This is a genomic window from Paraburkholderia silvatlantica (assembly GCF_003096715.1).
Taxonomy (GTDB): domain Bacteria; phylum Pseudomonadota; class Gammaproteobacteria; order Burkholderiales; family Burkholderiaceae; genus Paraburkholderia; species Paraburkholderia silvatlantica.
In genome coordinates this window covers 1-57,671 of sequence record NZ_QEOL01000012.1, presented here as the reverse complement: position 1 = coordinate 57,671, position 57,671 = coordinate 1, and the positions used below count along the sequence as shown (strand labels likewise).

General features: G+C 61.3%; 50 protein-coding genes and 3 pseudogenes (1 of these 53 running past the window's edge). 23 read left to right on the top strand and 30 right to left on the bottom strand.

The genetic code is table 11. The annotated features are described in order from the left end of the window. Together C7411_RS17285 and C7411_RS17280 are read left to right on the top strand one after the other, a co-directional pair. Positions 1-490, top strand: partial view of an NAD(P)/FAD-dependent oxidoreductase gene (locus C7411_RS17285; RefSeq protein WP_110385478.1) — the 3' end only. 821 nt of this gene lie to the left of the window's left edge; the window shows 490 of its 1,311 coding nt (coding positions 822-1,311); its start codon lies off the left edge, out of view; the stop codon is at positions 488-490. Beyond that, positions 435-980: a DUF1446 domain-containing protein gene (locus tag C7411_RS17280; protein WP_258365428.1), complete on the top strand. Its 546-nt coding sequence runs from the start codon at positions 435-437 to the stop codon at positions 978-980. Before C7411_RS17285 ends, C7411_RS17280 begins: the two co-directional genes overlap by 56 nt. Before the next feature lie 82 nt (positions 981-1,062). Here C7411_RS17280 and C7411_RS17275 read toward each other — a convergent pair whose 3' ends face one another. The 5 genes from C7411_RS17275 to C7411_RS17255 form a co-directional block, all read right to left on the bottom strand. Beyond that, positions 1,063-1,809, bottom strand: a complete 747-nt coding sequence (locus tag C7411_RS17275) for a COG4705 family protein (RefSeq protein WP_110385477.1) — start codon at positions 1,807-1,809, stop codon at positions 1,063-1,065. Between the two features lie 54 nt (positions 1,810-1,863). Next, the gene (locus C7411_RS17270) at positions 1,864-2,205 is read right to left on the bottom strand and encodes a hypothetical protein (protein ID WP_110385476.1); all 342 of its coding nucleotides are present in this window, start codon (positions 2,203-2,205) and stop codon (positions 1,864-1,866) included. 140 nt (positions 2,206-2,345) lie between these two features. Next, positions 2,346-3,701 (bottom strand): sensor histidine kinase, encoded by a 1,356-nt coding sequence (locus C7411_RS17265; protein WP_110385475.1) that lies wholly within the window; start codon positions 3,699-3,701, stop codon positions 2,346-2,348. Between the two features lie 152 nt (positions 3,702-3,853). Next, positions 3,854-4,555: a response regulator transcription factor gene (locus C7411_RS17260; RefSeq protein WP_110385474.1), complete on the bottom strand. Its 702-nt coding sequence runs from the start codon at positions 4,553-4,555 to the stop codon at positions 3,854-3,856. A gap of 7 nt (positions 4,556-4,562) precedes the next feature. Beyond that, a complete protein-coding gene (locus C7411_RS17255) occupies positions 4,563-5,378 on the bottom strand; it encodes a MipA/OmpV family protein (RefSeq protein WP_110385473.1) in 816 nt (271 codons plus the stop codon). Between the two features lie 689 nt (positions 5,379-6,067). On the opposite strand from C7411_RS17255, the gene C7411_RS17250 reads away from it, so the two are divergent. From C7411_RS17250 to C7411_RS17235, 4 genes are all read left to right on the top strand, one after another. Continuing rightward, positions 6,068-6,499, top strand: a complete 432-nt coding sequence (locus C7411_RS17250) for a MarR family winged helix-turn-helix transcriptional regulator (RefSeq protein ID WP_110385472.1) — start codon at positions 6,068-6,070, stop codon at positions 6,497-6,499. Positions 6,500-6,571: 72 nt separating this feature from the next. Next, the gene (locus C7411_RS17245) at positions 6,572-7,135 is read left to right on the top strand and encodes an isochorismatase family protein (protein ID WP_110385471.1); all 564 of its coding nucleotides are present in this window, start codon (positions 6,572-6,574) and stop codon (positions 7,133-7,135) included. Between the two features lies 1 nt (position 7,136). Further along, positions 7,137-7,466, top strand: coding sequence for a hypothetical protein (locus tag C7411_RS17240; RefSeq protein WP_110385470.1), 330 nt, complete (start codon positions 7,137-7,139; stop codon positions 7,464-7,466). Continuing rightward, positions 7,438-8,880 (top strand): DHA2 family efflux MFS transporter permease subunit, encoded by a 1,443-nt coding sequence (locus tag C7411_RS17235; protein ID WP_373682600.1) that lies wholly within the window; start codon positions 7,438-7,440, stop codon positions 8,878-8,880. The genes C7411_RS17240 and C7411_RS17235 overlap by 29 nt, the downstream gene beginning before the upstream one ends. Before the next feature lie 71 nt (positions 8,881-8,951). Here the strand turns inward: C7411_RS17235 and C7411_RS17230 are convergent, their stop codons facing one another. From C7411_RS17230 to C7411_RS17215, 4 genes are all read right to left on the bottom strand, one after another. Beyond that, positions 8,952-9,521, bottom strand: a complete 570-nt coding sequence (locus C7411_RS17230; RefSeq protein ID WP_110385469.1) for a methyltransferase — start codon at positions 9,519-9,521, stop codon at positions 8,952-8,954. A gap of 21 nt (positions 9,522-9,542) precedes the next feature. Next, positions 9,543-11,345: a CocE/NonD family hydrolase gene (locus C7411_RS17225; RefSeq protein WP_110385468.1), complete on the bottom strand. Its 1,803-nt coding sequence runs from the start codon at positions 11,343-11,345 to the stop codon at positions 9,543-9,545. A 121-nt stretch (positions 11,346-11,466) separates the two neighbouring features. After that, the gene (locus tag C7411_RS17220; protein WP_110385467.1) at positions 11,467-12,432 is read right to left on the bottom strand and encodes an SDR family oxidoreductase; all 966 of its coding nucleotides are present in this window, start codon (positions 12,430-12,432) and stop codon (positions 11,467-11,469) included. A gap of 20 nt (positions 12,433-12,452) precedes the next feature. Further along, entirely contained in the window at positions 12,453-12,929 is a 477-nt protein-coding gene (locus C7411_RS17215; protein ID WP_110385466.1) for an NAD(P)H-binding protein, read from the bottom strand. 101 nt (positions 12,930-13,030) lie between these two features. On the opposite strand from C7411_RS17215, the gene C7411_RS17210 reads away from it, so the two are divergent. Beyond that, positions 13,031-13,981 carry an AraC family transcriptional regulator gene (locus tag C7411_RS17210; protein ID WP_110385465.1) on the top strand — a complete coding sequence of 317 codons (951 nt, stop codon included), beginning with the start codon at positions 13,031-13,033 and terminating at the stop codon, positions 13,979-13,981. 231 nt (positions 13,982-14,212) lie between these two features. Here C7411_RS17210 and C7411_RS17205 read toward each other — a convergent pair whose 3' ends face one another. Beyond that, a complete protein-coding gene (locus tag C7411_RS17205; protein WP_110385464.1) occupies positions 14,213-15,367 on the bottom strand; it encodes a branched-chain amino acid ABC transporter substrate-binding protein in 1,155 nt (384 codons plus the stop codon). Between the two features lie 305 nt (positions 15,368-15,672). Here C7411_RS17205 and C7411_RS17200 point away from each other — a divergent pair, with 305 nt between their 5' ends. The 3 genes from C7411_RS17200 to C7411_RS17190 all read left to right on the top strand — a co-directional run bounded on the left by C7411_RS17200 (position 15,673) and on the right by C7411_RS17190 (position 19,381). Further along, on the top strand, positions 15,673-16,755 hold the full coding sequence (locus C7411_RS17200) for a GlxA family transcriptional regulator (RefSeq protein ID WP_243413194.1): 1,083 nt from the start codon (positions 15,673-15,675) through the stop codon (positions 16,753-16,755). Positions 16,756-17,065: 310 nt separating this feature from the next. Continuing rightward, positions 17,066-18,319: a D-amino acid dehydrogenase gene (locus C7411_RS17195; RefSeq protein ID WP_110385462.1), complete on the top strand. Its 1,254-nt coding sequence runs from the start codon at positions 17,066-17,068 to the stop codon at positions 18,317-18,319. A gap of 66 nt (positions 18,320-18,385) precedes the next feature. Further along, the gene (locus C7411_RS17190) at positions 18,386-19,381 is read left to right on the top strand and encodes an asparaginase (protein WP_110385461.1); all 996 of its coding nucleotides are present in this window, start codon (positions 18,386-18,388) and stop codon (positions 19,379-19,381) included. A 148-nt stretch (positions 19,382-19,529) separates the two neighbouring features. Here C7411_RS17190 and C7411_RS17185 read toward each other — a convergent pair whose 3' ends face one another. The 4 genes from C7411_RS17185 to C7411_RS17170 form a co-directional block, all read right to left on the bottom strand. Further along, entirely contained in the window at positions 19,530-22,643 is a 3,114-nt protein-coding gene (locus tag C7411_RS17185; protein WP_110385460.1) for an efflux RND transporter permease subunit, read from the bottom strand. After that, positions 22,640-23,854 carry an efflux RND transporter periplasmic adaptor subunit gene (locus C7411_RS17180; RefSeq protein ID WP_110385459.1) on the bottom strand — a complete coding sequence of 405 codons (1,215 nt, stop codon included), beginning with the start codon at positions 23,852-23,854 and terminating at the stop codon, positions 22,640-22,642. The genes C7411_RS17185 and C7411_RS17180 overlap by 4 nt, the downstream gene beginning before the upstream one ends. Continuing rightward, on the bottom strand, positions 23,851-25,266 hold the full coding sequence (locus C7411_RS17175) for an efflux transporter outer membrane subunit (RefSeq protein WP_165822826.1): 1,416 nt from the start codon (positions 25,264-25,266) through the stop codon (positions 23,851-23,853). Before C7411_RS17175 ends, C7411_RS17180 begins: the two co-directional genes overlap by 4 nt. A gap of 213 nt (positions 25,267-25,479) precedes the next feature. Then, positions 25,480-26,157 (bottom strand): response regulator transcription factor, encoded by a 678-nt coding sequence (locus C7411_RS17170; protein WP_110385457.1) that lies wholly within the window; start codon positions 26,155-26,157, stop codon positions 25,480-25,482. A 176-nt stretch (positions 26,158-26,333) separates the two neighbouring features. Here C7411_RS17170 and C7411_RS17165 point away from each other — a divergent pair, with 176 nt between their 5' ends. The 7 genes from C7411_RS17165 (at position 26,334) to C7411_RS17135 (ending at position 35,978) form a co-directional block, all read left to right on the top strand. Continuing rightward, entirely contained in the window at positions 26,334-27,017 is a 684-nt protein-coding gene (locus C7411_RS17165) for a response regulator transcription factor (RefSeq protein WP_110385456.1), read from the top strand. A gap of 55 nt (positions 27,018-27,072) precedes the next feature. Beyond that, positions 27,073-28,380, top strand: a complete 1,308-nt coding sequence (locus tag C7411_RS17160; protein ID WP_243413193.1) for a sensor histidine kinase — start codon at positions 27,073-27,075, stop codon at positions 28,378-28,380. Positions 28,381-28,759: 379 nt separating this feature from the next. After that, positions 28,760-28,957: a hypothetical protein gene (locus tag C7411_RS17155; RefSeq protein WP_110385454.1), complete on the top strand. Its 198-nt coding sequence runs from the start codon at positions 28,760-28,762 to the stop codon at positions 28,955-28,957. A 139-nt stretch (positions 28,958-29,096) separates the two neighbouring features. Further along, the gene (locus tag C7411_RS17150) at positions 29,097-29,798 is read left to right on the top strand and encodes a response regulator transcription factor (RefSeq protein ID WP_110385453.1); all 702 of its coding nucleotides are present in this window, start codon (positions 29,097-29,099) and stop codon (positions 29,796-29,798) included. A 220-nt stretch (positions 29,799-30,018) separates the two neighbouring features. Further along, positions 30,019-33,288, top strand: coding sequence for an efflux RND transporter permease subunit (locus C7411_RS17145; RefSeq protein ID WP_110385452.1), 3,270 nt, complete (start codon positions 30,019-30,021; stop codon positions 33,286-33,288). Then, the gene (locus tag C7411_RS17140) at positions 33,278-34,474 is read left to right on the top strand and encodes an efflux RND transporter periplasmic adaptor subunit (protein ID WP_110385451.1); all 1,197 of its coding nucleotides are present in this window, start codon (positions 33,278-33,280) and stop codon (positions 34,472-34,474) included. Before C7411_RS17145 ends, C7411_RS17140 begins: the two co-directional genes overlap by 11 nt. Then, positions 34,467-35,978, top strand: coding sequence for an efflux transporter outer membrane subunit (locus C7411_RS17135; protein WP_110385450.1), 1,512 nt, complete (start codon positions 34,467-34,469; stop codon positions 35,976-35,978). The genes C7411_RS17140 and C7411_RS17135 overlap by 8 nt, the downstream gene beginning before the upstream one ends. Before the next feature lie 136 nt (positions 35,979-36,114). Here the strand turns inward: C7411_RS17135 and C7411_RS17130 are convergent, their stop codons facing one another. The 4 genes from C7411_RS17130 to C7411_RS17115 all read right to left on the bottom strand — a co-directional run bounded on the left by C7411_RS17130 (position 36,115) and on the right by C7411_RS17115 (position 40,517). Continuing rightward, on the bottom strand, positions 36,115-37,053 hold the full coding sequence (locus C7411_RS17130) for a SphA family protein (RefSeq protein WP_110385449.1): 939 nt from the start codon (positions 37,051-37,053) through the stop codon (positions 36,115-36,117). A gap of 922 nt (positions 37,054-37,975) precedes the next feature. Further along, complete coding sequence (locus C7411_RS17125; RefSeq protein WP_133253663.1) at positions 37,976-38,707, bottom strand: DUF6544 family protein; 732 nt, start codon at positions 38,705-38,707, stop codon at positions 37,976-37,978. A gap of 43 nt (positions 38,708-38,750) precedes the next feature. Beyond that, positions 38,751-39,743, bottom strand: a complete 993-nt coding sequence (locus C7411_RS17120; RefSeq protein ID WP_243413192.1) for an Acg family FMN-binding oxidoreductase — start codon at positions 39,741-39,743, stop codon at positions 38,751-38,753. A 492-nt stretch (positions 39,744-40,235) separates the two neighbouring features. After that, positions 40,236-40,517, bottom strand: a complete 282-nt coding sequence (locus C7411_RS17115; RefSeq protein WP_110385446.1) for a DUF4148 domain-containing protein — start codon at positions 40,515-40,517, stop codon at positions 40,236-40,238. Between the two features lie 361 nt (positions 40,518-40,878). Here C7411_RS17115 and C7411_RS38185 point away from each other — a divergent pair. The 3 pseudogenes from C7411_RS38185 to C7411_RS39125 all read left to right on the top strand — a co-directional run. Continuing rightward, a pseudogene (locus C7411_RS38185) lies at positions 40,879-41,088 on the top strand (hypothetical protein); the annotation flags it as partial. 51 nt (positions 41,089-41,139) lie between these two features. Further along, a pseudogene (locus C7411_RS39130) lies at positions 41,140-41,232 on the top strand (hypothetical protein); the annotation flags it as partial. 65 nt (positions 41,233-41,297) lie between these two features. Continuing rightward, a pseudogene (locus C7411_RS39125) lies at positions 41,298-41,528 on the top strand (MBL fold metallo-hydrolase); the annotation flags it as partial. Between the two features lie 524 nt (positions 41,529-42,052). Here the strand turns inward: C7411_RS39125 and C7411_RS17100 are convergent. Then, positions 42,053-42,994 (bottom strand): helix-turn-helix domain-containing protein, encoded by a 942-nt coding sequence (locus C7411_RS17100; protein ID WP_110385445.1) that lies wholly within the window; start codon positions 42,992-42,994, stop codon positions 42,053-42,055. Between the two features lie 257 nt (positions 42,995-43,251). Between C7411_RS17100 and C7411_RS17095 the strand changes: the two genes are divergently transcribed. Together C7411_RS17095 and C7411_RS17090 are read left to right on the top strand one after the other, a co-directional pair. Next, a complete protein-coding gene (locus tag C7411_RS17095; protein WP_110385444.1) occupies positions 43,252-44,469 on the top strand; it encodes an alpha-hydroxy acid oxidase in 1,218 nt (405 codons plus the stop codon). A gap of 191 nt (positions 44,470-44,660) precedes the next feature. Then, the gene (locus tag C7411_RS17090) at positions 44,661-45,665 is read left to right on the top strand and encodes a GntR family transcriptional regulator (protein WP_110385443.1); all 1,005 of its coding nucleotides are present in this window, start codon (positions 44,661-44,663) and stop codon (positions 45,663-45,665) included. Here C7411_RS17090 and ribB read toward each other — a convergent pair. From ribB to C7411_RS17060, 6 genes are all read right to left on the bottom strand, one after another. Further along, positions 45,656-46,267, bottom strand: a complete 612-nt coding sequence (ribB, locus tag C7411_RS17085) for a 3,4-dihydroxy-2-butanone-4-phosphate synthase (protein ID WP_110385442.1) — start codon at positions 46,265-46,267, stop codon at positions 45,656-45,658. The two genes, C7411_RS17090 and ribB, sit on opposite strands and share 10 nt — an antisense overlap. A 104-nt stretch (positions 46,268-46,371) precedes the next feature. Then, on the bottom strand, positions 46,372-47,226 hold the full coding sequence (locus tag C7411_RS17080; RefSeq protein ID WP_110385441.1) for a fumarylacetoacetate hydrolase family protein: 855 nt from the start codon (positions 47,224-47,226) through the stop codon (positions 46,372-46,374). A 72-nt stretch (positions 47,227-47,298) separates the two neighbouring features. Next, positions 47,299-47,805 carry a flavin reductase family protein gene (locus C7411_RS17075; RefSeq protein ID WP_110385440.1) on the bottom strand — a complete coding sequence of 169 codons (507 nt, stop codon included), beginning with the start codon at positions 47,803-47,805 and terminating at the stop codon, positions 47,299-47,301. 63 nt (positions 47,806-47,868) lie between these two features. After that, positions 47,869-49,026, bottom strand: a complete 1,158-nt coding sequence (locus C7411_RS17070) for an LLM class flavin-dependent oxidoreductase (protein ID WP_110385439.1) — start codon at positions 49,024-49,026, stop codon at positions 47,869-47,871. Positions 49,027-49,062: 36 nt separating this feature from the next. Continuing rightward, positions 49,063-49,791: a DJ-1/PfpI family protein gene (locus C7411_RS17065; protein WP_165822825.1), complete on the bottom strand. Its 729-nt coding sequence runs from the start codon at positions 49,789-49,791 to the stop codon at positions 49,063-49,065. 149 nt (positions 49,792-49,940) lie between these two features. After that, on the bottom strand, positions 49,941-50,318 hold the full coding sequence (locus C7411_RS17060) for a winged helix-turn-helix transcriptional regulator (RefSeq protein WP_110385437.1): 378 nt from the start codon (positions 50,316-50,318) through the stop codon (positions 49,941-49,943). Positions 50,319-50,559: 241 nt separating this feature from the next. On the opposite strand from C7411_RS17060, the gene C7411_RS17055 reads away from it, so the two are divergent. After that, positions 50,560-51,567 carry a zinc-dependent alcohol dehydrogenase family protein gene (locus C7411_RS17055; protein WP_110385436.1) on the top strand — a complete coding sequence of 336 codons (1,008 nt, stop codon included), beginning with the start codon at positions 50,560-50,562 and terminating at the stop codon, positions 51,565-51,567. Between the two features lie 315 nt (positions 51,568-51,882). Here C7411_RS17055 and C7411_RS17050 read toward each other — a convergent pair whose 3' ends face one another. From C7411_RS17050 to C7411_RS17030, 5 genes are all read right to left on the bottom strand, one after another. Then, entirely contained in the window at positions 51,883-52,431 is a 549-nt protein-coding gene (locus C7411_RS17050; protein ID WP_165822824.1) for a helix-turn-helix domain-containing protein, read from the bottom strand. A 1,172-nt stretch (positions 52,432-53,603) separates the two neighbouring features. Then, complete coding sequence (locus tag C7411_RS17045) at positions 53,604-54,578, bottom strand: LysR family transcriptional regulator (protein WP_110385434.1); 975 nt, start codon at positions 54,576-54,578, stop codon at positions 53,604-53,606. A gap of 104 nt (positions 54,579-54,682) precedes the next feature. Then, positions 54,683-55,105, bottom strand: a complete 423-nt coding sequence (locus tag C7411_RS17040) for a hypothetical protein (RefSeq protein ID WP_110385433.1) — start codon at positions 55,103-55,105, stop codon at positions 54,683-54,685. A 2-nt stretch (positions 55,106-55,107) separates the two neighbouring features. Continuing rightward, the gene (locus tag C7411_RS17035; protein ID WP_207786537.1) at positions 55,108-56,655 is read right to left on the bottom strand and encodes an efflux transporter outer membrane subunit; all 1,548 of its coding nucleotides are present in this window, start codon (positions 56,653-56,655) and stop codon (positions 55,108-55,110) included. Further along, positions 56,652-57,671: HlyD family secretion protein (locus C7411_RS17030; RefSeq protein WP_207786536.1), on the bottom strand; the 1,020-nt coding region annotated here is incomplete at its 5' end. The genes C7411_RS17035 and C7411_RS17030, both read right to left, overlap by 4 nt.

The window sequence follows — 57,671 nt, the reverse complement described above, 5'->3', positions numbered from 1 at the left end:
GGCAGGCATTGAAGCCCCAGCCTTCCTGGGGACTCTCGGACTCTCCACGAATCACCTGAATCAGGTCGTGGTCGACGAATTCCTGTGTACCGACGACCCTAACATATTTGCGATTGGCGACTGCGCCCAGGCACCGTGGACAGCGCAATCGAAGTCGGTTCCGGCTCGGGCACAGGCAGCGCATCAACAAGCGGGCTATCTCTGCTCGGAACTGGTATCGCGAATTCAGGGACGCCTGAGTCGTCAACGACCGTTCGAGTATCGTGACCGCGGCTCACTTGTCTCCGTAGGTCGAGGGGATGGCGTGGGAAGCCTGATGGGCGTGCTAACAGGAAGAGGCCTGTACGTGCAAGGCCGGCTCGCGCGGACGATGTATATGAGCCTTCACCTAATGCATCACCAGGCCGTAATTGGTACGGTACCTACCGTGCTAGGTGCGTTCGGCCGGCTGCTGCTCAAGCGCACGGCGCCGAGCGTCAAACTCCATTAAAGACACTCGACCGGCATTCCAGGCGGCGCTCGCCGCTGGCGTCGAACCCGTTGTGGCTGGGCGATGCAGCGATCCGGCGCTCCATGCGGCTATGCCGATCCAGGTGGGCCTGCCGCATGGGCCCGCCTGGCACGCGGGCAAGGTTGTCGAATGCGGCCCCTCGGTTTGCGAAAGGCCCGCACATGGCATGATCGTCGGCTATGTGCGGCCCGACGAAGTGGTGATCCAGCCAATCGGCCCAGGTTTGCGTTGCACGACACAATCCGTCGCCGCGCATAGTCTCTACGAGCATGCCGATCCGTTTTGCTTCACTGAGGCCTCCGGCGTACTGGATATCAGCGAAACCGTTTACGAACAGATCGACGAGACAAGCGTGCGGATACGGGGAAGCAAGTTCAGACCAGCCGAGCGGACCACCATCAAGCTCGAAGGCGCCGAACTCGTGGGGTATCAAAGCATCATGGTGGGCGGCATCCGCGATCCCGGCTGAGCGGTCACATCAATCCGATGTATCGACGGGTTGAATGTTCGCAGCGCTCACGCGACGCACCACGGTGTCGCAGGGATCCCGGTCAGGCGCGAGGGAGGCTTGATGCAGAAGCGTTTCTTCGGGCTGGCCGTGTCCGCAACACGAGTAACAAGACGGTCAGACCCGCTGCGGTCGTCGCCGTACTGGCTGGCAGTGACAGAAAGTACGCACAGATGTCACCGACGTTGGTGCCCCACCAGCGGATCGCGACCACGGCGATCCAGTAGCTCGCGATACCGGCTGAGCCGAGACGCGACCTGGCAGCCATCACCGCGAGCACGCCCAGCGTAGCCATCGACGCGGAAATCGGCACGCCGGTCTGAACCGGCCCAAATGCGTGGCCGAGGCCGTCCGCGATCACCGTACCGAGCGATCCCGCCATGAGCATCGTGAACCAGTATAGGCCGTCTGCAGACGGTAAAAAACTGCCCGCCGTGCTCTTTTCCCGATCTCGATCCAGTGCCACCGCCGCGATCAGGATCAGCGTCAACACCACCGCGGTGCCGGTGTAGGTCAAACGGGCAACGTCGATCGCGTAGTCGGCAATGTTGGTTGCCGCCGCACGTACGATGAGGATCGCGATCCAGTAGAACAGTTCGAACCCGCCCGACACCGCGCGTTCCACGACGAGTAGCAGAGCGAACATCATCGCCAGCATCGACAGGCCCGCAGCCGCTTTCATATTCAGAACATCGGGGATGATGTCGCCGAGGTTTGCACCGCACATGCTTGCTGTTGCCATGGCAAGCCAGTATCGCAGACCGGGTTGGGGAATCACTTTCAGCTGCATCGGAGGTCTCCGGTTTCATAAGGGATAAAGAACAATTCGAGCCGAGAACGCGAGTTAATCCGCGCAATGCTGTCCCTGCAGTTCCAGATACAACTGCACCAGCCACGCGTGGCGGCAGTCGTCCGCGATATGGACAGCACGACTGGGCGCATTTCGCCGCTCAAGCTTGCCGGCACGAAACGCCCGCCGGAAAGCACGTTTCGCGACCATTCTCAACAGCATCATGACAACCAGAGCGACGCTCCACGTACAAGCCTGCCACGGCCACTGCGGCGCACCGTCGGGAAGCAGGCCAGACACTTTGGCGATCCCGAAGCAGGGGACCATCGCGATGCAGGTCGAGATCGAAAGAAGCACAACGTTCGCGCGGAAGGAAATCAAGGCACGGGAATTCATTTCTCCTCACTGCGAAAGAAGGCGGCACGTAACGGCAATGCCAACGCCTTGCCCCCGATAAGGGAAGCAGACGTCGAGGAGAAAGAATAATGAAACCGGGAGGCTTACCGGGCACTTACCACGCGCCGAAAAATTGCGGGTCAGAATTGCAGAACAAACGATGTGCCGGATGTCAGCGAACTGACTGTCAACTGCCACTCGTGTGCGATGGCGATTTCCTTGCAGATGGCGAGCCCGAGTCCCGCGCCGTCGTGCCTGGCATCAGGCGCCCGCCAGAAACGATCGAACAGAAACGGTATATATTCCCGCTTGACCCCGGGGCCTTCGTCACACACGTGAATGGACGCGCTGTCGAGCAGAACAGACACCGTGCTGTGCGCGGGCGTCACGTTGATCGCATTTTCCAGAATGTTCTTTAGAAGCACGAACAGTGCGCTGCGGTCCGCCCAGATGGGAGAGACTTCGCCAAATACGTCGAGGCGCAGTTTGACTTGCCGTGAATCCGCCTTGCGCGACAGATATTCGATCACGTCATGCGCGACATCGATTGTATTGACCTCGCCGAAGGTGAAGTTCTGTGATTCGCTAACTTCGGCCAGGTGAAGGAGTTGCCGAACCTGGCGGCCCATCAGGTCAATGTCTCGCAACAGCATTTCCTTTCCTTCGATGCCCGGTTGCAGTTCGATTTGCCCCCGGATGAGCGCCAAGGGCGTCTGCAACTCGTGCGCCGCCGAAGCAAGAAACTGCTGCTGTACGGCAAAGCCGTTTTCGAGCCGCTCCAATGCTGCGTTGAAAGCGCCGATCAGCGGCGCGATCTCGCTTGGGATGCCTTTGGCTGACAGCCGCGTTTTCAGGTTGCGCGGCGAAACCAGCGCGGCCGCGCGCGACGCCTCTCTCAACGGCTTCAACATCCGATACATGGTCACTGTTAGCGCCAGTGCAAAGGTGATCATCGCGACGAAGATGGTGACCTTGACAACCGCGGGAATCGGTTTGGTTTTCTGGTTGATCACGGCGTTGACGAATCTGGCGCTCGTTGCGGTCTGTACGAAGAACGTGTGCTGACCACGGGAAACCTGCAGCGTCATCACATCGAACGGTTGACCATCGAGATAGATTTGCTGAGCTTTCCCGATATTCTTCGACAGATCGATGTCGCCCCACGCCGCGTCTTGTTGGGCGTCCCGCGACTGGAGTAGCACCGCTCCCATGCGGTCCAGTACGCGATACCTCAGTTCGGTCGGCAACACCTGAAACAGCCACGCAGTCTGCCCGGTCAAGCGCACTGATTCAGGTCGACCGGCTGCATCGAATTCAAGAGCGTTCAAGACCTGCGTCGCGTTCTCGAGTTGTTCGTGGCGTCCCAGCATCGCTTCCGGATAGTCATTGAAGGCGTACGTGACGACCATTGCCACGACAATCAGCGTGACGGTCAGCGCCGTGACGCTGGTAACCCATAAACGCGCCGAGAGACTGCGAATGACTTGATTGAGCATGATTCAGTCCATCATTGGGAACGGCGGTCGGGTTCCTGCCATCAACCTCCCCGGCTCATAAAGGACTGCCACGTCATAGCCGTTCGGTTGCAGGCAGGTGCGCAACGCGTGCCGGCAATCGGCATCGCCATGGATAACAAGAATTCCCGGATTCATCGATCACTTTTGTCCAAAGTTACAGGACGGTCGTGCAACGTGAAGCCAATTCCGCGTACATTGATGATCCGGACAGCCGCACCAACAGCGGTGAGTTTCTTGCGCAGGCGGTGGACGGTGACCTCGAGCGCATTCGGTGTGACCGCTTCTGTCATGCCCCACGCCGCATGTTCCAGCTCTGCGTGGCGCACGGTGCCTGCGTTGGACTTCACCAGCATCAAGATGATCTGAAGTTCGGCGGGCGCCAACTGGGTCGAATGCTCGCCGCAATGAAGCGTACGGTGCTGTGGATCGATCCTGACGTCGCCGAACGATGCACTCAGGCTGGTGAGCGTGGGGGGGCGCCGCATCAGGGTTCGCACGCGTGCAACCAGCTCGCTCATTGCGAACGGCTTGGTTACGTAATCGTCGGCGCCGCTTTCCAGACCGTCCACCCGGTCGTGCAGTGCATCCCGGGCGGTCAACATCAGACAGGGTGTCATGAATCCGGCCGAGCGCAGATTGCGCAGCAATGTCAGTCCATCTCCATCAGGCAAGCCCCGATCCACAATCAGCACGCCATACTCGGCGCGACGTACGCCGTATTCGGCCTGGGATATGTTGCTGAACACATCGGTCTCGATTCCGGCAGCTGACAGCGCCTTTCGGACCATCTGCGCCAGCCGTGCGTGATCTTCTATAAGTGCGACTCGCGACATCGTGGACTTACCTGAATCGGTAAAGATAGGCGACTTTTACTTGCGGTACGTAGCGCTTGCCGACCAGCGGGCTGTCGGTCGTGCCTGCACCGAGATGCGACACGCCGACGTCAAGCAACAGGCCTTGATGCGCGGTCAACCTGTAGTCGATCCGCGCGCCGACCGATTCGTTCCAGGTGGACCTTCCCGTATATTCGGGGCGTCCGGCACGCGCCTCGGACGGTCGCACACCGTAATAATAATCGACGTACTTATTGCTGAGCCACTCGATGCCGGCATGAGGCGCGAGTGTGAACCTGCCGTATTCGAATTCCTTGAAGAAACCGATTTCCGCCTGCTGCCCTTTGTTGCCGCCTTCCAGAAAGCTGCCCGACAGGGTACCGTATGCCGTACTCCAGGATAGCACCGGACCGTACCAGAATGCACCGTTACGATCCTGCATCCCGTTCAGGATTGCAGCATCCGAACCCTTGTAGCCATCGCCGACGGCATAGCTCCCGCGCAGCGCGAGGTTGACGCCAGCCCATTTGCCAACCTTGACGTCCAGCTCGGTGCCGAATGCGTGGATCCATTTGTTGTCGAAGTAAAACAGCGGAATTGGAGTGAACTTCGTTCCATAGTTTTTGTAGGGGGCCGATTCAATTCCGGCGCCGGCGCCAAGCCCCCAGTGCGTGACGTTGGTCGCATTGTTTAGAATGGTCAGTCCCGAATCGTCCGCATCGGGCAATTCCGGACGATCGGGACCGGCGCATGCCGCACTTGAATATAGGGCGGTCAAGACGATCCAGAAAATCCGTTGCTTGAAGAAAATGGTTGTGTTCACTGTCGGTCCTGAGGTAGAGGTAGCACGCGGAGGTACTCTAGGGCCGACTGACTTACCGCTCACTTACCCAAAAAAGTTACATCAACCAGGGAGACTGGTTTCGTGAGATCCGCGATGACTCGCCGTTCTTTGGTGCAGATTCAAGCGATATGGCTGGATTGATTGAACAGTTGCCCCGCTTAGCCGAAGCCGGCGGCCTGCGACCGCCGAAGGGCGTAATACTTCGCCGCGGCGCCCTAAAGGGTTTAGGGGTGAGCCTTTCCTGGTGCGCTCGACATTTTTTGGATATCCGTTTTTCGCGGTTAATTTGGGCTAAATTAGCCCTTCTCCGATCAATCGCGCCCGTGTTGATATGTGCCCGCTGTAGCTTTCGGCTCATGTGCTGATGGCGTCCGTTCGCGCGGCGGCTTCTCTGGCGCTTCAAACCCAGGCAAGTCCGCCAACGCCATGGAATCCAGGTCTGAAATGCCTTTATCAACGGCTCGAAACGACCGTGCAAACCGTGCGGGATGGACTTATATCGTTCGCAGAATGGCTTCGTATGTCTCGTCGGGATGTCTCACAGCCGTAGATCCCATAGAAGATCCCATAGAAGGCTTCCTTGAGCCTGTAGGCCCCGTTTCCTGCAGAGATGCCCGTTAATGAAAGATAAACTTGCAAGTTTATCTTTCATATAATATAGTGCGGTGATGACAGTCGATTCCTCCCTGGACATTGTTGCGAAGGATCTCACGGCCGCGATCAGTCGATTGCTGCGGCGACTACGCACTGAAGCCAATCCGACCGAGTTGGCCCTTTCGCAGATGGGCGTCCTCGCTCGTCTGGAACAGGTCGGACCCATGACGACCGCGGATCTGGCGCGCGCCGAACTGATGAAGCCGCAGTCGATGGGCGTCATTCTGGCAAGTCTTGAGCAGGAAGGGCTGATCGAGCGTCAGCCCCACCCGACGAATCGTCGCCAGATCCTTTTTGTGTTGACCGAGACTGGCGTGGCGGTGAGAACAAGCCACCGCGCCATGAAGCGAAACTGGTTGGTCGGGGCCCTCGGCCAACTCGATCCCGCCGACCTGAAGGCACTTGTCGCTGCGATCGCGGTCATCCGGCAGGTCGGCGATTCCTGACCTTCGCTCGTACCACCGCCGTTGGCGGTGCAGTGCAGAGGTAGATCAACCTCAATTCCTTAGGATACCTGCATGAATGCAACTCGACTGGACCTCAAAACTGCGCTGATCGTCATTGACCTGCAGAAGATCGTTGCATCGATTCCCGCTGCCCATCCCTTCACGAACGTGCTGGAGAACGCCTGTCATCTGGCGGCAAATTTCCGCCAGCACGGTCTTCCCGTCGTGCTGGTGAACGTCGTCGGAACGGCGCCGGGCCGGACTGAGCAGCATCACGCAGGCGGCGCGCTCCCGCCGGACTGGTCCGAGCTGCTGCCGGAATTGAATCAGCAACCGCAGGATCATCTCGTATCCAAGAAAACCTGGGGGGCGTTCACCGGCACCGGTCTCGAGGCGCACCTCAAATCCGCCGGGGTCACCCAGGTGGTGATCTGCGGCGTTGCGACGAGCGTGGGTGTCGAATCAACCGCGCGGCAGGCCCATGAACTTGGTTTCAACGTCACCCTCGCAGTGGACGCCATGACGGATATCAGCGCGCAAGCGCACGCCAACAGCCTTGAGCGAATCTTTCCGAAACTCGGCGAGACGGGCACAACCAGGGAGATTGTCAATCTCCTTTCGAAAAGGAGCACCTGAAATGTCCTGGCTTTTCCTGCTTGCTTATTTCCTCGGCGGTTTCTTCCTGGCGAACGCTGTGCCGCATGTCGTGAGCGGCATGATGGGGCGGCGATTCCAGAGCCCGTTCGCCAAGCCGCCTGGAGAAGGCCTGTCTTCATCGAGCGTCAACGTGCTCTGGGGTTTCTTCAATATCGTTATCGGCTACCTGCTGGTCTGCCGCGTCGGCGATTTCCAGTTGAGGGATACGGCAGACATCCTCGCTTTGGGTGCCGGCGCATTCCTGATCTCACTGTTTTCGGCGCGGCATTTCGGCCGTTTCAATGGTGGCCATGTCACAAACCCCTCCTGAAAAAGCCGTTGATACCGCGGACGCGCCTGCGACGGACCGGCTTGATCCTTCGGTCTGGAAAATTGCCGGCGTCGCGCTTTTCGGGGCATTGCTCGCCCAGCTCGACGCGACGATCGTCAACGTCTCACTGTCGAACCTCGCGGTGAAACTCAACAGCAGCCTTTCGACGATCCAGTGGGTCACGAGCGGCTATCTGCTGGCACTCACTCTGGTTCTGCCGCTGAACGGATGGCTGGTCGACCGCATCGGCGCAAAGGCGCTCTACCTGTGGTGCTTCTCCGCGTTCACGCTGTGCTCGGCGCTGTGTGGCATTGCCTGGTCGGCGCCCTCGCTGATCGGGTTCCGTGTCCTGCAGGGCGTCAGCGGCGGGCTCCTCGCGCCTATGACGCAGATGATGATCGCTCGGGCTGCGGGCAGGCACATGGCCCGCGTAGCAGGCTATATGGCGCTTCCTGTGCTGCTGGCCCCGGTCCTGGGTCCCATCATCGCAGGCGCCATCCTGCAATATGCGTCCTGGCGCTGGCTGTTTCTGGTCAATCTGCCGATCGGAGGCATCGCACTTGTGCTGGTGATCCTGTTCCTCCCGAACGATCAGAATGAGACGACGCGGCGAACGTTGGACTGGTTCGGTCTCGCGTTGCTCTCGCCCGGGCTGGTGATGTTTCTGTATGGCTCCGGGCGCCTCGACCACATGGCGGGACGCGGTATTCTGGCAACCGGCGTCGCGATGATGGCGGCCTTCCTCTGGACGGTGCGGCGAAAGGGCGACGATGCGCTGATTGATCTGCGGCTGTTCAAGGGCAAGGTCTTCTCCACCGCAGCCATCACGCAATTTCTATCGAACGGCGGCATGTTCGCCGGCCAGATGCTCATCCCGGCCTTTCTCATCCAGGCGTGTGGCCAGGCGCCCGGCAAAATGGGCTGGATGCTCGCGCCGCTTGGCATCGGCATGATGCTCACCAATCCCTTCATGGGCGCGCTGACGGACAGATTCGGCATTCGGCGCGTGTCTGCGGCAGGTGCCCTCCTGACACTCGTCGCTACACTGCCCATGCTGTACCTCGCGGCCAACGGGCTGAATCTGCTGGTTCTCCTACCCGCTCTGTTTTTACGGGGACTGGGCATGAGCGGCGTGGGCCTGCCGTCACTGAGCGCCGCCTATGCTTCAGTGCGCCGGGAGCAATTGCCGATGGCGACAACCTCGCTCAACATCGTCCAGCGCCTCGGTGGACCGACGATGACGACGCTGTGCGCCACGTTCCTGGCGTGGAAGCTAAAATCCCCCGGCGTTAGCCATGCGGTTTCGAGCGCGTATGGGTGGGCGTTTCTGGTTCTCTGCGGTATTCACGCCCTTGCATTTATCTCGGCGGTTCAATTGCCGCGTCGCCTGGACGACGTGTCGATCCGCGACTGAAAAGTGGATGTCGCGCAGTGGGAGGAGAAGGTGACTGTGTTGTCGTCTCCCCTTGCCTCTTGACATGCATCTCAGACCCGGGCGATGTCGTCGCCGTCCTTGACCGCCCAATGACGACCGGGCCAGATGTAGAGGGCGACGCTCCCGCGTAATCCTCTCCGGCGCACGGCCGACGCCCGGCGCTCCCGGAACAGGAATGTGTTGGTCACGACGAAGGTTCCTGGCCTGGCAGCCTTGTCAAGGAAGTTGCCCAGCTTCGCCATAACGCCCGGCATCAGATAACAGACGATTGCATCGGCGTTGCCGGGATCGCCATGAAAGAAATTCCCCCAATTCAGCGACACGTTAGGCAGGTGGTGCGTTCTCAGGCGCGATACCAGATACGGAAATAACGATATCTCCACGCCCTGAACGGACGCCTCGGGGAATGCTCGAGCCAGCGCAATGACGAGCGCGCCCCATCCGCTTCCCAGATCGACGATCAACGCGTGCTTTGGCAGCTTCGCATGCTCGAGCAATGCGACAATGTCGTCCACTTCCGATCTTCCTGATGAAAGCGTCGGCACACCTGTCAACGCAGCGGAGATCAAGAGCGATGCGCCGACGAGCAGTGTCAGGAAAACGGCAAGATACGGAATCATTGAAGCCGCCACGATATTGACTCAGCTGCGAGGCGGGACGTGAGGCAACAACAAGTACGATGCATGCTGGCTACCCGTTACGACAGTGTCCGTTCCACCGTACAGGGCGGGATCGCGATTGGGATGAGCTGCGAAGAACAGCCCGGAATGGCTGTCGTCCGGAAGAGCGTAGTCTTTCGCATGCACAACGGGCGCGCCGGGTCCATAGCCGAAGTCCTTCCCCTGGATCGTCAGGGCCAGGCGGTACCCCCTGGGAATCAGGATGCTCGTGGGCTCCGTGAACTCCACGTCAACAGGATACAGTTGTCCAGGTGTCATGGGCTCGGCAGCAAGGTGCGGATGAAACGGCTGCCAGACCGTGGATTTCGCCGGGTCGACTGCACGGTGCGAACCCCGCAGATAGCCAAGATCGAGCGGTACGTTCGGATCGCTGTTTCCCATGAAAGTGACATCACGGCCTTCGGGATCGATGAGCCGGACTGCCGCAAAAATGTCCATATCTGCCGTCGAGGAACTGACCCACAGTCGCAAAGCGACTGGACCCGTGAACTCGGTTTCGTTCGTAAATGGCGCGGTCGTAAATGTCAGCCCTTCACCTGAACCCGGCCAGGATTTCGCAGCTGTCGGGGCGGCTTCGAGCGCCGGGTCCATCGATCCGCTCGCGGCGTCCAGGTAGTAGGGTTGCCAGTTCGTATCAGGCAATGGCCACGCCTTCTCGTCTCGCCAAGTCGTGCCGTCTGGGCGCCTGACCTGCACGGCGACACGCGGCTCCTGTTCCCAGCCGTTGTCGATGCCTTTCAGGAAATGATCGAAGAAGCGCTTTTGCAACGCCAGCGCCTCGTCCGAATAAAAGGGCGTCAAGTGGTCGCCGGTCTGGATGCGCAGCCACTTCTGCCTGCTGGCCGCCGCAAGATAGCCCTGCGTGCTCCAGTCGGTCCAGTTGGCGACGTCGAGCAACGGCACCGTGATCCGGCGCCCGTCCGGTGTGCGCCCGCGATACCAGGCGTCGTCGAACGGATGCCTGGCGAAGGCTCCGACGGGATCGATGCGGTTGTCATTCAGACGCGCCTGCGAAAGCGGTAAGCCGGTGTCCTTGCCGCCCCCGATGGAATCAATCAACGGCGTCCCGGCGTTGCCGTTCTGGTTAGGCACGACCTGATGTTCCCACCAGAACTGCCACGCCACGTTGAGGATGCCCCCGTAGTAAGCGATCTCGCGATATTGATCGAAGGCGCCTTCCCAGGGGAGGATCGCGGCGAGGCCTTCGGGCTTGAGAGCGGCGACCTGATACTGGTTGATTGCCTGGAACGATGTACCGAGCAGACCAACCTTGCCTGTGCTCCATGGCTGATGCGCAGCCCAGGTAATCAGCGTCGCGTAGTCTTGCGTTTCGCGCGGCGAAAAAGGATCGAGGACACCCGGTGATGCGCCAGCGCCACGCACGTCGGCGTGGATAACAACATAGCCGTTCGGAACCCAGCGTTCCGGATCGGGAGCCTCGAACCGGATATATCGGCAGGACGACATCTTGCACAGGTCGGGATACTTCGCGATGAGCTTGGCCCACGACGTCCTGTACGCAGGCGCATCGGCCATGCTGGTGTCTTTGCCATAAGGCCCCATCAGCATCAGCACCGGGTAACGGCCAGGCTTGTCCGGACGATAGATGTTGATGCTCAGTTTTGCGCCATCGTTCATGGCGACAGGCACATCATGATCGAATAGCATCCCCGGCACGCCACTGTCGACACGCACAGCCCGTGCCGGCTGCGCGAACGCGATAAAAAAGGCCGCGGCAAGCGGCGCAAGTCTGGTTAAACGCATCCGCACTACTCCTCGTTGTTGTGGAACCCGCTTCGCCGGGCCATTCAGGCGGGCGCTCGTTTCCGCGTACACGGCAATCACGCGTTGGTGACCCGGTGCCATGTCCGGAGCACGAGAGACGCTAACGACGTCCGTCACGCAAGGAAGCCACAAGGTCGGTCATCAGCTGCGGATGCCGCGGCTCCCAGCCCAGTCGTTCCCGCGTGGCCTGACTGGAAACCGGGTTATCGGCGCTGACAAAGGGCGCCAGCCAGCCAAAATGCCTCGCGGCGTTTTCAGCCGATAAAGGCATGACCCGGACGTCGAGATGGCGTCCAATCGCCTCCGCGATCTCACGAAACGGGATGCTTTCCTCGGCCACAGCGTGATAGCGGGCCCCCGCCTCGCCGGTTTCGAGCGCAAGCCGGAACAGCAGCGCTGCGTCGAGCCGGTGCACGGCAGCCCATCGGTTGTTCCCGTCACCCGGATAGGCGGAAATCCGCTTCTTCCGCGCGATCTCGATCAACCGCGTGACGAGCCCGAGCCTGGTTTCGTCATGCACCGACGGAGGCAACCGGACGACCGTGGCATGCACGCCGCTTGCGACGAGATCCAGTGCTGCCTTTTCAGATTGCGCCCTGAGCCCGCCCACCGCGCCGGGATCAGCGGCGTCAATTTCAAGCGCCGGACGCCCCTGGGCCATCGCCATCGTCGGAAACGCAATAACCAGCGAGCCTTTCCCTGCTTCGAGTGCGCCACCGAATGTCTCGATGGCGCGCCGCTCTGCTCCGACGGCCGCACTTGTGAACCGCTCGACAATATTCGTCGGGCGACCGCCGAAGAGGATTCGTACACGGGTACCTGGGCTGGCTTGCGAGAGCGCATGAAAGAAGGCGGTGTGAATGACGCCGTCCGCAGCTGCCGCAGCCCGCCGAAGGACATGGAGATCCTCGATCGACCCGCGGCAAGCCCGAGCCCCCAGGGCTTCAAGCGACGCAGCGGCATTCGCCGAGCGTACAAGGCCGGTAACCTCATGGCCGGCGTGGACGAGACTGCGAACGACAGCGGAGCCTATGAAGCCTGTGGCGCCCGTGATGAAAACCCGCATTCCGGGCTCCTTCGGTGTATTCAGTGGGAGGATGTGGCCGATCCGATGCTGAAATAACCGGATTGCGTAAGATCGGCGAGAAGGCCAGCGTGCTCAGGCGTCCAGCCCAACAGCGCCCGCGTGCGATCACTCGTAGCAGGCGCGTCAATTGCCGCGAATGGCGCAAACCATCCGAAATGCTCAGTGGCCTCGTCCGGTGAGAGTGAAACCAGCGGTAAGCCCAGGCTACGGCTGATGGCCCCAGCGATGTCCTTGAGCGCAACGCCCGTTTCGCCGATTGCATGAAAAGGGATCACCGCATCCGCTTCGGAAGCCCCCTCGCGCAAGCGCTCGACATCTTCGAGTGAGCCGACGAGCGATCGCGCACCGGCGGCGACAAGTTTCTCTACACCCTGTGCGGAGCGGACCAGACCGATGACCTGATGTCCCGCTTCAACCAGTTCCCGAACGACGGCTGAGCCAACCCAGCCAGTCGCCCCAGTGACAAATACGCGCATAACCCACCTCCTGATCATTTAAGCGACAGGTTAAGGATTTGGCGCTGGACGAACTATGGCGTAGAGTTCGTATTTAGTTTTAGATCGTTCGGAATTGATACGTGGATCCACTATCGGAAGTGTTGTCGTTACTGAAGCTGCGCAGCTATGTATCCGGCGGATTCGATGCGAACGGCGACTGGGCCGTGCAATTCGGCGCACACGACGGCATCAAGTTTCACGCGGTGCTCCGCGGCGAGTGCTGGGTTTGGGTCGAGGGGGTACCCGAGCCCGTGAAGGTCAGTGAAGGCGAATGCTTCCTGCTGGCGCGAGGAAAGCCTTTTCGTCTCGCCAGCGATCTGGCCGTCGAACCGGTCGACGTCCGTACGCTTTTGCCACAGGCCCAGGATGGGCGCATCGTGACGTACAACGGCGGGGGCAAGTTTCTGAGCATCGGCGGCTATTTCACGCTAGCCGATGGCCAGGCAGCCGATCTGCTGTTAAGCATGCTGCCGCCCCTTGTCCATGTCCGCGAGGAACCGAATCGGGCAACCCTGCGATGGTGCATCGAGCGCATGAGGCAGGAATTGAGCGATGTGCAGCCGGGCGATTTCATCGTCGCGCAGCAGTTGGCTACCCTGGTCCTTGTCGAGGCGCTACGACTTCATTTGTCGAACGAGCGCCGTGAGAGCGTCGGTTGGCTTTTCGCATTGTCCGACAAGCGTATGCGGGCTGCGATCGCTGCCATGCACGCCTCGCCGGGCCGCAGGTGGACCGTGCAGACCATGGCCGAGCAGGCGGCGATGTCGCGCACGACGTTCGCCCTCCGATTCAAGGAAACGGTTGGTCTCTCGCCCATGGAGTATTTGACGCGCTGGAGAATGATGCTGGCCGCAGACCGATTAATCCATTCCCGCGATTCGGTTTCGGAAGTCAGTCTCGCCCTTGGCTACGAGTCCGAGAAGTCCTTTAGCACAGCGTTCAAACGAATGATGAACTGTTCTCCACGCCAATACAGTCGACAGCGAAAAGCGGGAACGACCGATACTGATGGGGCGGCGCAACCTCAATGAGGTATTTGCGGCGGTGCGTCGTACACCCGTCAAACTGAACGGCCGCTATCTGGCACGCAAGCCCCGGCGCAGCGTCGGGGCGTCAAAAAACAGAGCGCCAGGATGCCGAGTGCCGCTGCTCGCGCCGCCGACGCGACGCACCGATGGCAGCGGGGACGGCCGTGAAAACGACTAACCGGACGTTTGCATCGACTGCAAGCATGCCGGTCAGGCTGTTGGGATTTAGGGCGTCTATTGCTTCACGACGTCAAGCAGCGTTTGCTTGCCGCCGACATACTTGTAGAGCGAGATCACGCCGTGCTTCAGGTCGCCCTTCGAGTCGAACTGTGTTTCGCCGAGCACGCCCTGATAGTCGGTGGCCGGCATCGCCGCGAGAATCTTGTCGGGAGCAGTCGAGCCCGCGCGCTTCATCGCTTCGACGATGACGTAGACCGCGTCATAAGCGAACGGCGAATTGAGCACAGGATTGCCGCCGAAGCGCGCTTTGTAATGTTCCGTGAAGACCTCGCCCTTTCCCTTCTTTTCAAGCGGCGCACCGGCGATCGAGCAGATCACGTCGTCGGCCGCATCGCCCGCGAGCTTCGAAAGGTCGTCCGCACAAAGGCCGTCACCGGCGAGAATCTTCTGCTGCATGCCGAGTTGCTTCGCCTGCTTCGCGAACGGGCCGCCCGTCGCGTCAAGGCCGCCGTACATGATCGCGTCTGGCTGCTCGCCCTTGATCCTGGTCAGGATCGCACGGAAGTCGGTCGCCTTGTCGTTGGTCGCGTCGTGTGAGAGCACCACGATGCCGTCGGCCTTCGCCTTCTTCTCGAACTCATTGGCAAGGCCTTGGCCGTACGCTGTCGCGTCGTCGACGATCGCCACCTTCCTGACCTTGAGCGTCCTGGTCGCATAATCGGCAAGCGACGGCCCTTGCTGCGCATCCGTTGCCACGACGCGGTACGCCGTCTTGAAGCCTTGCTGCGTATAGGCGGGATTGGTGGCCGACGGCGAGATCTGCACGATGCCGGCATCGCTGTAGATCTTCGAGGCGGGAAGCGTCGTCCCCGAGTTCATGTGGCCGACGATCGCGGCAACCTTGTCGTCGACGAGCTTTTGGGCAACCTGCGTCGCCTGCCGCGGATCGCCAGCGTCGTCCTCCGTTTCGAGTTCGAGCTTCACATTCTGGCCACCGATGACCAGACCCTTCTGATTGATCTCTTCGACCGCCAGGCGCGCGCCGTTCTCGGTGTCCTTGCCCAGGTACGACGCAGGGCCGGTTATGGGCGCGACCTCCCCGATCTTCACTACCTCATCGGCCTGTGCGGCACCGACCGCGACGCTGACCAGCATTCCCAGAATGCCGGCAGTCGCCACACCGCGACCCAACCTTACGCTCTTGCTCATTGCTCTACCTCATCAATAGTTATGTCTTGACCAGGAAGGCGGCCACTGCGGACGTTCGTTCAAACACGCGAAACCGCATCCGCCCTAAACAGCCCGTCTCACTCGCTACGATCCAGTGGGACCGTCCCCGACGCATCCATCTTCAACCACGCGGCGCCACTCATGTTTTGATGGCGGAGTCGAATTTATGCGTCCACAAAACGCCGGCATTGCACCGATCTGCCAGAAAACAGAATAAATGCGACAACCGGATGCCAGGCGGCGGCACCCTATAATGTGGGGGTTTCGAGTCGATGATCCCGCGCATGCGCCCAACAGACGACACCCCGGCCGTTACGACACCCGCTCACGAACTGGTCGGGCAACTGGACGAACTGTCGGGCACGCCCGAGTCGTCCAGCCGCCGCTCCGGCGCTGAGCTCAATGTCGGAATCCTGCTATGGCCGCGCTTTCCGCTGCTCTCGCTGGGAGGCCTATGTGACGCCCTTCGCCACGCGGCCGACCGCGGCGACCAGAGCCGCCAGCTGCGCTGCGTCTGGACGACGATTGGCACGCAAAACGGCACCGTCGAATCGAGCTGCGGCATTGCCGTGCCCGTGCAGGCGGTGTTTCCGAACGTCGAGCAATTCGACTACGTCGTCGTCATCGGCGGACTGCTGCCCAATCTCGACCAGGTCGACAAACGCTATTGGGATTATCTGCACGAGGCCGTGCGCGCCGACATTCCGCTCGTCGGCATCTGCACGGGGAGCTTCGTGCTCGCGCGCGCCGGCCTGATGCAAGACCGTGTTGCCTGCGTTCACAGCTTCCACTTCGAGGACTACCGCAACATGTTTCCGTCATTGCGCGCCGTCACTCACGCCGACTACCTCATCGACGGCGACCGCATCACCTGCGCCGGCGGCATTTCGGTGATCGAGCTCGCCACCCGGCTCATCGATCTCCATTGCGGACCAGATCGCGCGTCCAAGGTCATCCATCAGATGACCGTCAGCCGGCGCGGCGGATCGTCGTTCGTCGAACGCCGCCGGGCGCTCGGCTATCTGTCGGTCGAAGACGCGAGTGTGCGCCATGCCGTCCTGCTGATGGAAGAAAACCTCGAAGCGCCGCTCACGATCGCAGTCATCGCGCGAATGATCGGCACGAGCGTGCGCCAGCTGGAGCGAGCGTTCATGACCGAAATGAAGGCATCCCCGAACGAGTTCTATCGGCGCATGCGGTTGCGCTACGCGCGGTGGATGCTGCTCAATACCTCGCGCAAGGTCACCGACATCGCCTACGATTGCGGCTTCGCCGATTCCGCCCATTTCATCCGCGTCTTCCGTGAGGCCTACGGCATCACGCCGGGCAAGGTACGCAGCCCGCGTACCGGCCCCGTCGCGGACTGACGGAATCGGTCCCGCGAAAGCCGCGGTGCTTCCGTCCACTTCGCTCTCCCGCTTTCGTCGCGCTGGGCAAGCCCCTCTCCCGGGCCGCCTGCGTCGTCCGAACTCCCTCTGCCCACATCATCAGCGCATGTCGCTTTTGTTCTATTTTTCTTCCGATCGGTGCAATCTCGGCAGCCGTGCTTAACCGTACATTCGGTCACGGGGGATAAGGGCGCTACGACACGCTCATGCCGCAAGCAAGCCACGTGCATAACACAGCATCGATCGCGACATCGCCCCCCGATCGTTAAGAGACAACGGAACGAGCCACATGCAAATAACGGTATTGGGTGCAGGGGTCATCGGACTGACGAGTGCCTACTATTTGAGCCGCGCCGGGCATCGCGTCACCGTCATCGATCGCCATGCCGAGGTCGCGAGCGAAACGAGCTTCGGCAACGGCGGCCAGCTCTCGTACAGCTACGTCGCGCCTCTCGCTGGCCCCGGTGTGCTGTCGAAGCTGCCTGTCTGGCTGAGTCGACGTGATTCGCCCGTGCGTTTCAAGCCGTCCGCGAGCCCTGAGCAATGGCGCTGGTGCATCGAGTTCGCACTAGCCTGCACGAAGAATCGTAGCAATCTCACCACGCGCAGACTGCTTTCGCTGTCATTCCTCAGCCGCACGCTGATGCATGAGCTCGTGCGCGAAGAGTCGACGCTCGATTTCGACTTCTCGCACTCCGGCAAGCTCGTCTTGCACCGAGATGCGCACGCAATGCAAAGCGCCGTCGAGCTGCTCGAGTTTCAGCGCACGCTCGGCTGCGAGCAGCAGGCGCTCACGTCCGACGAGTGCGTTTCGCTCGAGCCGGCACTCGAGAGCGTCCGCGCCGAAATTGCGGGCGGCATTTATACGCCGAGCGAGGATACGGCCGACTGCCACCGCTTCTGCAAAGGTCTCGAGTCCTTGCTGCGCGCGCGCGGCATTCGCTTCGAGATGAATACGTCGATCGACGCGCTGCGCAGAACCACTCGCGGGCGTGTCGAAATCGTAAGCGGCGATATCGCGCTCGACGCCGATCAGATCGTCGTCGCCATGGGCACCGGCGCTCAACGGCTACTCAAGCCCCTGGGCCTTCGCCTCCCCATCTATCCGCTCAAGGGCTACAGCCTCACGTACCAGCTCGGTCCACGCGCGATCGCACCGAAGCTCAGCGTGACCGACTTCACTCGCAAGGTCGTCTACGCGCGCTTCGGCGACCGGCTGCGCGTGGCGGGGATGGCCGACCTCGACGGCTATTCGCTCGAGCCGGACCCGGCGCGCGTCGCCGCATTGCGAGCGGAGACGGCCTCGCTATTTCCGTTCGCCGCGACCGACGCGACCGCAGCGTCCGAGTGGACCGGGCTGCGCCCCGCCACGCCGCGCGGCGCGCCGATCATCGGACCCACGCCATACCGGAACTTATGGCTCAACGTCGGACATGGCGCGCTCGGATTCACGCTCGCGACCGGATCGGCGGCGCTGCTCGTGAGCTGGCTCAACGATGTGCCGGATCCCGCGCTAACCGAAAATTTCAGATTCAGCCTCTGAGCAGCGCGTTCGGCATGCGCATGGAGCGCCCTCCTCAACCTCAACAAAATCCATTTCGATACCGCAATGAGAAAGAAGGCCAATATCGTGGTAATCGGCACCGGCGGCACCATTGCGGGCCGGGGCGAGACCGCTTCCAACACCTCCGCCTACGCATGCTCGGTGTTGACGATCGACAGGATTCTGGCCGCAATTCCGGAGGTGTCGTCGCTTGCGAACCTGCGCGCCGAGCAATTGATGCAAACAGGCTCCGAGAACTTCAACAACGAGCATCTGCTGAAAATCGGCAAGCGCGTATCCGAGGTGCTCAAGGATAACGACGTCGACGGCGTGATCGTCACACACGGCACCGACACGATCGAGGAAACGGCCTACTTTCTGCATCTGACATTGAAGAGCGTGAAGCCCGTGGTCGTCGTCGGGTCGATGCGCCCGCCGTCGGCCATGAGCTCCGACGCGTCGTTGAATCTCTATGACGCGATCGCAGTGGCCATTGCCCCGGCTTCGCGCGGCAAAGGCACGCTGGTCGTCGCCAATAACGAAATCCATACCGCTCGCGACGTCATGAAGACCAACAGCTTCAAGCTCGAGGCTTTCCGCTCGCCGTACGGTGCGCTCGGGTACGTGGCGGAAGGAGAGCCGCGTTACTACAGGATGCCGTCGCGAGACCATACAGTGCTGACCGAATGGTCCATCGACAGAATCGAGATCCTGCCGAAAGTCGACATTGTCTATGCTTACGGCGCGCTCGGCGAAGAAGTAATCGGCACCGTGGCTTCCGAGGCGAACGGCCTCATCTATGCTGGAACCGGCAACGGCAATGTGGCGGAGCACATCGTCGGCCCGCTCGTCGCAGCGACGCGCCAGGGGCTGCATGTGGTACGTGCCTCCCGCACGGGCAATGGCGTGGTCATCCGCAATGGCACGCAGCCCGACGACGACTACGGCTGGATCGTTGTCGACGATCAGGCGCCGCAAAAAGCTCGCATCCTGCTGATGCTGGCGATGCTGAGCAACCCCGACAAACGATGCGCGCTGCAGGCTGCCTTTTATCGGTATTGAAGCGCGCCGGGGGCGCTGCAGCCACGCCCCCCCCCCCCGCCTGTGGCGTGCCCATTACCGCTTCCCAAGGCCGATCCGGCAGCACTTCGCATTGTCGAGACATCGGATGACCGGAAAAAGTCATCGTCTCGTGATCGAGGAGCGCCGCTCAACCTGTCGACTCACTCTCGAACATACTGTCTTTCTCGCGCTGTTTCCCCAGCCAGTGCGACAGACGATCGAACCACAGATGCACTACCGGCGTCGTGAAAAGCGTGAGCATCTGCGAAACGATCAAGCCGCCGACGATTGCAATGCCGAGCGGCACGCGCAATTCAGCGCCAGCGCCATGTCCTAGCGCGAGCGGCAGCGCGCCGAACAGCGCCGCAAGCGTAGTCATCATGATCGGCCGGAAGCGCAGCACGCATGCCTGCCGGATCGCTTCGCGCGGCGACAGGCCGTGTTCACGCTCAGCCACCAGAGCGAAGTCGATCATCATGATCGCGTTCTTCTTCACGATGCCAATTAACAGGATGATGCCGATCATCCCCATGATCGAGAGATCCTGGCCGCACAGCATCAGCGCGAGCAATGCACCCACGCCAGCCGAAGGTAGCGTCGAAATGATGGTGAGCGGATGAATCGCGCTCTCGTACAGGATGCCGAGTATCAGATAGACCACCACGAGCGCGGCAGCGATCAGATACGGTTCGCTCGCGAGCGACGCCTGGAATGCCTGCGCGGTACCCTGAAACGAACCCGTCAAACTATCGGGTTTGCCCGCCACGACCTCGGCCTCGTGAATCGCAGCCACCGCGCTACCGAGCGACTGCCCTGCCGCCAGATTGAACGAGATCGTCACGGCTGGGAACATGCCCTGGTGATTCACTGAAATCGGCGACACATTGTCTTCGAGCTTGGCCAGCGTGTTGAGCGGCACCAATTCGTTAGTCAATGGCGAGCGCACGTAGAGATGCGCGAGTGCATCAGTGGTCAACTGAAAACCCGGGCTGACCTCTTCGACGACGTGGTACTGGTTTAGCTGCGTGAACAGCGTTGCGATCTGCCGCTGGCCGAATGCGTCGTATAGTGTGTCGTCGATCGCTTGCGCCGTGATACCGAAGCGCGACGCCGTGCTGCGGTCGATCACGAGCGTCGCGCTCGTGGCGGCGGCTTGCTGGTCGGAAGTGACGTCGGCGAGTTCCGGCAACTTCGACAGCCGGTCGGTCAGCACGCCGGCCCAATGGTTCAGTTCGCTGATGTCCGGGTCTTGCAACGTGTACTGATACTGCGCGGCACTGATGCGGCCGCCCACCTGAATGTCCTGTCGCACCTGCATCGACACTGAAACGCCCATCACCTTCGCCAGCTTCGGCTTCAGGCGATTGAGCACCTGCGCGGCACCATCCTTGCGCTGATCGAATGGCTTCAGATTGATCATGACGCGCCCCTGGCTCACCGTCGGATTCGGGCCCATCCAGTAGTAGACGTTATCGACAGCCGGATCGGCCTCGATCAGGTTGCCCAGTTGCTGCAATTTGAGCGACATGGCGCGAGGCGAGATATCCGGTGCTGCCTGCGCAACCCCCATGATCAAACCAGAGTCTTCCTGAGGAAAGAAACCCTTCGGGATCACGACGAACAACGCGCCGGTCGCGACAATGGTGGCCACCGTCACACCCAGCATCAGCTTCTGATGATCCAGCACCCAATCAAGGCCGCGCTCGTAGCGCCGTTCCACCGCAGTAAAGCCCGCTTCGAGCCAAGCTTCGAGCTTGCGCATCCAGCCCGCGTCATCCGGTTCGGGTGCCCGGATCAGCCAGCCGCACAGCATCGGCGTCACTGTCAAGGATACCAGCGCCGACATCACGATTGCCGCGCTCACCGTAACCGCGAATTCACGAAACAGACGGCCGACAATGCCTCCCATCATCAGGATCGGAATGAACACGGCGATAAGCGAAATCGTCATCGAAATGATGGTGAAGCGAACTTCCATCGCGCCAAGCAGCGCGGCTTTCATTCTGGGCAGACCCTCCTCGATATGCCGCATCACGTTTTCGATCACGACGATCGCATCGTCCACGACGAAACCCACCGCAATCGTCAGGCCCATCAGCGACAGATTGTCGAGGCTATAACCAAGCAGATACATCACGCCGAATGTCGCCACCAATGAAAGTGGAATCGTCAGGCTCGGAATCACCGTCGCCCACAGATTGCGCAGGAACGAGAAGATGACCATGACCACCAGCGCAATCGTCAGCATCAGGGTGAACTGAACATCGTGCACCGACGCGTTGATGGTCTGCGTGCGATCGCCCACCACATGCAGATGCGCGGCCGCGGGCAGGATCGCTTCGAGCGCGGGTAGCTTCGCCGTGATGTTGGCGATCGTCTGCACGACGTTAAAGCCCGGCTGCTTGTGAATGTCGAGAATGATCGCACGTTCGTGCTGCAGCCATGCTGCCTGCTGGTTGTCCTCGGCGGCACTCAGGACGGTGCCGAGATCGGACAGTCGAATCGGCGCGCCGTTCTTGTATGCGACCACCAGATCGCGATACTGCGAGGCAGTCGTGATCTGGTCGGTCGCATTCAGGACGACCGAGCGATCCGGACCGTTCAGGCTGCCTTTCGGCGCATTCACCGTTTGCACGCCGACCATCGAGCGCACGTCCTCGAGCGTCAGGCCGCGTGCGGTGAGCTTGTCCGGATCGAGCTGGACGCGCACCGCTGGCCGCTGCTGGCCGTGGAAATCGACTAGACCGACCCCAGGCATCTGCGAGATCTGTTGCGCGAGATAGTCTTCCGCATAGCTGTCGAGTTGCGTGAGCGTCAGCGAAGGCGATGTCAGCGCCAATGACAACAACGTGAAGTCCGCTGGATTAACCTTCTGATAGGTCGGCGGGTTCGGTAGATTCTTCGGCAGATTGCCGCCGGCCGCGTTAATCGCGGTCTGCACATCCTGCGCCGCACCGTTGATGTCGCGCGACAGATCGAACTGCACGGCAATGCTGGTGTTGCCGAGCGAGCTGGACGACGTCATCTGTGTTACGCCGGCGATCAACGACAATTGCCGCTCAAGCGGCGTGGCCACCGAGGTCGCCATGGTCTCCGCGCTTGCGCCAGGCAACTTCGCGACGACCTGGATAGTCGGAAAGTCGACTTGCGGCAACGGCGCGACCGGCAGCAGAAAATACGCCACCGCGCCGACCAGCAACACCGCGATCGCCAGAAAGCCGGTTGCGATGCGCCGCTTGATAAACAATTCCATGAGGCTCATGACGGGTTGTCCTGGTTAGCCTCGCTGTCAGTTGAATTACTGTTGGCCGGTGCCTGCGCAGCCGTCGCCACCAAGGTCGCCGCCACATGCACGCCCGGGTTCAGTCGGCTTTGTCCGTCGAATACGACCAGATCTGTCGGCGCGACGCCACTGCGTATCTCCGTCATGCCGTCAACCGTGACACCGGTTTGCACTGGCCTCATCTGCGCCGCGCCGTGCGCGTTGATCACATACAGTTGCGTGCCGTTCTGCGTGTTCACGACCGCGCGGCTCGGCACGGCAAGACGCCGCATATCGGTACGCATCAGTACTCGTACATTCACCAGTTCGCCCGGCCAAAGCCTGCGATCCCTGTTGGTGAACGATGCCTTGAGTTTGATCTGGCCGGTCGTCGCATCGACCGTACTGTCGATAAACACGAGCGTGCCGTCTGCGAGCGCAGTATCGCCGGAGCGCGTGGTGACGCTCACCATCAGCGGCGCCTTCGCCTGATTGGCGAGCAAATCGGGCAGCACGTCCTGAGGCACGGAGAACAGCACGGTGATCGGCTCCATCTGCGTGACCGTGACAATGCCGGTCGTGTCAGCCGGATGCACGATCGCGCCAATGTCGGCTTCGCGTGCACCGACGCGACCGTTGAACGGCGCGCTCAGCGTCGTGAAGCTGAGTTGCAGGCGATCGTTCTGCACCAGCGCGGCATCCGCTGCAACTGTCGCGGCGAGTGCCTCGACTTGCGACTTTGCCGTATCGACCGCCTGGGTGGTCGCCGCGCCAACGCCCACCAGCTTTGAATAACGGGCGAAATCGAGCCGCGCGTTATCCAGTGACGCCTGGTCCTTGCGTTGCGCCGCTTCCGCCTGACGCAGTTGGGCGCTCAACGGCCCTTGATCGAGTTGCGCGAGCACCTGCCCGGCTTTCACGTCCTGCCCTTCCGTGAATGCAACGCGTTGAAGCTGGCCGTCGACGCGTACCTTGACGTCCACGGTATTGAGTGCCAGAACCGTGCCCACCGCCGCAATACGAATCGGAAAGTCGCGGCTCGCCGGATGACCGGCATTGACTGGCACGGCCGGCACCGGCTTGATGGACGGATGCCTCGGCCAGAACCACGCCACGAGAATCACCATGAGAACGGCAAATGATGCGGCCAGCGGCGCGCGGCTTTTACGCGCCCGCGGCGCCTCGTGGTTCGGAAGGTCTGCAGGTTTCATGAGCGGGAAGGCATAGAAGGGGGAGCCGGTCTGGTATCGCTATCGTCGGTGATGCCGAAGCCGCCACCGAACGCTCGAAACAGGCTGACCGACGCTTGCAGACGTGCAAGCCGCGCCTGCACCAGCGTGTCTTCAGACTGGTAAAGCGTGCGTTGAACGTCGAGTACCGTCAGAAAATCGACGGTGCCGAGCGCGTATTGGGCCTGGGCGAGCGTGGCGGCTTTGCGGGCGGCGTCGGCCGCGTCCTGATCGGCTGCTTCCGCGAGTTGCTGTTGCTGCGCCGCCGAGAGCGAATCCTCGACGTCCTGCAACGCGCTCACCACGGCCTGTCGGTAATCCGCCACGTCTTTCGTCTCGGCTGCCCGGCTTGCACGCAACTGGCCGCGCAGCGCCCCGCCGTCGAATATCGGTGCTGCCAGCGAAGCGGCGATGCTGGCGAACGGGCTGGACAGGAAATGCGACAGCGACTTGCTGCTCAGGCCGCCGTCGGCGGTCAATACGATGTTCGGTAGAAAAGCCGCGCGCGCTGCGCCGACGCTCTGATTCGCCGATTGCAGCTGCGCTTCCCTGGAGCGGATGTCGGGACGCGTTTCGAGCAGGCTCGCGGGCAGATTCGCTCTCGGCTGCGGAATGACGATGTCGGCGAACGGAACTTCCCGAACCGTGAACTGCTCGGGCGCTGTCCCGACGAGCACGGCAAGCGCGTGCATGCTGGTGTCGAGTTGCTGTTGCAGCGCTGGCACGGCGGCCTGGAATGTGGCGAGCGCATTGCGTTGTTGCTGCACCTGCAAGCCGGTAGCGACGCCCGCCACTTGTTGCGCGAGCAGCAATTGAAGAATTCGCGATGCGTCGTCGGAAATTGTGCGCGCGATCACGAGTCGGCGGCGCAGGCTCTGCACCTGAAAATACGTATCGGCAACCGATGCGCTCAGCGTCAAGGCAACCGTATCACGATCGAACTCAGACGCGCGCACAAGCAGCTCGGATGCGTTGGCGTTCGCGGCGTTGAAGCCCCAGAAGTCGACTTCGTAACTGGCCTCTGCGAAAAGGCTTTGGGTTTTCGTGGTCGAACCCCGCCCCTGGTGACTGCGATCGAAAGTGCCGCCAAGCGTCAGCAACGGATACTGCGGCGCGCCGGCTTTCTCCGCATTGCCGCGCGCCTGCTCGACAGTCGCAATGGCCGACGCCAGCGTGAAATTGTTGCGCAGGCTGCGCTCGACCAGCGCATCGAGCGCAGGGTCACGATACTCGCGCCACCATTCGCTCCTGACCGGCACCGTATCGGCCAGCGATGCCCGCGCTGCGCCGTCGAAAGTCTGTGGGAGCAGCGCAGTGGGCCGTTGATAAGCCGGCACGAGCGAACACCCGGCCAGTAACGCGACGGCCAGTGTGCACAGAGCAACACGCGCCACGGATGAATGCCGCATTCGACCCGCGACAGCACAAAAAAACGGCGCCGAACGGGGCAGCGCTGACATGGGAAAGCCTCTGGCAACAATGAATGTCGTCAGATTAGCCAACGGGTTCTGTCGGCGCTTTCGCCCAAATATTAAAAATATTTAATGCGCCTCGACACGAGGCAAGCATGATCCAATAGGGGACGGGGGAGCGACCTTGCGCACCGGTCAGGGCGCGGGATTGAGCACGTAGCCCGCACCCACCGCGGTGTGAATCAGCGCGACCGCAAAGTCGCGGTCGACCTTCATCCGCAGGCGATGCATGTGCATGTCGACAATATTGCCGCGCGGCTCGAAATCGTAATTCCACGCTGCTTCGAGCAGCATGCTGCGCGTCACGATCTGGCCCTCGCGACGCGCCAGACATTCGAGCAACAAGAATTCGCGATGCTGCAAGCGCAGATCGCGGCCGGCACGGCTCACCGTCCGCGCACGCGTATCGAGCACCAGATCCGCGCATTCGAGGCGATCGCTCATTCTGCTGCGATCTGCGCGCCGGGCCAGCGCTTCGATTCTCGCCAGCACTTCCACAAACGCGTAAGGCTTCACCACATAGTCGTCGCAACCCGCGCGAATCCCTTCCACACGTTCGTTCAGCCCGCCAACCGCCGACAGCATCAGCACCGGCGTCGTGTCGCCGCCGGCACGCAATTGCTGCACGAGTGCCATGCCATCGAGCGCCGGCAGGAGCCGGTCGGTCACAATCACGTCGTAAATGCCCTCGCGCGCATAGGCCAAGCCGGTCGCGCCATCGTCGACCGTATCGACAATGAGACCGCTCTCGCCAAGACCGCGCGCCAGGAACCGGCTGACCCGCGTATCGTCCTCGATCAGAAGGATTCGCATGCGTAATTCCGGACAAAGAGGGCTTACATTAAAATTTTTTCACACTTGTGCGAAACGCCTGTACAACGTCACGCGGCATACTTGCGGAAATCTCGCGTACGAGTGTAGTGTAAAACGGCCTGCCGGCGGCGGCGCCGTACGCGTTTATTGAGCTGGCTAACCAGGCTGGATGAGGCATGTCGAATGTATTGGTCGTCGAGGACGACGAGCAAACCCTGTCGGAAATCGTCGAGGCCCTTACCGATCATGGCTGCACGGTGCAAGTTGCAGGCACGGGTCGCGATGGCTTGATGCTCGCAGTCGCCACCACGTATGACGCGATCGTGCTCGATCGCATGTTGCCAGGCGGTCTCGAAGGGCTCGGAATGCTGACGGCATTGCGCAGCGCCGGGGTGCTCACGCCGGTACTGATTCTCAGCGCACTATCCGCGGTCGACGAACGCGTCCGCGGTTTGCGTGCCGGCGGCGACGATTACCTGACCAAGCCATTCGAATTCATCGAACTGACTGCTCGGCTCGATGCGCTGATGCGCCGACGCGAGGTCGCGCCAAAGGTGCAGGAGTACCACGTCGGGCCGCTGCGGCTCGACCCGCTCAAACGCGAAGTGACCTGTGGCGGCCGCCCGGTGCTCCTGCTGCCGCGCGAATATCGGTTACTCGAATATCTCATGCAGCACGAAGGCCAGGTAGTGAGCCGCACCATGCTATTCGAGGCAGTCTGGAATTACCAGCTAGACGAACGGACCAATGTGATCGACGTGCACATCAGCCGCCTGAGAAAAAAGCTTGACCCGGACGGGACGTCGCCGATGATCGATACCGTGCGCGGTTCGGGGTACATCCTGCATGCGCCTGACTGAACTGCACCACACCACTGGCTTTCGCCTCGCCACGCTGTTTCTGGCGTTGTTCGGTGTGATCGCGATTCTGCTCTTCGGCTACCTCTATCGCGAGATTACCGGCTTCGAACAGGAACGCATCGACGACTGGCTGATGCGGGAACACGCAGAACTGATACGCGAGGCCCCGGATGAACTGATCGCACGATTCCAGCATCAAGACCAGTTCGACCCGCGCCGACAGCGCCCGTTCGCGCTTTTCGACACTGGCGGGAAACACCTGGCCGGCGGATACCCCGGCGAGCAGCCAGCGATCCCCTATTTCGACGAGCCGTTTTCGATGCGCCTCGCGAATCTGCCGGGCCACCCGCCTGGACGATGCATCGCCGCGCGCCTGTCCGACGGCCGTATCGCCTTGCAATGCCAGAACACTCGAGAGCTCGACCACTTCGACGAAGAGCTGCTGCACGCGCTGCTTTCCACTGCCATGCTCACATTCGTGATCGGATTGATCGGCGCGAGCCTGATTGGCATCTCGGCGATGCGGCGGCTCGACGCGGTGACCGCATCCATCGAAGAAATCGTCGGTGGCAATCTCAGCCAGCGTTTGCCGGTGCACTCGAAACGGGACGACGTCGATCGACTGGTCAGCGTCGTGAATGGCATGCTCGACGAGATCGAGCGACTGATGCACGAGGTCAAGGGCGTGTGCGACGCAATTGCGCACGATCTGCGAACTCCGCTCACGCGGATGCTCGGCGCGCTGGAACGGGCACAGCGGCGCGCCAAAACCGAATCGGAGTATCGGTCTGCGATAGACGAAACCATCGTCGAGACTACCAGCGTCTTGCGCACCTTCAATGCGCTGCTGCGTATTTCAGAAATCGAAAGCGGCGTGCGGCGCAAAGGCTTTACGAATGTCGATCTGGCCGCTGTCGCCGACGACGTGTTCGAGTTCTACGAGCCGACCGGCGAGGACAAGCAGATCGTATTCGAAGTGCAGCGCACTGCCTCCGGCCTGCAGGAGATCCAGGGCGACCCGAATCTGCTGTTCGAGGCACTGGCGAATCTGGTGGAAAACGCCATCAAGTTCGCACCGCACGGCGGCACCGTGCGTATCGCGCTATGGCAGGATGCAAGAGGCGTTGGCGTGACGGTCAAGGACGATGGCCCAGGCATCGCCAAGGCCGAGCGCGACGCCGTCCTGCGCCGTTTCTATCGTGCAGAAGCCAGCCGCCATACGGTCGGCAATGGCTTGGGGCTCAGTCTTGTCGCCGCCGTGGCGGGCATACACGGCATGACGCTGGAGTTCAAGGATACGTGCGTCGGTTGCGAGATCAGTCTGTTCAAACCCGCGCACGGCCACCTTGTGGATAACAGATGAACGATCGTTGCCGGCGCATCACTATTCGAATACCCGAAAGTGGTCGGCAGCAACCGATGCCTACGGCGATAGCCGCCAGATCAAACTCTGCACGACAAATACAACCGGGAGTTGCGAATACTTCGTGAATGCAGCAGGTGCTGGTTCCAGCTCACAAAAAACGCCAATAATGAGCACCGGTATCCAATGGCCGAATTTAACGCCGGTAGCACCATGTCACTTCTCCATCGAGCCGACTGGGCTGCATCAAGATCGGGCCCAATCGGCTCCTAAGTAAATTTTCATCTTGGGCGAGCGGGAAATTAAAACGTTGATACCCGATTCAAGCCGACAATGACCTCCAGTCTCTGCACTGCGAGCAAGTAACACGCAAATACCGATGTCGATCGAACTCGTGAACGCCTTTGACGTAAACGGCGGCATGCAGCACGTTTCGATCATCTATTCGGGTCGCAACTATCTGACGATGAAAGTACGCAGCTTCATCGATTTCGCCGTCGTGCAGTTCCGCGCCCGTCACGGCCAGGACGCAGGCAAGACGCAGCCTGCGACCCTCGCGCTGCGCGCTGTCGCGTGACGCGCAGCGCGAGTGTGCGCCGTTTCATACGCACCTCTGTACGTCATTTCGTACGCGTTCCTGCATGCGCCCGCTTTGCGCGCATTTTCTTGCGCGCACACCCGGCCATGTTCCCCCCCGTCACGACGCCTGGAAAGCCATGCCCAGCATACTCACCATCGAAGACGACACCGCTACCGAAGCAGGCGTCGTCCCAGCGCTCGCCTCCGCCGGCTTCACCGTCGATGTCGCCCGCTCCGGCCGCGAGGGCATCGCCATGGTGATGGCGGGCGACTACGACGTGGTCGCGCTCGAACGGCGCCTGCCCGATATCGACGGACTCACCGTCGTCACCGCCATGCGCGGCGTGGGCATCGAAACGCCCGTGCTCGTGGTGAGCTCCACGACGAGCGTGGAAGAACGCATCGAGGGCCTGCGCGCCGGTTGCGACGATTATCTCGCGCGCCCCTTTTCGATCGACGAAATGTCGGCGCGTCTCGAAGTGCTCGTGCGCCGACGCATGCGCCCCGCCACGACGGAAACCTCCTTGCGCGTGGGTCCGCCCGAACTCGATCTCGTCAAACGCAAGCTCATCCGCCGCGACAAGGACCTGCGTCTGAGTCCCACGGAACTGCGCCTGCTCGAATTCATGATGCGCCACGCGGGCCAGGTCCTCACGCGCACGATGATCTTCGAGGGCGTCTGGGGCGGGAACTACGACCCCGCTACCAACCTGGTAGATGTCCACATCGGGCGCCTGCGCAATCGCGTGGACATCCCGGGCGAGCCGTCCTTCATTCGCACGATCCGCGGCTCTGGCTATCTTCTCCCCGAAGAAGGAATGCCAAACGATCGTGAATGAATGCGTTTCTTTGCGATTGACCCGCAGTTACGTACCCGTGTTCGTCGCCCGTTAAAGTTTTTTAATTTTCCGGATGACCTGACGTCATACCGCACCGCACAAAATGCTGGCTCGGTTCGTCAAAGGCTCCCCACTCCCTGCACCCTTCCATGCACAGCATCCGTGCACGCGAGTGCCTGGCGGGGAGCCGGCACGGATGTTCTGAACGGAGCCCCTTCTGATGCTGAAAATCGTCCGGCTGGCCCTGAATCGGCCGTACACGTTCATCGTGCTGGCCCTGCTGATCCTGATCGCTGGCCCGCTCGCTGCGTTACGCACGCCAACCGATATCTTTCCGGATATCCGCATCCCCGTGATCAGCGTGGTGTGGAACTACGCCGGTCTGCAACCCGACGACATGTCGGGCCGTATCGTCACCTACTACGAGCGCACGCTCGGCACGACCGTCAACGACGTCGCGCACATCGAATCGCAGTCGTTCCGCGGCTACGGCATCGTGAAGATCTTCTTCCAGCCCTCGGTGGATGTGCGCACTGCGACAGCTCAGGTAACCTCGATCTCGCAGACCGTGCTCAAGCAAATGCCGCCCGGCACCACGCCGCCGCAGATCCTGAACTACAACGCGTCCACGGTACCGGTGCTGCAGCTTGCGCTCACGAGCAACACGCTCAACGAGCAGCAGCTCGGCGACTATGCGACCAACTTCATCCGGCCACAGTTGCTCTCCGTGCCCGGCGTGGCGATTCCCACGCCGTACGGCGGAAAGGTGCGCGAGGTCCAGATCGACCTCGACCCGCAGGCGTTGCAGGCGAAAAAGCTCTCCGCGCAGGACGTGGCGAATGCACTCGCGCAACAGAACCAGATCATTCCGGCGGGCACGCAGAAGATCGGCCGCTTCGAATACAACGTGCGCCTGAACAACAGCCCGCTCACGATCGACGCAATCAACAGCCTGCCGATCAAGACCGTGGACGGCGCCGTGATCTACATGCGCGACGTGGCGCACGTGCGCGACGGTTACCCGCCACAAGGCAACATTGTGCGCGTGGACGGCCATCGCGCGGTGCTCATGTCGATCCTCAAGAATGGCTCGGCATCCACGCTCGACATCATCGCGGGGGTGAAGGCGAAGCTGCCGCTCGTGGAACAATCGCTGCCGCCCAGTCTCAAGCTCGTGCCGCTCTCCGACCAGTCCGTGTTCGTGAAGGGCGCCGTGAGCGGCGTGGCGCGCGAAGGCATCATCGCCGCCGCGCTCACCTCGGCCATGATCCTGCTGTTCCTCGGCAGCTGGCGCTCGACCCTCATCATCGCGGCGTCGATTCCGCTTGCCGTGCTCGCGGCCATCGCTGCGCTCGCAGCCTGTGGTGAAACATTGAACGTGATGACGCTCGGCGGCCTCGCGCTCGCGGTGGGTATTCTCGTCGACGATGCCACCGTAACCATCGAGAACATCAACTGGCACCTGGAGCAAGGCAAGGACGTGCGCAGCGCGATTCTCGACGGCGCGGCGCAGATCGTCATGCCCGCGCTGGTTTCGCTGCTGTGTATCTGTATCGTTTTCGTGCCGATGCTGCTGCTCGACGGCATCGCGCGCTACCTGTTCGTGCCGATGGCCGAATCCGTGATCTTTGCGATGGTCGCCTCGTTCATTCTCTCGCGCACCTTTGTGCCGATGATGGCGCGCTACCTGCTCAAACCGCACGCCCCACAGGGTCACGTCCCGCGTGAAAGTGCCGACGCGACGGCGTCGCATGGCGCACCCGATCACGTCGTGCCCTCGCGCAATCCGCTGGTGCGTTTCCAGCGCGGCTTCGAGCGACGCTTCGAACGCGTGCGCGCCGGCTATCGCAGCGTGCTCACTCTCGCGCTCACGCATCGCAGGCCGTTCATCGTGGGCTTTCTCACGATCGTGATGCTGTCGTTCGCGCTGGTGCCCTTCCTCGGCCGCAACTTCTTCCCGAACATCGATTCGGGCGAAATCGAAATTCACGTGCGCGCGCCGATCGGCACGCGTGTGGAAGAAACCGCTGCGCTGTTCGATCACATCGAAGACACCGTGCGCGAGGCGATTCCCGCCGACCAGCTCACGAGCATCATCGACAACATCGGCCTGCCCAACAGCGGTATCAACCTCACGTACAACAACAGCGGCACGATCGGGCCGCAGGACGGCGACATCATGATCTCGCTGTCGAAGGACCACGCGCCCACCGCGCAATACGTCAAGGCGCTGCGCACGCAGTTGCCGCGCCTGTTCCCCGGCACGACGTTCTCGTTCCTGCCCGCCGACATCGTGAGCCAGATCCTGAACTTCGGCGCGCCCGCGCCCGTCGACGTACAGGTGAACGGCCCGAACATGCAAGCGAACAAGCAGTACGCCAACGAACTGCTGCGCCTCATCGCGAAAATACCAGGCGTCGCCGACCCACGTATCCAGCAGGCTTCGACCTATCCGCAGCTCACCGTGGCCGTCGACCGCTCGCGCGCCGACGAACTCGGCATCACCGAACAGGACGTGACGAACTCCGTGGTCGCGAGCCTCTCGGGCACAAGCCAGGTGTCACCGACTTACTGGCTTAATCCCGAGAACGGCGTGTCCTACCCGATCGTCGCGCAGACGCCGCAGTACCGCATGACCACGCTCTCGGACCTGCAGAACCTGCCCGTCACCGGCAAGAGCGGCAGCTCGCAGATTCTCGGCGGCATCGCCACCATCACGCGCAGCATTGCCGACGCCGTGGTCTCGCACTACAACATCGAGCCGCTCTACGACATATTCGCAACCACCCAGGGCACCGATCTGGGCGCCGTGGCCTCGCAGATCCAGCAGGTCATCAAGGCCACCGCAAAAGACCTCCCGAAGGGCTCGACCGTGACGATGCGCGGCCAGGTGCAGACCATGAACAGCGCATTCACGGGCCTGCTGCTCGGTCTCGCGGGCGCGGTGGCACTGATCTATCTGCTGATCGTCGTGAACTTCCATTCGTGGGCCGACGCGTTCGTGATCGTCTGCGCGCTTCCCGCCGCGCTCGCAGGCATCGTCTGGATGCTGTTCACCACGCACACACCACTGTCCGTGCCGGCGCTCACGGGCGCGATTCTCTGTATGGGCGTGGCCACCGCGAATGCAATTCTCGTCATCTCCTTTGCACGGGAGCGACTCGCCGTCACGGGCGACGCGCTGCACGCCGCACTCGAGGCGGGCTTCACGCGTTTCCGCCCGGTGCTGATGACCGCGCTCGCGATGATCATCGGCATGGCGCCGATGGCGCTCGGTCTCGGCGACGGCGGCGAACAGAACGCCCCGCTCGGCCGCGCCGTGATCGGCGGCCTGATCTGCGCGACCTGCGCGACGCTGCTCTTCGTGCCCGTGGTGTTCAGCCTCGTGCACCGCAATGACAAGCGCGATGACGACACGGAAAACGACATCGCCGACGCACCCCACCATTCGGAACAACTTGCCCTCGAGGGAGAATCCCATGTCCACTGAAGTCGACATCGCCTCGCCGCAACCGCTGCGCCATCTGAAGACCGTCGCCGCCGTGGCATTGATGGTCGCCGCCGGGATCGTCTCCGGCGGTCTGTTCAGCCGCGTGCACGCGCATCAGGAACTCACGTCCTGGACCGACGCCCAGTCGGTGCCCACGGTCGCGACCGTGCTGCCCGAACCGAGCCCCGCCTCGCAGATGCTGGTGCTGCCCGGCCATCTGGCGGCCTACATCAACGCGCCGATCTACGCGCGCGTCTCGGGGTATCTGCATGCGTGGTACGCCGATATCGGCACGCACGTGAAGGCCGGGCAACTGCTCGGCGTGATCGACACGCCCGATCTCGACCAGCAATTGCAGCAGGCCCGCGCCGATCTGCAGAACTCGATCGCGAACGAAAAGCTCGCGGCCACCACGGCCAGGCGCTGGACCGAAATGCTCAAGCAGGATTCGGTCTCGCAGCAGGAAGCCGATGAAAAGACCTCGGACCTGATCGCCAAGCAGGCGACCGTGGAAGCGAATCAGGCCAATGTGCGCCGTCTCGAAGCGCTCGAATCGTTCAAGCGTTTGACGGCGCCGTTCGACGGCGTGGTCACCGCGCGCAAGACCGATGTGGGCGCGCTGATCGACTCGGGCAGCGGCAGCGGTCCGGAACTCTTCACGGTCTCGGATGCGGGCACGCTGCGCGTCTACGTGAGCGTGCCGCAGAGCGACGCGGCGTCGATCCAGCCCGGCATGCACGCGACGCTCACCGTGCCCGAGCGCCCCGGCATGACGTTCGACGCCAGGCTCGTGGACACCGACCAGTCGATCTCGCCCGCCTCGGGCACGATGCTCGTGCAGCTCGCCGTAGACAACAAGCAGGGCCTGCTGTTCCCCGGCGAGTACACGGAAGTGTACCTCGCGATGCACGGCGATGCGAACGCGCTCTTCGTGCCTGCGAGCGCGCTGATCTTCCGCGCGCAGGGCATGCAGGTGGCCGTGGCCGGGCCCGATCACAAGGTGCAGCTACGCGATGTGACCATCGGCACCGATCTCGGCACTCGTGTGGAAATCACCGCCGGTCTGAAGGCGGGCGAGCGCGTGATCGACAATCCGCCCGACTCGCTCGCGAATGGCGACGTCGTGCGGCTTGCTGCAACGATGCCGTCAAACTTCCCTCAAGGTTCGGAGCGCGCACATGGCTAAGCCGTTTGCCCTTCGCCCCTTCCGGGGCTCGCTTCATCCCCTTCATTTGCGCCTCGTATCGTTTGCAACCGCCGCCGCGCTCAGCGCGTGCTCGTTCGCACCCGCCTATCATGCGCCCGCTGCTGCCATTCCCACGCATTTCAAGGAAACCGGCGAATGGCAAACAGCGCGCCCTGCCGACCAGCTGCCGCGCGACGGCTGGTGGCGCCTGTTCAACGATCCGGTCCTGAACCAGCTCGAGCCACAGGTTGCGAAGGCCAATCCGGACGTCGCCGCCGCGCTCGCGCGCCATGACGAAGCCGATGCGCTCGTCGCCCAGGCGCGCGCAGCGCTGCTGCCGACCATTGGCGCCGAGGCAGACATCTCACGCGTGCGCCAGTCGGCGTTGCGCCCGCTACGCGGCACCGACCAACCGAACGTGTACAACTCGAACACGCTCGACGTGGGCATCGGCTACGACCTTGATCTCTGGGGCAAGGTACGCAACGAGGTGAAGGCCGGCGAAGCGCAGAGCGAGGCAAGCGAGGCCGATCTTGCCTCCCTGCAACTGAGCCTGCAGGCGAACCTCGCCACAAACTGGTTTGATCTGCTCGGGCTCGACCAGCAGTCGAAGCTGCTCGACGACACGATCGCCGCCTACCGTCACGCGCTGGAACTGACCGAGAGCCGCCATCGTGGCGGCATCGCGTCCGATCTGGACGTGTCGCGCGCGCAGAACCAGTTGGCCGCCGCCCAGGCTGCCGCCGACGACGTGAGCGCGCGCCGCGCGCTCTACGAGCATGCCATCGCCACGCTCATCGGCGTGCCCGCCTCACAGTTCAATGTCGCGCCGGACACGGCCCGCCCGTATCTGCCGAACGTGCCGGCGGGATTACCCTCGTCGCTGCTCCAGCGGCGGCCTGACATTGCCGCCGCCGAACGCCGCGTGGCAGCGTCCAATGCAGAAATTGGCGTGGCGAAAGCCGCCTTCTTCCCGGACCTCTCACTGAGCCTGGACGGTGGCTTCCAGAGCGATACGTTCAACCCATGGCTCGTCGCGCCCAACGAAATGTGGTCGATCGGCCCGACGCTCATGCAAACGATATTCGACGGCGGCCTGCGCTCGGCAGTCGTCCATGAATCGCGCGCGAAGCTCGCCGAGAACGGCGCCGACTACAAGGCGATCGTGCTCAACGCGTTCCAGCAGGTGGAGGATAACCTGGCGCTGCTGCATCACCTCGGTGACGAGGCGCAGCGCGAAGACGACGCACTCACCGCAGCACAGCGCACGCTCACACTTTCGATGTCGCAGTATCGCGATGGCGTGGTGAGTTATCTGGACGTGGTAACGGCGCAGACTACCGAGCTGTCCACGCAGATCACTTCGCTCGAGCTGGATACGCGGCGGCTGGACGCGACTGTGGGCTTGATTCAGGCGATTGGCGGCGGCTGGACCGTTTCGCAGCCGCATTCCTCTTCGGCGGCACAACGGCACGACGCACAGACACCGAACGCGACCTCGTGACGGACGCAGCGCACACGTCGAACCCGGCTCACCAACCATCAGATTGAAAAGGTACACAGAACTGCCAGCCCAGATTGTTTCCCCCAGGGCAGACGCTCGCGGCTACCGGGGGTCGCCTTGTGGGTCAGCCAACCATCTAGATCAGCGGGAAAATAAACCGGACGTTGACGATGTTCCCCCCCAGATAGTTACGTGTGTGGATGCTCGCCGTATAGTTGAGCAGCACGTTGACGCCACCAAACTGGTACGCCACGAGTGGCCCGGCTCCATAAGCCTCGATACGGCATCCGCCTCTTGACATGCATCCCGCCTCATACGCGCCGGGTCCGGAATCGCTGGTGATCTGGTTGATGGAATACGCGGCCACTCCGAACGTCCATTTCCCGATCGTCTTCGTCACGGTATACGTACCCGACAGCTGCTGGCCGGAGGTGTATTGGGTCTTGCCATTCCTGAAGTTGTACGCGTACTGAAGGCCTGCGCTGATGTTCCAGCCATCATGAAGCCAGCTGATACCGATATCGGGTTCAAGACTCCAGAATCCATTGCCTGACGGCGCGCCTCCACCAGACGGCGGACGGCCAGGCGCGGACGACGCATCGTCGACAGATACAATCAGGTCCGTTCGCAGGTGCAGATCGTGCGGCAACTGCCAGGCAATCATGAGGGGGGCGATAGCCGTATTGAACGTCCCCCAGTGCCCGTTATCCGATAACGCGGCCGCGCCGGGAACCTTGACATTGGTATAGTCGAACGGAAAAGCTGCCGCCGCCGCGTAGCTTCCTCCCAGGACCTTGTTGCCCGGCACCCATAACAGCATCGGCACCTGGATCAGCGCGTCGACGCTTTCCACTGTCGACTTCGAGGAATTGTCATAGACCCTGAACGAAGCCCAATAGCTGTCGTAAATTCCATATAACCCCGTCGGCGGCAGAGCGCCAGCTACAAGCCCCGCGTTGATCGCTGGCAAGGTGTTTGCCCATAGTTCCGCAGCGCGGCTTTGCTGCACTGCCAGGGCCGCACATGCCACGCCAAGGTAAATCCACAAGCGTATAAAGCGTACTGATCGTCCCATCCTGTCGTCTCCGTTTATCTTGTTCTCTGGAAAGCGCGTCCAATTCCGCGAGCAGTCCGAATTGCTTTCCGCATTTCAGGCGTTCGTGAACAGCGCGACAACAGGATCGCCCCGACCTGTTGACGGGTCATGCAGATGCCAGCACTTTTTGTTGCCCAGGCGTGCAGCCAGGCGGCCCGATGGGAGCCTCTGGTGCGCGAGCGGGAGCAGGTGAAGGCGTGTCTCTGCTGGAAGACCCTTCGCAGATTGCGGTCTATCAGCGATAACGGGGATTCAAAATGGAGGCTACGAAGTCAGTCCGTCGAGCCTTGACGGAGATCTGGGATTTCCCCTGGCGAGGCGTCCAAACCAAAGTGCGCGAGCCAGCGAACGGGGAAAGCGATGTATAGCGTTGCATCGGTGAACAGGATGGCCAAATGCCCGAGGCCTGACCCGTTTCGTACGGGCTACCAGATTCACCGGAAAACCCGAACTTCCTCAATTGGTTGCAGCCTCTGTCGAAAAGTTATTCACAGCCTTGTGAACAAAAACCGTGAATAACCTGGGCGTCGCAATTCGTCCCGTCACACTCGTGCACTGCCATCTTCCAGACGCCCTTTTTCCTGCCCTTCCTGCCCTCTGCCGCGTACCGTAGCTTAGAGCGGGACGGCACCATGGGCGAGGGACCGTGTTGCTCGCACCATGCCTCGCCATTTTCCTTGCCAGTGGCGCCGGTATGGGCCTGACGATCGCGCTCGCGATCATGCAGGCCCATACCGGTTCGATCCACGGCGGTGGTGGCGCATGCGTCGGGCTGCGGTTGGGCGGAGACGATTGATTCGAATAAGGAGTCACAAAGCCTGTATTGCAAACGACGGGCTGGTGCCCCAGGCGAGGCGATACTTCGAGGGCGGGCGACATGGCCGCGCAGAGCCCCGGCAAATCAGGATGCCTGCGGGCGCACGCCGTTCTCCTCAGAATATGCGACCCACTCCACGAGCTGCCCCTCCCAGCAAACGACGGGCTGACCGTCGATCTCCCAACCAACGGCAGCCCGGAACGGGAGCCAGTAACCGGCATGCCGACGATAGTCGAAGACGCGGCCAAACCAGCAAGCCGGGCGAAAACCACCGGCGACAAACATCGGTCGATCTGCCGCTTTGACGACGGCGATCCGACCGTTCTCATCGAGGGCAAACGTGACCGTCGCTGGCGGACCAGACGTTCTGCACGACACGGCGAGGAACCGGTCGCCGGAGACGTCCCACTGAAGCTGACGGTTGCGCAGGATCGCATCCGGCGCCCAGACAATTTCCGCCAGATATCGCATCATCTCGCTTCGATCAAGGGCCGCGCAGGTTGGCGCTCGCATGACAGGCAGACAGCCGAGCGCCGTCACGGTAAGCCGCCCCGTTCCATGGTCGAGCGCATCTTCGATGCGCACGAGACCGAACAGACCCGTGCGCGCAATCCACGAAAAACGGCATTCGTCCGACGCGATGGTCTGACTGGCACGGTATTGTGTCCACGACGCGTTCGCGCCGCTTCGCAACCGACCGATTTGCGACAGGCGCACGGTTGGTGCGCCGCCGGTCGACTCGCATCCGAGCCGCTCCGCCAATGCGCGGACGGGTTCCGGAAGCATTTCAACTGCAGACGAATTGAGCAGGTTCACGATTCCGTTATTTCCTGTCCGCCGACGCGTTGCGGACTGTAATCTAGACGACAACCGTCTCGAGCGAACGGCGCGGCGCATAAGGCATCGTGGGACCATACCCGAAGCGCAGAACGAGATCCGGCCGCTTTCCCGTCTCGCCGACCAGATTTGCCAAATTCGCCCGTTGCGGCGCGACTTCGACAGGTTGGTTGATGAAGGCGCATTTGAGCCCGAGACACGTGGCCGTGAGCAAGAAGCGCTGACAGGCGCGCCCCACCGTTATCCAATGCGCGCGATCCGCTCGTTCGCCGACAAAAACCGCGATCCCAGACGAAGAATCGATCTGCCGAAAAAGCTTGTCGTTCTCGCTTTGCGCCGTGAAAAACAGGTCGAAGGCACGCTGCCCGAGCCAATCGGGCATGACAGGATTGCCCGTGCTGGCGGAGAAAAGACCGTCTCCGAGTGTCATCGCCGTACGCGGATTGAAGCGCAGCCACCTTTTCAGTTCCGCGACAAAGGCCGGATCGGCCAGCTGGACGCTGTTGCACGCAATTGCGAGATCGCGCATCCGGCCGATCTGCAACCGGTCGGTCAGCACGATCAGCCGCACGCCTGGTAGTTTGCCGGCCTCAATCAGCGCGTCGAGATCCCGGTTCGGCACGGACTTCCCGTCGTATCGGGCACGTGTCGATTGCCGCCTCGGAATGGCGTCAAACAGCGGGTGGGCTCGCGCAGCGCCCGCACCGAACCAGAACCGAAGGCCATCCTTGGGATCGAAGTCGGCCTCACTGGATCGGCCCGTCGCGGCAGCGGCAATCGCCAGTTTCTCTGCCGCACATCCCAGACTGACGAACAAGTGATGATCGTCCGGATCGACAACCGGCGTTCGGCGCCCAAAGTCGGGCAGCAGCCGCATTTCATCGGTGCCGGCATGGAAACGCCAGGGTTGAGTGTTATGGCCATTGGCAGCCAGGGTCGCATAGTGGACGAGATTGGCAAAGACGGGAGCTGGCGCGGTACGTAGAGCTGACGAGTAGCTTTCGTATTCCACCATCGAGCCTGATTCGTGTCTCCACGCAAGCGCGCCAACAGCGGCCGTCGCAAACATGCCACCGCCCGCTACCAGCGCCCGCCTTCGTGTCAGCTTACCCATCCGACTATGCCCCCAATACGCGTCCATACTATTGAAGTCTGTCAGGAGCGAATTGACTTCGCGCAATGTTCTGCAGCGCTCGATGGAGCGTGTCGGCGCATCGACACCCCGATGAGAAATATCGACAAGCTAACGGGCACTTCGAAGACCCCGGTACACCCGATCCGATAATTGCGCTCATCCGCACACAGGACCGAACACTGACGCCGCACGCTGTCCGGAAAACCGGAGCGGTTCAACGCGGAGCCCGAATGGTGGAGGTATTCGTACAAAATCCGGCCCGCTTCCGGGCGTGATCCCGCAAGCGCGCTGGTCAAGCAAGGGCACGCCACCGCTGTGCCTTCGGGGAAACTCGCATGACCGGACCGGACGAAGTTGGCCAGTTTCCTGCCGTTATCGCTGGGTCGGCACAGTTACCGGCGCGCCGGAGGCAGATGAGCCATCGGCGCCCCCACCGACCGCGCTGTCTTGCGCTGCGACCTTCGCCTCCGCAGCCTGGATGGCCTCAGGGTAACGTGTATTGTCGCTGTCCCCTGGGCGATAACCTGCCTTTTCAAGTTGCACCAGTTCAGCACGAACCTGCGCGCGAGTAAGCGGTGCCTGCGATTGGGCAAACGAAGCAACCGGGGCAACAAGGGCGACAGCGACTGCAACGGCCTGGATAACGGACTTCATGATTGCGACCTCCTGGAACTTTGGTGTTCGGCGCGACAACTTGTCTGCGACCGTTGAGTAAATCTTAGGCGTCGCTCAGCCTCGGGTTAACCAATATCTCGCTAAGACACTTTTCCAGGCGTGGGAGGAATTGCAGCGCTCACCCAGGCGATATCCTGAATCTGTCACGGCCAGGAAGTCTGGTGTGCTGGCCGGGTGAGGAGGCTGTATCGCAATAAGTGGTTGCGATGGCTGCAGCGAAGACGCATGGGATTCCTCGCTTACCTAACGAATAGAATTGCGTGGCAAACGAAACACGATAGCCGTCCGGTTCCAGGAGACCAGATCCAGATAGACACGATGACGATCAGGCGAGGCATCCATCAGTACGCGGCGATCGACTGCTTACGCTCTGGCGTGCTGGCGCTACCGACTTGAAAAACTCCCCGCCCTCATTGCGGTGACTGGCTATCACACGTCGCAGCGCTTCAAGTCGGTAAGCGACGGCTGCCCGGTCTACCTGGCCGTCCACACGATTGATGGTCTCGATATCCTTACGGACGACGAATATCGCCAGAACGGCGGCGACAATTCTTAGTCCCTAGCTTCAAGTGCAACACCTTGAATCAAGTAAGGTGTTGCGCTGGAGAAGTTTCCGGCACTCCGTTGGCTTGCAAAACTGCCAGGGCAAACCAACCTATCGCTTGCCGGTGTCGAACCAGCCAAGATCGACTCGATCCTGCTCACACACGCCCATTCCGACCATGTTGAAGAACTGGTCGACACAGCCGGACGAATTGCCTGCTCGCATGGGGAGATATCGTTCATTTTCCTTATATCCAGGTTCAACGGCCCGACGTATCGATTGCATTCGACCAAGACCCTTCCCCCGCAACCGCCACACGATCGCGGCTTTTGGACCTGGTCAGTTCGGAGGGTCTTTTGATCGCCGGTATGCATTTGGGGAAACGCGGCTTCGCGCGAATAGAGCGAACGAGCTCGAACTACGGCCTGCCCTACGAGACCGAAGCATGTGACCGCGAACAGAAGCAACTATGTCAGGCCGGAACTCTGCACTGGAGTCACTACGAACACTGCGATGCCGTGACAACAGCGTTAGCTGCATCGTGCCTGTGAGGCACATTCCCACGGCACTAACAGAGCGGCCGCCTGGACTGGCGAAGGAGCATTTCTTTGTCGGTCGGATGGCCGCTTGCAGGAGGCGAAGCCGGTGCGTGAGCGTCCGACCGAAGACGCACGTGAACGGCGGCTCATGGGCCGCAGATGACCGTTCGTCGACACCTCGGTAGACGTTTGCATGCCGCTGACTTTGCTCTGCCGCGCAATGACGATTCAACAACGAAACACGGATACCCGATTAATCTTGAGCGGAGTGGAAATCCATCCTTTGGAAAGGTATACCCGTCGAGGATGCAGTCAGGTGATTGAATGCACACCGGTGCTTCACGCGCCTGTCGCGCACTCATGCCGGCCGGGCCGCACACCACTCCTGACGGTTGCTCACAGGGAAACCGCGATGCGCGTGCCCTCGCCGCTTATTCACGAGTCGCCTTGTAGGCGCTGGGCGAGACACCAAAAGTGGATTTGAACAGGCGGCTGAAATGCGCCGAATCACTAAAGCCCCAATGGTAGGCAATCTCGGCCACCGTCCGCGCGCGCCGTCCATCGGCCAGTTCGGCGCGGCAGCGCTCGAGGCGCCGCTGCCGGATCCACCCGGCGACGGTCATGCCACGCTCATTGAACAGGAGATACAGGTAGCGCAGTGAGATGCCGTTATCCTCAGCGATCGCCTGAGGCGTCAGGCCCGTGTCCTCGAGCCGTGCTTCAATGTACCGCAAGATCCGGTCCGTGAGGCGACTGCGCGGCGACTGACCCGACGGCGAACGATAGGCCCGAAACGCAGCCCCCAGCAACTCCAGCGTCACGTCCACGATATCCGACGCACCGCGGCCCGGCTGGTCGACAACCTCTCGCGCCAGCGCCGTCAGGTACGCGCTCAAGAGCGTGGCGAAGTGATGACCGGCGAGTAGATGCAGCCCCTCGTAAGAAGTCGCGTGGTGCAGCACGCTTTCGAAGCGAGAGACCGGAATGATCATGCAGAGCTTCTGGAAGCGGGCGGGCATCTCAAAACGCGCAGGTCGCCCACTCAACCATACACAAACCTCACCAGGCTGAATCAATGTCTTCCGGTCACCGGTATCACAAACCGTGGTACCGGTGCGCTGTAGCAGAACACCGACATAGTCCTCACCGTCGCACGATATATCGACTTGTCCACGCTCGCCCACAAACGGGTCACCCGAAAGCTCAATGAGCCGGACACCGCCGTCCAGTCGTCCCGGCCGTATGTCTGCGGTCAGTGCTCTGCCAGCGGGGGCTGAGCGCACCCGCCAACTCACAAGGTTCGCGCGAAGGGAATCCTCAATCGCGTCTGCACCGCATTGCAACCGGGCGCCATGATCTTCCAGCGTGTCCATCTCGTCTCCGTCCCAACATCCGCGTCCGCCCGCTGCCCGTGCCGCAGCGGCCGACCCGGTTCGGCTCCTGATCCCGGTCTCTGTCGAAACGACCCGGTTTACGTGACGCTACCCCCCGACCTGTGCCTTGACAATCCCGGTTTTCTCTCTATAGACTATTTTTGAACATTGGATACACTGTTCATTAAAGACTATTCCGGGCCTGCTGGCATCAATGACTGGCGAGGAAAAAAACGCACATCACGTCAAACACCAACATGACCCACTTTTCCAGCATCGAAGAATTGCGCCAGCACGCCAGGCGTCGCGTGCCGAAAATGTTCTATGAATATGTAGACGCGGGCTCCTGGACCGAATCGACCTATCGTGCCAATTCCGAGGATTTCGCAAAACTGCATTTCAGGCAGAAGGTGGCGGTCGATTTCAGCCACCGGAGACTGGAAACGACGCTGGCCGGCATCCCCGCGTCCATGCCCGTTGCGCTGGCACCCACGGGTATTGCCGGTATGCAGCACGCTGACGGAGAGATTCTGGCCGCCAGGGCTGCGAAGCGATTCGGGGTCCCATTTACGCTCTCCACGGTCAGTGTCTGCTCTATCGAGGATGTCGCCGAGCACGCTCGCGCACCGTTCTGGTTTCAGCTCTACATGATGAAAGACCGGGGGTTTATCGAGAATCTGATCCAGCGCGCCGAGCATGCCGGCTGTCCGGTTCTGGTATTTACCCTGGATCTGCAGATCCAGGGACAGCGGCACCGCGACCTGCGAAACGGGCTGTCCACGCCTCCGAAGCTGACATTGCGCAATCTGGCGCACCTGGCACGCTATCCCTCATGGTGCGCGGGTATGTTGCGTACATCCCGCCATTCGTTCGGAAATATCGTCGGCCACGCACCGGGCGTCACGGGCATCGCATCCATGGCTGAATGGGCAGCCAGGCAATTCGATCCGACGCTGACCTGGAAGGACGTTGAATGGGTACGCAAGCGATGGAAAGGGAAACTCGTGCTCAAAGGCATCCTCGATGCTGACGATGCGAGAATGGCCGCCAGGTGCGGTGCTGACGCATTGATCGTGTCAAATCACGGCGGACGGCAACTCGACGGTGCTCCGTCCTCCATCTCCGTACTGCCGCGCATCGCAGACGCGATCCAGGGTGACATCGAGTTGCATATGGATAGTGGCATCCGCTCCGGCCAGGACGTACTCAAAGCCCTCGCGTGCGGTGCGCGCGGCGTCTATATCGGACGAGCGTTCCTGTATGGCCTCGGCGCTGCCGGCGAAGCCGGCGTGACACGCGCGCTGGAAATCATACGCAGCGAACTGGACATGACCATGGCGCTGTGCGGGATCACCGATGTCGCCAAGATTGACCGCGATGTGCTCATCGAGGGGGGCCGCGGAAGTCGCGCCTGCCGGCCGCTCATCCAGGCGCCTCCGGTCGCCGGCGAACCGCTGCCTGGCAGCCTTCGCTAGGTCACGGTTTGGGGCCTGTATCATCTGTTGCAAGCCACTACACCATCGCGCCCGCCCCGCCACCGGCCACACAGTCTGCAACGGAGCGCTCCACGGCGCTCCGGCGATACAACGCCCGCCTGTCGCACCGTGGATCGCCGCAACGCGCATCGGCCGCACAGGCCAGGGTCGAGATGGAATTGACATCGAAAATGAGAAACGCCCCAGTCGACAACATCGTTACCTCCCCTGAATTCGACTCCGGAACCTCCATTCAGGATCGGACGTATCGCCTGCTGCGAGAGATGATCGAAGCAGGAAAAATTGCACCGGGGGAGAAGCTGCTTGAGGCGCGCGTTGCCAGGGCTTTCGGCATCAGCCGCTCACCTGCGCGTATTGCGCTCGCCCTGCTGTGCGAACACAAACTCATCACCGAAACCGCAGGACGTGGCTACCAGGTGGCCGGCAGCCCAGCGGGCGAAGCGAAGATCGCGCATCTCGATACGGTCAGCCTCACGACCGAGCCTCAGTGGCAGCGCATTTATGCCTGCGTCGAGCGCGAGCTTTGCAAGCGGGTGCTCTTTGGCGCCGTCCGCCTGACCGAAGAGCGGCTCGCAGAGCATTTCAATGTGAGCAGAACGGTCGCGCGCGGTGTCGTCGCGCGAATGCACGGTGTGGGCATGTTATCGAAGGATCCATCGGGACACTGGGTTGCGGCCAGGATAACGACCGAGCGCATCAACCACCTCTTCGAAATCCGGCGTCTGCTGGAGCCCGCCGCATTGATGCACGCTGCACCGCTCGCCTCACGCCAGTGGCTCACCGCTGCATACGAGAGGCTCAGCGGGCAGATCGCGCGCCATCGATGTGACAAGGGCGATATGGACGCGGCGGAAACCGATCTTCACATCGACTTGCTGTCGCTTTGTCCTAACGAGGAAATCCGCATCGCGCTCGCCCGCACACACATTCTGTTCATTCCCACGCGATATGTAACCGACCGGTACCTCAAAACGCCCGAACATTCGATTTATGATGCGCTCAAAGAGCATCGGCAAATCATCGGCTACGTGCTGAGCGACAACATTGAGATGGCCGTACAGTCCCTGCAGGACCATCTCCAGGAAGCGGACATGCGCTGGCTGCAACGCTTCAATCGGGTTCGCACCATGAAACTGGAGCCGGTCCCTCCCTACCTTTCACCGCTTCAGGCGTAATGACCGACCATGGTTTCCTCAAGCGCCGCGATGGATGTAATCGGCAAGCTGTGGCGCGCGGCAAATCGCCGTATGTCAGCACCTCGCATCACCGTTCCGTCATCATTGAACAGTTCGCAGATTGCGGCCACTTCAGCAAGCTTCGCTCGTCTGCACAGTTCGATCGCTCCCTCGGTATGTCCGGGTCGCGCAGCCACGCCGCCAGGGTGCGCCCGAAGCGGGAACAGGTGACCCGGCTGTACGAAATCCGAGGCGATTGAGTTCGGATCAGCGAGCAGACGCACTGTCGCCGCCCGTTCGGCAGCCGATATGCCCGTGCGCAAGCCCACCCGCAAATCGACGCTCACCGTGAAAGCGGTGGACAACGGCGCCGTATTCACCTGTACCATCGGCGCCAGGTACAGCCGCTCAGCGACTGCAGCGCTCAGCGGCGCGCAGACGATGCCGCATCCATGACGGATGAGAAAGGTCATCGCTTCCTCAGAGCAATGCGCCCCGGCAATCACCATATCGCCCTCCCCCTCCCTGTCTTCATCATCCGTCAAGATCACCATGCTGCCCTGACCGAACCGGTTGACAAGATCCTCCATCTCGCTGCACATACCCGTCCCTCCTTCTGTCCTCGCTGGCAAGTACTCGCGTCTCACAAACGCGCGCAAACTTGCGCTGGTCCTGCGCGGGCGCTTCGCGCACCGTGCACACGTTGCTAGATTTCCTGATCAAGTGAGATCACGTGCTGCCGCTGCTCGCCCAGTCCATCAATGCCCAATCGCATCGTGTCGCCTGCCCGCAAAAATCTGGGAGGCGTCATCCCGAATCCCACCCCCGCGGGCGTTCCCGTGCACACGATATCGCCGGGCATCAGCGTCATGAATTCGCTCACGTAGCTCACGATTTCCCTCACACTGAAGATCATGTCGCCGGTATGTCCCGTCTGGCAGCGCTGACCGTTGAGTTCAAGCCACAGCCCCAGGTCGTGCGGCTCAGGGATCTCTTCAGAAGTGACGAGCCAGGGCCCGACCGGTGCAAAGGAATCGGAGCTCTTGCCCTTCGTCCATTGCCCCCCCCGCTCCAGTTGCCAGGCGCGCTCGGAGATGTCGTTCACGATCACGTACCCGGCGACATGTTCAAGTGCATTCGCTTGCCCGACGTAGCGGGCAGGTTGTCCGATCACCACACCCAGCTCGACCTCCCAGTCGACTTTCCTGGCGCCTCGCGGCAACATCACGCCATCGTCAGGTCCGGTCAATGCACTTGTCGCTTTCAGAAACACGACCGGCTCTTCAGGAACCGGTAGCCGTGCCTCTCTGGCGTGATCCCGGTAATTGAGCCCGATACACACGAGTTTTCCGATCCCGGAAATCGGCACTCCGAACCTTCCAGGATGTACCACTACGGGAAATTGATTTACGTTCAAGGCAGCCAGTTCATTGAACCGACCACCTGCCAACGCTTCGGGCGTAATGTCGGCCAGAGCGCACGACAGATCTCTTACCGCCCCCTGGTTGTCCACGAACCCCGGCCGCTCCGCGTTCTTCTCACCGTACCGCACCAGCTTCATGATCTGCTCTCTCGCTAAAAATCGGGATGCGCGGCGAACGCATGCGCCGCGCGCTGAAACCGTGTCGTGAAGTTATTGAAGCAATTGCGCGCGCGCAAATTTCCCGTTCTCGTAGAGCAAAGGCCCGATCGTGTTTTCGTAGACAGTTTCAGCCACCGTACCGATCACAACGGTGTGCCCAGAGTGCTCGAACGTCTGCCCGACGTCGCAAAATACGGTGGCCTGTGCGCCGACGAGCTGGGGCAAGCCGTAGACGCCTTTCGTCCACTCGCCAAAGGCGAAGCGTCCCTCACCCTTCACCTTGCCGCTGAACGGTTCGACAAGGAACGCCTGCTCCGCAGACAGGATATTGACCGCGAACCTGCGCACCCGCAGTAGCGGGGCATGCATGCTGGCAGTATGAGCGACACTGATCAGCAAGCTCGGTGGAATGACGCCCAGCGAACAGACGGCTGTCATCACCATGCCATATCTGCCTTCGTTCTCTACAGTGGTAATCAAGGATACGGTCGACGTCAGGCGACGCATCGCGTGTTTGAAATCGTCGGTGGAAGACATCAGCCAATTGTCCTGGTTCATTGCGTGATCCGATCAGAAAGCGCATCGTGTGCCGCTGCCGCGCGCCCGATGCGCGGCAGAACCTTAGACCGGTCGAAAGGGCTTGCGCAGGCCGGCTCTTTCGAGAAGGGGCATCACGCCGGAGTTGAACCGGCGCAACCCGTCGAGGTAGTCAACCCAATGAATCGCCACACCATCGATCCCGAGTTCCGACAGTTCGGCCAGCCGTTCTGCGATGGTTTCGGCCGAGCCGACCAGGCTGTAACCGGCGTAACCACCGGAGAGGTGGAGCTTGAAAGTCTGCCAGGCCGCCTCAGGCATGATTTCCGAATTCAACCCGAGATACTTTGCGGCATTTTCGACCGCCTCCTCGTTTCTCTTCTCGACCGCAAAATAACGCAGGTACTCTTCGGCCTCCCGGTCGGAATCGCGCTGGACTACATATGCATGCGTCCAGACCTGAACCTCGCGGCCGTACTTCTCCGCTGCGAGCGTGCGATATTGCGCGACCTGCCTGCGAATGGCGTCCTTGTTGTTGTGATCGGTAATGACAACGTACCCGATGTCACATTGCGAAGCGATAAAATTGCGTCCCCGTTCAGATCCCCCCGCATTGATAACCGGCGGCAGCGGTCGCTGGATCGGCTTCGGCATCGCGAATGCCTCCTCGATCTGAAAGTATTTCCCGTGATGGCTGAAGCTCCCGTCCTCGGTCCACAGCCGCTTGACGACGCTCAGCCATTCGTCGGCGTAGTCGTATCGTGCGTCATGTTCCATGAAGGGCACTCCGAACATGCCGAGTTCGGGATGAAACCATCCACAGACAACGTTCAGGCAGTACCGCCCTCCCGAGATATGATCGATTGTGGCCGCCTGCTTCGCAGCGAACACCGGGTGGGTCGTCTGGACGTGGGAGGTCGTCGTCAGCGTGATATGTTCGGTGACCGCAGCCAGTCCGGCAGCCCAGGTATAGGTTTCGAAGTTTCGCCCGTTGAAGTTGGTCGGCCCGCCCAAACCCATCCAGCGCGCTACAGGCACCAGTGCTTCGATCCCGGCCTTGTCCGCCACCTGCGCAATTTCCCTCGTCAGCTCCCAGGTCAATTTGTGCCGTTCGTCCACCAGGGTCATCGCGCAGCCGCTATCGCAGTTCAGGCCAAACAGGCCCAGCTTCAGCTTGTTACCATTGAAAAGCGCATTCGTCCCATTGCGCTCACGTCCTTCGATTGCCGCCAGGTCTAACATTTCGCCTCCTGATTTTGTTTTGATCGCTACCCTTTCCTAACTGATCTGACCCACGATGGCACCCACAAACTGTGGAATGTCATAAATGAAGCGACTGGTGATCACGTTTTCGTCCACGACAACGGGTTCATCCACGACGTTGGCTCCCGCATTGGCCAGATCCTCCATGATGTTCCAGTAACCCGTCGCCCGACGCCCTTTGAGCAGCCGGGCGCTCAGCAGGACCTGGGAACCGTGGCACAACGCGCCTATGGGCTTGCCGGTTCGCTGAAATGCCTGCAGGAACTTCAGCACGCCGGCGTTCACCCGCAGCTGGTCCGGGTTCCATGCTCCACCCGGCACATAGACCGCGTCGTAGTCGTCGACGCTCACCGCCTCGATGTGGGCGTCGACCGGAATCCAGCCAGAATTGTGAGTAAACTGGATTGCAAGAACATGCGTTTTGGCAATCTCGGGGAACTGGATGCCGAAGGCGGCCGCATATTCGATATGCCTGGGCGACACCAGATGGCAGGTTGCACCGCGTGCTTCAAGCCACTTGCGCGGAATCGACACTTCCGTTTCCTCCACGCCGTGCGTGGCGATGATCCCGATGCGCTTGCCCTTGAACTGCCCCGGATTCGCCGGCCGCTCCGTCATGAATTCCAGCAGACGCTCGTTGCCCGGCGCCGTCGCGAGAAAATGGATATTGACCTTGGGAAAAGGCGGCAGATCGTCGTATGCGTGAAGCGCCGTCACGATATCGCGGGCGGAAGAGTTCGTCATTGCAGGTCCCTCATGTCCTGTTGGTGTACCGACAGGATCGCTCCTTCGGCGCAACGGGGCATGAAGATTCCTGCACTGTCTCTTGCTCATTCGCGCACACACCGGGCGCAGTGCCTGCCGGGAGCTCTTCGCGGGCGCTGCCCCAGGCTTCAGGCCCTCGACGCGCGCCCGCGTCGCTTTTCGCTCTGCGTGAGCTCTGAATCGCGTGCCTGATATGCTTCCCCCCACTGCCTCAGACTCACGAGAACCGGAGCGAGCGTGCGCCCGAACGGGGTGAGTTCATATTCCACCTTGGGGGGGACCTGCGGGTAGACATGACGTGCGACGATACCGTCAGCTTCCAGCTCACGTAGCTGCAGCGTAAGCATGCGCTGCGTCGTGTTCGGCATCAGCCGGGTGAGTTCCATAAAACGCCGTTTCTCCCGCAACAGATGGAAGAGAATCACGGGCTTCCAGAGACCGCCGATGACAGAGAGTGTGACCTCGACAGCACATCCGCTTTTACTGTCCAGACGTTTCGGGCGCATGGTGCCATACCTACATCATTGAAAGTACCGGCTTTAATTGTACGTTCTTGTCCCAATAGACGGGCGCCTGGATAATCAACGTCGAGTCACGGATCGATTGAAATCACGAAGGACCTGCTGTCGCGCTGTCACCTTACGCAGATCTGCCCGGCACCGCCCGTCCCGAACCGATCGTTCATGTCGCGTCCGTCAATTGCACTGTTATTTGCACCTTCACCCATAGCACCAAGGAACAGCACTGATGAAAGCCGTCGTTCTGCGCCAGCCCGCCGGGCTCGACAACCTCCAGCTCGTCAACCTCAACGATCCCGGCGCGCCCGCCGCCGGCGAAATCCGCGTGCGCATTCACGCGAGCTCGCTCAACTTCCATGATCTTGGAGTCGTCACGGGCAGGATGCCGACGGCCGACGGCCGCATTCCCATGTCCGACGGCGCCGGGATCGTCGAGGCGACCGGAGAAGGCGTCACGGAGTTCGCCCCAGGCGACGCGGTGGTTTCATGCTTCTTTCCGCACTGGCTCGATGGCGCGCCGGCCATTGGCGACTTCTCGACCACGCCCGGCGATGGCGTCGACGGCTACGCCCGCGAGTACGTTGTACGACCATCGCACTGGTTCACACATGCCCCACGCGGCTATACCCATGCACAGGCGGCCACACTGACCACGGCGGGACTGACTGCGTGGCGTGCGCTTGTTGTCGACGGTGGACTGAAAGCCGGTGACACGGTGCTGGTGCTTGGCACAGGCGGTGTCTCGATTTTCGCACTGCAGATCGCCAAATACATGGGTGCGCAGGTCATTGTGACCTCGTCATCCGACGCCAAACTCGCACGCGCACAGGCACTCGGTGCGGATCACCTCGTCAACTACAGGCGCGAACCGGACTGGGCCGCGAAAGTACTGGCGCTCACCGAAGGCCGTGGCGTGGACCATGTCGTCGAGGTCGGCGGTCCGGACACACTCACCCAGTCGATCGAGGCCTGCCGGATCGGAGGTCATATCGCCCTCATCGGCGTGCTCACAGGTATTAGCGGACAGGTTCCGACGGTCACGCTGATGCGACGTCAGCAGATCCTGCAAGGGCTCGTGGTCGGCAGTCGCATGCACCAGATCGAGATGGTGCGCGCCATCGAAGCGACCGGTCTCAAGCCGGTCGTTGACAGGACATTTGCACTCGATGAAATCGCCGATGCATTCCGTCATCAACAAGAAGCCGGACACTTCGGCAAGATCTGTCTGGCGATCTGAACGACACAGTAGCGGGCTGCATCTGCAGCCCCAGCGCTCGCTGGAGTATCCCGGGAGCAACCATCAAGGCGTCGCTGTTCCCCCTGATGCCCCCGAATACGCGGTCAGATGACGCCATCTGACCGTACGTTTCCAGCTCGCAGCCTCGGCGCGATGGACCGGCCTCGTCGGCCTGCGCGGGATTGCAAGCCCGGCCCGAAACGCTTTCCGGCCTGCAATTTCGGACCGTCCGCGCACTGATGCTCGATGTTCTCGCACACCATTACGGATGGAGCCAAGGAGGCCTCGACGAAAGTGCGACTCGCCGGCTTTCGTTCAGAGGAGTTTTGGCGTGCCGATCCAGAGTATCGTCGCCTCGCCTTGGGAGGAGTTTTCCCAGGCATGCGGCACTTTGGACTTGTATTGGGCGCAATCCCCTTTGCTCAAAAGAAAGTCCCTGCACTCCAGAGTCAACGTAATCTCACCGGAAAGGACGTGTATCAGTTGCTCGCTTGCGCGCGTGGCTATCTCAGATCGCTTCTGGCCGGGCGGCATCCGGACCAAAATCGCCTCCATCTGGTTGTCACCGTCGATGTTTGTCAATCGGGCAAAGAGACTTCCTGAGTCGTCAAGACCAAAGTACGTTCGATGATCAGCGCGCGTAACGGAGCCCTTCTCCGGGCCGAGAAAGTAACCCATTGCGACACCCAGGGCCGAAGATATCCCAGCCAGTGCAGACAAGGACGGCAAAGCGCGACCACGTTCGACCTGAGAGAGATACCCCTTCGAGAGGCCGCTCGCAAGCGCGGTTTTCTCAAGCGTTTTGTTCTGGCGCTGCCGAAGTATCCGGATCCTGGTTCCAAGTACCGTATCGAACTTGCTCATATCATTTAATGCAGACATAGCGCGGATGTCGCAACCACCCACCCGCAAGTCCCGCCCAGGCCACCCTGAGCGATCCGATCGCTCCACCGAAATTGTGCCCCGCCCCCCCGCGACGCGGAAGGACAGTACAGGTTCGTTTTGTCGACGCCGCCAACCTGATCACTGGATTGCCCGTTTCGTGTTCAGACAAATTCCGCTCTTCATCCAATACATCCGTTTGGAGCAGTCAGCGGCTTATCGCAACTGCACGGCGACCGGTTCCGATCCAGGCTGCCCTACGCGCCCTAACGAACGTCTGCCCAATGTGTGCTTCGGGCAACACGAAAGAAGCCACGCAGACCTAACATGTCGGCGGAACCCCACTCCGCCAACGTGAACCGCATCTCGCGCAGCATGTGTGCCGTTCGTCCGGAGCGGCGGAACATGTTAGCCCGAACAGAGGGTAGCCGCCCCCGGCCAGTTCAGATATGGACTCGTTTTATTCACTCGTCCAGGCTCACGGAACTATAGGAATCCATCCAGTCATACGATTCTCGTCCTGACGCCCAGGCCCAGTTGCGTTCGGGTACACGTCGGTTATCCCCGCCTGTTGGCACTGCCTTCGGCCTCCGGTTCGCATTGGCCGGTGCATTCAAAGGAAATCCGTCAGATTGCTGCGTTCCGGAAGATCGTTGATCCATTACAGCTCCTCTATCAGTTCAAGCTCTCACGATTCTGCATGCCACCGTTACGCGAATTATTGACGCCACCATCGTCAAGAATCGATTGGCAGCACATTATCGGGATGGCAACGACAACGTCTCCCGGCCTCCACATCCTGATTCTATTAACCAGTAAAAAATCTTCAACACTGAAAATGAAAACTCATTATTTACATTTCCAGACAAGCTAATATCAACAACATTCCACTGCCAATGTCGTTTGTCTTCACAGTCCATAAAGGCAGCGCGCGTTCGGACAATTTGCCTACACAGCAGTCAAATCACGCTGGAAATTTATTCACGATTGACAGGCATCCTAAAGTCCATTCTCCGTCTACGCGCCTGAGAGACTTCCTTCAAGGATCGCTATTCCAGCACCTGAGCGCTACGTCGTTCAACGCGACCAACGAAAGCGGGGCTACGGTCCCGGTCGCAGCGTTTGGCGAAGCAGGTGAGACGAGCCTTCCCGCATCATGCCGGTACACTGCGGCTAAACTGCACGGTCCCGGGCGCCATAGCCGCCAGTGCCGTCACGTCGCGACCGGCTTCCGCAATCCGCACACCTTCGGCGAGCACTTCGCAAAGCCAGTCGATAAAAACGCGAATCTTGCTGGGCAAATGGCGACTCGGATAAAACACGATACTCACCGGCGCGTCGGCCACACCGCTTTCGATCGGTATCTCCGCGAGCAGACCTTTCTCGATGTAAGGCGAAAGAGCAAGCCGATAGGCCGAGATAATGCCGAGCCCTGAAACTGCGCAGGAGATCATTGCCTCGGGATCGTTGACAGTGACCTGGCGCCGCGTCGAAACCGCTGCAATCGCACCCGTCGTCTCCCATGGCTTCTGTCCGCCCCTTTCACCATGGTTGAGCGCGACGGACGCATGATCCTCCAGTTCGCCGACTGTGCGCGGCATTCCATTTCGCCTCAGGTAAGACGGTGCCGCGCACAGTGCGTGAGACAACCTCCCAACCTCTTTCGCCACCACGCGTGACTCGCGGATCGGTCCAATCCGGACCGTGCAGTCCATTGCTTCCTGAGCGAGGCTGAACTGCTCGTCAGAGATGGCCAGCTCGATATCCAGCCCAGGATACTTATCCAGCAACAAGGGCAATGCGGGTATGACCACGCCGCGCGCGAGAATCGACGGCATGCCGACCTTGATCCGCCCCTCGGGGCTCTGGCCTGCCGACATGGCTTCCTCGTTCATGTTGTCCACCTGCGCCAGCACCCGGACACACGCCTCATAATACGTCAGCCCCTCCGGCGTTGGGCTCACGCTCCTCGTTGTCCGGTTCAGCAGCCTGACATTGATCTGCTCCTCCAGGACCTGGACCATGCGGGAAACTGATGCCGTATTCAGATTCAGAGCCTCGGCAGCCCTTGTGAATCCCCGCGTGTCGACCACCCGCACAAAGGCCCTCATGGCGTCAAGACGATCCATATAAACTCCTCAGTTCAGCAAGAGAAAAAATGCTCGTGCCTCCCCCGTAGTGTGCGAAACGCCAACTCACCAGGACATAAAGTCATACCTGGCTTCTGCACGAATCACGGACTTCCTGTCGGACCCGCATCGCGCACGCGATAGAACAGGATGTCCGCCGCTTCTTCAACAGTCGCCACTGCCCTGTGAGGAACGCCAAACGCTTTCGCCATCACTCGCCCCCGCACCCGGGCCTGCTCGCGCAGGCGTTCATCCGGCTCAACGACGACAAGAACCCGGCAAAGCCTCGCCACAACCGCCCTGTTCCTCACGAGCCACTGTCCTCTCTGCGCGTAATCTTCGGCAGACTCATCCGAAATCGCTCCCCGGTAGACGATCGCGAAAGGGTTGCCAAGCGCGATCAGTGCGTCCATTTCGGACGCCCAACGCTTCCCGTAGCCAGTGACGATTGCGTCGTTATTCACCGTAACAACGGGAAACGCGCTGACGTCAAACACGACAAAGCGGGAAGTGTCGAGACCGCTCATCGCTACTCCGGATCAGGGCGCCGTGCGGATTCGCCTGACGCGCTCCCGCCACTGCTCACGAGTTCCCCATGCGTGGAAGCGCTGACCTTTGCAGCCTCTGGCGTAGAGGGAAAGCTCGTTTCCCACCCTCCTCCCAGAGCCTTGTAAAGGCCGACCAGTGCGAGTGATACGTCAGTAGTACTGGCAACCCTGGCTTGCTGCGTATCCAGCAGGTCGCGCTGGACGGTCAGCACGTTGAGGAAATCCGTCGCACCCGCAACGTACTGACGACGTGCGTTCTCAAGTGCCTCGCTGTCCTGCGCCTCCGTTGCATCAAGTTTCTCCTCCCGTGTCTGCCGTGTGTCATAGTCGCTCATGGCGTTATCGACCTCATGCCAGGCATTGAGCACGGTGCGCTGATACTCGATCATTGCCTCGCGCTGTTGTGCCTTGCGCAGTTCGAGTTGCCCCTTGAGTCGGCCGCCCTCGAAAATCGGTACGCTCAGCGCCGGCCCTACCCCGAACATGCGCGAGCTCCACTCGTCGAGGTCTCCGAAATGCATGGCCTGAAGACTCAGGTTCGCCGAGAGTGTGATCCGTGGGTAAAAGTCGCCAACGGCAACACCGATGTCCGCCGTTGCCGCATGCAAATGTGCCTCTGCCTCGCGGATATCCGGCCGACGCTCGGCCAGTTGCGAAGGCAATCCCACAGGCACACGTGGCGGCACAGGGGGAATGGCGTGGACGGCATCGAGTTCGCTCTCGAGCGTTCGCGGGGGTTCACCGAGCAGGAAACTCAGGGCGTTGACGAGATGAACCCGCTGGTTTTCAAGCACCGGCAGGCGCGCTTCGATGCCGCTCACCTGAGCTGCTGCCTGCGCAGTCTCGAGGTGGGTCGCTACCCCGTCGGTAAAGCGGATCTGCGTGAGTTTCAGGCTTTGGCGTGCGATGTCGAGGTTTTGCTCAACGACGGCCTGTTGCGCCTGTACTCCCCTGAGCTGGATGTAGTCGCTCGCCGTCTCGGCGATCGCCGAAAGCAGGACATCGCGCCGCAACTCGGCCGTTGCCTGTACCGACGCGTCGGCAGATTCGATCTCGCGACGCACGCGCCCCCAGAGGTCCAGTTCCCACGAGGCGTCGATCCCCGGCTGCCAGACGTTATAGTCATGCTGGCCATTCAGGCCTGAAATGTCCACGAGCCCATTCTGGCTCGAGCGCGAATGCTGATACGAAGCCGTTCCCTCGAGCGCGGGCATGGCGTCCGCCCCGGTCATGCGGCGGGCTGCCCGCGCCTGCATGAGCCGTTGGGTGGCGACCTTGACATCGAGGTTTGCGCCCGCCACACGCTGAACGAGCGAAGAGAGTTCGGCGTCCGAGAATACGGTCCACCACTGCGCGTCGACATTGTCCGGGACTGCATGACTGTGCGCCGGCGCCGCTTCCTGCTTGACCTGCCGCGTCCACTGCGCCGGCAATGCCGCTTTGGGCTCGTGATAGTCCGGACCGACCATGCACCCGGCTAGCGTTGTCAGCAACACCGCGCCGGCCACGCGGACAATATACGGGCTCATTGCTGAATGCCCCCCGTGTTACCCTGCCCACCCGCGTCGCCCGTCCGGATGGTTGCCTCGACTGACATGCCTACGCGAAGGCGTTCCAGTTCAGGCTGCCCGGGACGCAGCAGGATTTTCACCGGAATGCGCTGGACAATCTTGGTGAAGTTTCCCGTTGCGTTATCCGGTGCGATCGGGGCAAAGGTCACCCCCGTAGCAGGTGCCAGGCTATCGACCGTTCCGTGCAACACAGCACCGGGAAACGTGTCAACATGGATATCGGCGGTCTGGCCACGCCGCACCGACGTCAGTTGCGTTTCCTGGAAATTGGCGACGACATAGGCCTTCTGCAATGGAACCACGGCAAGCATGGGGGTGCCCGCAGTCACATACGCCCCAAGGCGCACCGAGCGCCGGCCAACCATGCCATCGACTGGCGCAACGATGCGTGTCCATGAAAGATTCAGGCGAGCCGTATCGAGTGCCGCCGACGCCTGTCCCAGCGCCGCCTGGGCGCGATCCCTGACTGACTGCAACACCGCGACCTGTTGCCGTGCCGCCTTGACAGTGGCCAGGTTGCGGGCAACATCCGCCTGTGCGGTATCGATGCGCGACTGCGCCTGCTGCGCGTTCTGTACGCTTCCCGCACCGCGGCTGGCCAGGTCCGTGTAGCGGCTGTAGTCCGCCCGGGCGAATGTGTAATTCGCGTGCGCCGCCGCGAGCGCAGCGTTCGCCTGGTCGATGACCGACTGCTGCTGCACGATACTTGTTGACGCATTGTCGATAGCGGCTTTCGCCATGGCCACGTTCGCCTCTGCAGAAGCGACCGCAGCCCTGTAATCCCTGTCGTCGATCTGCGCGAGGAGTTGTCCCTGATGGACGACCTGATTGTCCTCCACCAGCAGCTCCGTGATCTGCCCGGCCACACGCGGCGCAACAACCGTGTAGTCGGCAGTCACATACGCGTCATTGGTGGTTTCTGATGACGAAGACCGACCCAGAACCGCAATCGCAGCCGATACGGCAGCAACAAT

Coding starts and splice junctions, on each gene's coding strand:
- C7411_RS17120 (WP_243413192.1), bottom strand. CDS start 39,743: ATGGTGGAATACGAAAGCTACTCGTCAGCTCTACGTACCGCGCCAGCT.
- C7411_RS17150 (WP_110385453.1), top strand. CDS start 29,097: ATGCCCAGCATACTCACCATCGAAGACGACACCGCTACCGAAGCAGGC.
- C7411_RS17235 (WP_373682600.1), top strand. CDS start 7,438: ATGGTGGCCATGTCACAAACCCCTCCTGAAAAAGCCGTTGATACCGCG.
- C7411_RS17075 (WP_110385440.1), bottom strand. CDS start 47,805: ATGAACCAGGACAATTGGCTGATGTCTTCCACCGACGATTTCAAACAC.
- C7411_RS17225 (WP_110385468.1), bottom strand. CDS start 11,345: ATGCGTTTAACCAGACTTGCGCCGCTTGCCGCGGCCTTTTTTATCGCG.
- C7411_RS17065 (WP_165822825.1), bottom strand. CDS start 49,791: ATGACGAACTCTTCCGCCCGCGATATCGTGACGGCGCTTCACGCATAC.
- C7411_RS17250 (WP_110385472.1), top strand. CDS start 6,068: ATGACAGTCGATTCCTCCCTGGACATTGTTGCGAAGGATCTCACGGCC.
- C7411_RS17185 (WP_110385460.1), bottom strand. CDS start 22,643: ATGAGCCTCATGGAATTGTTTATCAAGCGGCGCATCGCAACCGGCTTT.
- C7411_RS17100 (WP_110385445.1), bottom strand. CDS start 42,994: ATGGACACGCTGGAAGATCATGGCGCCCGGTTGCAATGCGGTGCAGAC.
- C7411_RS17050 (WP_165822824.1), bottom strand. CDS start 52,431: ATGAGCAAGTTCGATACGGTACTTGGAACCAGGATCCGGATACTTCGG.
- C7411_RS17270 (WP_110385476.1), bottom strand. CDS start 2,205: ATGAATTCCCGTGCCTTGATTTCCTTCCGCGCGAACGTTGTGCTTCTT.
- C7411_RS17155 (WP_110385454.1), top strand. CDS start 28,760: ATGTCGATCGAACTCGTGAACGCCTTTGACGTAAACGGCGGCATGCAG.
- C7411_RS17200 (WP_243413194.1), top strand. CDS start 15,673: ATGCGCCCAACAGACGACACCCCGGCCGTTACGACACCCGCTCACGAA.
- C7411_RS17240 (WP_110385470.1), top strand. CDS start 7,137: ATGTCCTGGCTTTTCCTGCTTGCTTATTTCCTCGGCGGTTTCTTCCTG.
- C7411_RS17190 (WP_110385461.1), top strand. CDS start 18,386: ATGAGAAAGAAGGCCAATATCGTGGTAATCGGCACCGGCGGCACCATT.
- C7411_RS17165 (WP_110385456.1), top strand. CDS start 26,334: ATGTCGAATGTATTGGTCGTCGAGGACGACGAGCAAACCCTGTCGGAA.
- C7411_RS17070 (WP_110385439.1), bottom strand. CDS start 49,026: ATGTTAGACCTGGCGGCAATCGAAGGACGTGAGCGCAATGGGACGAAT.
- C7411_RS17045 (WP_110385434.1), bottom strand. CDS start 54,578: ATGGATCGTCTTGACGCCATGAGGGCCTTTGTGCGGGTGGTCGACACG.
- C7411_RS17230 (WP_110385469.1), bottom strand. CDS start 9,521: ATGATTCCGTATCTTGCCGTTTTCCTGACACTGCTCGTCGGCGCATCG.
- C7411_RS17090 (WP_110385443.1), top strand. CDS start 44,661: ATGAGAAACGCCCCAGTCGACAACATCGTTACCTCCCCTGAATTCGAC.
- C7411_RS17040 (WP_110385433.1), bottom strand. CDS start 55,105: ATGAGCGGTCTCGACACTTCCCGCTTTGTCGTGTTTGACGTCAGCGCG.
- C7411_RS17245 (WP_110385471.1), top strand. CDS start 6,572: ATGAATGCAACTCGACTGGACCTCAAAACTGCGCTGATCGTCATTGAC.
- C7411_RS17140 (WP_110385451.1), top strand. CDS start 33,278: ATGTCCACTGAAGTCGACATCGCCTCGCCGCAACCGCTGCGCCATCTG.
- C7411_RS17260 (WP_110385474.1), bottom strand. CDS start 4,555: ATGTCGCGAGTCGCACTTATAGAAGATCACGCACGGCTGGCGCAGATG.
- C7411_RS17195 (WP_110385462.1), top strand. CDS start 17,066: ATGCAAATAACGGTATTGGGTGCAGGGGTCATCGGACTGACGAGTGCC.
- C7411_RS17060 (WP_110385437.1), bottom strand. CDS start 50,318: ATGCGCCCGAAACGTCTGGACAGTAAAAGCGGATGTGCTGTCGAGGTC.
- C7411_RS17215 (WP_110385466.1), bottom strand. CDS start 12,929: ATGCGCGTATTTGTCACTGGGGCGACTGGCTGGGTTGGCTCAGCCGTC.
- C7411_RS17095 (WP_110385444.1), top strand. CDS start 43,252: ATGACCCACTTTTCCAGCATCGAAGAATTGCGCCAGCACGCCAGGCGT.
- C7411_RS17135 (WP_110385450.1), top strand. CDS start 34,467: ATGGCTAAGCCGTTTGCCCTTCGCCCCTTCCGGGGCTCGCTTCATCCC.
- C7411_RS17055 (WP_110385436.1), top strand. CDS start 50,560: ATGAAAGCCGTCGTTCTGCGCCAGCCCGCCGGGCTCGACAACCTCCAG.
- C7411_RS17220 (WP_110385467.1), bottom strand. CDS start 12,432: ATGCGGGTTTTCATCACGGGCGCCACAGGCTTCATAGGCTCCGCTGTC.
- C7411_RS17080 (WP_110385441.1), bottom strand. CDS start 47,226: ATGAAGCTGGTGCGGTACGGTGAGAAGAACGCGGAGCGGCCGGGGTTC.
- C7411_RS17035 (WP_207786537.1), bottom strand. CDS start 56,655: ATGAGCCCGTATATTGTCCGCGTGGCCGGCGCGGTGTTGCTGACAACG.
- C7411_RS17180 (WP_110385459.1), bottom strand. CDS start 23,854: ATGAAACCTGCAGACCTTCCGAACCACGAGGCGCCGCGGGCGCGTAAA.
- C7411_RS17145 (WP_110385452.1), top strand. CDS start 30,019: ATGCTGAAAATCGTCCGGCTGGCCCTGAATCGGCCGTACACGTTCATC.
- C7411_RS17115 (WP_110385446.1), bottom strand. CDS start 40,517: ATGAAGTCCGTTATCCAGGCCGTTGCAGTCGCTGTCGCCCTTGTTGCC.
- C7411_RS17265 (WP_110385475.1), bottom strand. CDS start 3,701: ATGCTCAATCAAGTCATTCGCAGTCTCTCGGCGCGTTTATGGGTTACC.
- ribB (WP_110385442.1), bottom strand. CDS start 46,267: ATGTGCAGCGAGATGGAGGATCTTGTCAACCGGTTCGGTCAGGGCAGC.
- C7411_RS17170 (WP_110385457.1), bottom strand. CDS start 26,157: ATGCGAATCCTTCTGATCGAGGACGATACGCGGGTCAGCCGGTTCCTG.
- C7411_RS17205 (WP_110385464.1), bottom strand. CDS start 15,367: ATGAGCAAGAGCGTAAGGTTGGGTCGCGGTGTGGCGACTGCCGGCATT.
- C7411_RS17275 (WP_110385477.1), bottom strand. CDS start 1,809: ATGCAGCTGAAAGTGATTCCCCAACCCGGTCTGCGATACTGGCTTGCC.
- C7411_RS17130 (WP_110385449.1), bottom strand. CDS start 37,053: ATGGGACGATCAGTACGCTTTATACGCTTGTGGATTTACCTTGGCGTG.